The 43,338-nt window shown below is 71.6% G+C and carries 43 protein-coding genes and 2 pseudogenes; 28 read left to right on the plus strand and 17 right to left on the minus strand.

Annotated elements, in window-relative coordinates:
* Window positions 1-167: 167 nt before the first annotated feature.
* A pseudogene (locus ABZU52_RS19220) lies at window positions 168-323 on the plus strand (Tn3 family transposase); the annotation flags it as partial.
* A 74-nt stretch (window positions 324-397) separates the two neighbouring features.
* On the opposite strand, the gene ABZU52_RS19225 reads toward ABZU52_RS19220, so the two are convergent.
* Both ABZU52_RS19225 and wrbA read right to left on the minus strand, forming a co-directional pair.
* Window positions 398-1,789: an MFS transporter gene (locus ABZU52_RS19225; RefSeq protein ID WP_354972361.1), complete on the minus strand. Its 1,392-nt coding sequence runs from the start codon at window positions 1,787-1,789 to the stop codon at window positions 398-400.
* Window positions 1,790-1,817: 28 nt separating this feature from the next.
* Entirely contained in the window at window positions 1,818-2,444 is a 627-nt protein-coding gene (wrbA, locus tag ABZU52_RS19230) for an NAD(P)H:quinone oxidoreductase (protein ID WP_354972362.1), read from the minus strand.
* Window positions 2,445-2,526: 82 nt separating this feature from the next.
* Here wrbA and ABZU52_RS19235 point away from each other — a divergent pair, with 82 nt between their 5' ends.
* The 3 genes and pseudogenes from ABZU52_RS19235 to ABZU52_RS19245 all read left to right on the plus strand — a co-directional run bounded on the left by ABZU52_RS19235 (window position 2,527) and on the right by ABZU52_RS19245 (window position 3,729).
* The gene (locus tag ABZU52_RS19235) at window positions 2,527-2,967 is read left to right on the plus strand and encodes a MarR family transcriptional regulator (protein ID WP_354972363.1); all 441 of its coding nucleotides are present in this window, start codon (window positions 2,527-2,529) and stop codon (window positions 2,965-2,967) included.
* Window positions 2,968-2,980: 13 nt separating this feature from the next.
* Window positions 2,981-3,139: pseudogene (locus tag ABZU52_RS19240) on the plus strand (recombinase family protein); the annotation flags it as partial.
* Between the two features lie 128 nt (window positions 3,140-3,267).
* Window positions 3,268-3,729, plus strand: a complete 462-nt coding sequence (locus tag ABZU52_RS19245) for an HNH endonuclease (protein ID WP_354972364.1) — start codon at window positions 3,268-3,270, stop codon at window positions 3,727-3,729.
* A gap of 557 nt (window positions 3,730-4,286) precedes the next feature.
* Here the strand turns inward: ABZU52_RS19245 and ABZU52_RS19250 are convergent.
* The gene (locus tag ABZU52_RS19250) at window positions 4,287-6,188 is read right to left on the minus strand and encodes a prolyl oligopeptidase family serine peptidase (protein WP_354972365.1); all 1,902 of its coding nucleotides are present in this window, start codon (window positions 6,186-6,188) and stop codon (window positions 4,287-4,289) included.
* A gap of 212 nt (window positions 6,189-6,400) precedes the next feature.
* Here ABZU52_RS19250 and ABZU52_RS19255 point away from each other — a divergent pair, with 212 nt between their 5' ends.
* From ABZU52_RS19255 to ABZU52_RS19265, 3 genes are all read left to right on the plus strand, one after another.
* Window positions 6,401-7,189, plus strand: a complete 789-nt coding sequence (locus ABZU52_RS19255) for a hypothetical protein (protein ID WP_354972366.1) — start codon at window positions 6,401-6,403, stop codon at window positions 7,187-7,189.
* A gap of 154 nt (window positions 7,190-7,343) precedes the next feature.
* A complete protein-coding gene (gene pip, locus ABZU52_RS19260; RefSeq protein ID WP_354972367.1) occupies window positions 7,344-8,330 on the plus strand; it encodes a prolyl aminopeptidase in 987 nt (328 codons plus the stop codon).
* Between the two features lie 336 nt (window positions 8,331-8,666).
* Window positions 8,667-8,921: a hypothetical protein gene (locus ABZU52_RS19265; protein ID WP_354972368.1), complete on the plus strand. Its 255-nt coding sequence runs from the start codon at window positions 8,667-8,669 to the stop codon at window positions 8,919-8,921.
* 146 nt (window positions 8,922-9,067) lie between these two features.
* Here ABZU52_RS19265 and rox read toward each other — a convergent pair whose 3' ends face one another.
* Window positions 9,068-10,483 carry a rifampin monooxygenase gene (rox, locus tag ABZU52_RS19270; protein ID WP_354972398.1) on the minus strand — a complete coding sequence of 472 codons (1,416 nt, stop codon included), beginning with the start codon at window positions 10,481-10,483 and terminating at the stop codon, window positions 9,068-9,070.
* Between the two features lie 404 nt (window positions 10,484-10,887).
* Between rox and ABZU52_RS19275 the strand changes: the two genes are divergently transcribed.
* Window positions 10,888-11,364, plus strand: coding sequence for a hypothetical protein (locus tag ABZU52_RS19275; RefSeq protein WP_354972369.1), 477 nt, complete (start codon window positions 10,888-10,890; stop codon window positions 11,362-11,364).
* An 11-nt stretch (window positions 11,365-11,375) separates the two neighbouring features.
* On the opposite strand, the gene ABZU52_RS19280 is transcribed toward ABZU52_RS19275, so the two are convergent.
* Window positions 11,376-12,359 carry a helix-turn-helix domain-containing protein gene (locus ABZU52_RS19280; RefSeq protein ID WP_354972370.1) on the minus strand — a complete coding sequence of 328 codons (984 nt, stop codon included), beginning with the start codon at window positions 12,357-12,359 and terminating at the stop codon, window positions 11,376-11,378.
* 103 nt (window positions 12,360-12,462) lie between these two features.
* Here ABZU52_RS19280 and ABZU52_RS19285 point away from each other — a divergent pair, with 103 nt between their 5' ends.
* On the plus strand, window positions 12,463-13,038 hold the full coding sequence (locus tag ABZU52_RS19285) for a maleylpyruvate isomerase N-terminal domain-containing protein (protein WP_354972371.1): 576 nt from the start codon (window positions 12,463-12,465) through the stop codon (window positions 13,036-13,038).
* Between the two features lie 3 nt (window positions 13,039-13,041).
* On the opposite strand, the gene ABZU52_RS19290 is transcribed toward ABZU52_RS19285, so the two are convergent.
* Both ABZU52_RS19290 and ABZU52_RS19295 read right to left on the minus strand, forming a co-directional pair.
* Complete coding sequence (locus tag ABZU52_RS19290; protein ID WP_354972372.1) at window positions 13,042-13,581, minus strand: GNAT family N-acetyltransferase; 540 nt, start codon at window positions 13,579-13,581, stop codon at window positions 13,042-13,044.
* A 31-nt stretch (window positions 13,582-13,612) separates the two neighbouring features.
* Window positions 13,613-14,104 (minus strand): DUF1992 domain-containing protein, encoded by a 492-nt coding sequence (locus ABZU52_RS19295; RefSeq protein ID WP_354972373.1) that lies wholly within the window; start codon window positions 14,102-14,104, stop codon window positions 13,613-13,615.
* 232 nt (window positions 14,105-14,336) lie between these two features.
* On the opposite strand from ABZU52_RS19295, the gene ABZU52_RS19300 reads away from it, so the two are divergent.
* Complete coding sequence (locus ABZU52_RS19300) at window positions 14,337-14,987, plus strand: LysE family translocator (RefSeq protein WP_354972374.1); 651 nt, start codon at window positions 14,337-14,339, stop codon at window positions 14,985-14,987.
* Between the two features lie 10 nt (window positions 14,988-14,997).
* On the opposite strand, the gene ABZU52_RS19305 is transcribed toward ABZU52_RS19300, so the two are convergent.
* Genes ABZU52_RS19305 through ABZU52_RS19315 form a run of 3 tightly spaced genes read right to left on the minus strand, consistent with a single transcriptional unit; the run spans window position 14,998 to window position 17,634 of the window.
* Window positions 14,998-15,819: an SDR family NAD(P)-dependent oxidoreductase gene (locus tag ABZU52_RS19305; protein ID WP_354972375.1), complete on the minus strand. Its 822-nt coding sequence runs from the start codon at window positions 15,817-15,819 to the stop codon at window positions 14,998-15,000.
* Window positions 15,816-17,147 (minus strand): NAD(P)-binding domain-containing protein, encoded by a 1,332-nt coding sequence (locus ABZU52_RS19310; RefSeq protein WP_354972376.1) that lies wholly within the window; start codon window positions 17,145-17,147, stop codon window positions 15,816-15,818. The genes ABZU52_RS19305 and ABZU52_RS19310 overlap by 4 nt, the downstream gene beginning before the upstream one ends.
* A gap of 55 nt (window positions 17,148-17,202) precedes the next feature.
* Window positions 17,203-17,634, minus strand: coding sequence for a hypothetical protein (locus ABZU52_RS19315; protein ID WP_354972377.1), 432 nt, complete (start codon window positions 17,632-17,634; stop codon window positions 17,203-17,205).
* A 272-nt stretch (window positions 17,635-17,906) separates the two neighbouring features.
* Here ABZU52_RS19315 and ABZU52_RS19320 point away from each other — a divergent pair, with 272 nt between their 5' ends.
* Together ABZU52_RS19320 and ABZU52_RS19325 are read left to right on the plus strand one after the other, a co-directional pair.
* Window positions 17,907-19,265 carry an MFS transporter gene (locus tag ABZU52_RS19320; RefSeq protein ID WP_354972378.1) on the plus strand — a complete coding sequence of 453 codons (1,359 nt, stop codon included), beginning with the start codon at window positions 17,907-17,909 and terminating at the stop codon, window positions 19,263-19,265.
* Between the two features lie 425 nt (window positions 19,266-19,690).
* Window positions 19,691-20,761 (plus strand): hypothetical protein, encoded by a 1,071-nt coding sequence (locus ABZU52_RS19325; protein ID WP_354972399.1) that lies wholly within the window; start codon window positions 19,691-19,693, stop codon window positions 20,759-20,761.
* A gap of 365 nt (window positions 20,762-21,126) precedes the next feature.
* On the opposite strand, the gene ABZU52_RS19330 is transcribed toward ABZU52_RS19325, so the two are convergent.
* Together ABZU52_RS19330 and ABZU52_RS19335 are read right to left on the minus strand one after the other, a co-directional pair.
* Entirely contained in the window at window positions 21,127-22,425 is a 1,299-nt protein-coding gene (locus ABZU52_RS19330; protein ID WP_354972379.1) for an MFS transporter, read from the minus strand.
* 74 nt (window positions 22,426-22,499) lie between these two features.
* The gene (locus tag ABZU52_RS19335) at window positions 22,500-23,783 is read right to left on the minus strand and encodes an MFS transporter (protein ID WP_354972380.1); all 1,284 of its coding nucleotides are present in this window, start codon (window positions 23,781-23,783) and stop codon (window positions 22,500-22,502) included.
* 152 nt (window positions 23,784-23,935) lie between these two features.
* Between ABZU52_RS19335 and ABZU52_RS19340 the strand changes: the two genes are divergently transcribed.
* Window positions 23,936-24,703: a phosphoglyceromutase gene (locus ABZU52_RS19340; protein WP_354972381.1), complete on the plus strand. Its 768-nt coding sequence runs from the start codon at window positions 23,936-23,938 to the stop codon at window positions 24,701-24,703.
* A 54-nt stretch (window positions 24,704-24,757) separates the two neighbouring features.
* On the opposite strand, the gene phoU is transcribed toward ABZU52_RS19340, so the two are convergent.
* Window positions 24,758-25,411 carry a phosphate signaling complex protein PhoU gene (gene phoU / locus ABZU52_RS19345; protein WP_354972382.1) on the minus strand — a complete coding sequence of 218 codons (654 nt, stop codon included), beginning with the start codon at window positions 25,409-25,411 and terminating at the stop codon, window positions 24,758-24,760.
* A gap of 204 nt (window positions 25,412-25,615) precedes the next feature.
* Here phoU and ABZU52_RS19350 point away from each other — a divergent pair, with 204 nt between their 5' ends.
* A complete protein-coding gene (locus ABZU52_RS19350; RefSeq protein ID WP_354972383.1) occupies window positions 25,616-26,899 on the plus strand; it encodes an ATP-binding protein in 1,284 nt (427 codons plus the stop codon).
* 24 nt (window positions 26,900-26,923) lie between these two features.
* The gene (locus tag ABZU52_RS19355) at window positions 26,924-27,607 is read left to right on the plus strand and encodes a response regulator transcription factor (protein WP_030329696.1); all 684 of its coding nucleotides are present in this window, start codon (window positions 26,924-26,926) and stop codon (window positions 27,605-27,607) included.
* Window positions 27,608-27,962: 355 nt separating this feature from the next.
* On the opposite strand, the gene ABZU52_RS19360 is transcribed toward ABZU52_RS19355, so the two are convergent.
* A complete protein-coding gene (locus ABZU52_RS19360) occupies window positions 27,963-28,760 on the minus strand; it encodes a hypothetical protein (RefSeq protein ID WP_354972384.1) in 798 nt (265 codons plus the stop codon).
* 80 nt (window positions 28,761-28,840) lie between these two features.
* Here ABZU52_RS19360 and ABZU52_RS19365 point away from each other — a divergent pair, with 80 nt between their 5' ends.
* Complete coding sequence (locus tag ABZU52_RS19365; protein ID WP_354972385.1) at window positions 28,841-29,785, plus strand: Ppx/GppA phosphatase family protein; 945 nt, start codon at window positions 28,841-28,843, stop codon at window positions 29,783-29,785.
* 75 nt (window positions 29,786-29,860) lie between these two features.
* Window positions 29,861-30,667 (plus strand): sugar phosphate isomerase/epimerase, encoded by an 807-nt coding sequence (locus ABZU52_RS19370; RefSeq protein ID WP_354972386.1) that lies wholly within the window; start codon window positions 29,861-29,863, stop codon window positions 30,665-30,667.
* Window positions 30,668-30,698: 31 nt separating this feature from the next.
* On the opposite strand, the gene ABZU52_RS19375 is transcribed toward ABZU52_RS19370, so the two are convergent.
* The 3 genes from ABZU52_RS19375 to ABZU52_RS19385 are packed head-to-tail and all read right to left on the minus strand — an operon-like array spanning window position 30,699 to window position 32,742.
* On the minus strand, window positions 30,699-31,283 hold the full coding sequence (locus ABZU52_RS19375) for a CGNR zinc finger domain-containing protein (protein WP_354972387.1): 585 nt from the start codon (window positions 31,281-31,283) through the stop codon (window positions 30,699-30,701).
* 18 nt (window positions 31,284-31,301) lie between these two features.
* Window positions 31,302-32,468, minus strand: coding sequence for a glutathionylspermidine synthase family protein (locus ABZU52_RS19380; protein WP_354972388.1), 1,167 nt, complete (start codon window positions 32,466-32,468; stop codon window positions 31,302-31,304).
* Between the two features lies 1 nt (window position 32,469).
* A complete protein-coding gene (locus tag ABZU52_RS19385; RefSeq protein ID WP_354972389.1) occupies window positions 32,470-32,742 on the minus strand; it encodes a hypothetical protein in 273 nt (90 codons plus the stop codon).
* 106 nt (window positions 32,743-32,848) lie between these two features.
* Between ABZU52_RS19385 and ABZU52_RS19390 the strand changes: the two genes are divergently transcribed.
* From ABZU52_RS19390 to ABZU52_RS19440, 11 genes are all read left to right on the plus strand, one after another.
* On the plus strand, window positions 32,849-33,769 hold the full coding sequence (locus ABZU52_RS19390; protein WP_354972390.1) for a proline dehydrogenase family protein: 921 nt from the start codon (window positions 32,849-32,851) through the stop codon (window positions 33,767-33,769).
* A 104-nt stretch (window positions 33,770-33,873) separates the two neighbouring features.
* Complete coding sequence (locus tag ABZU52_RS19395) at window positions 33,874-34,674, plus strand: alpha/beta hydrolase (RefSeq protein WP_354972391.1); 801 nt, start codon at window positions 33,874-33,876, stop codon at window positions 34,672-34,674.
* Window positions 34,667-35,242 (plus strand): WHG domain-containing protein, encoded by a 576-nt coding sequence (locus tag ABZU52_RS19400; protein ID WP_354972392.1) that lies wholly within the window; start codon window positions 34,667-34,669, stop codon window positions 35,240-35,242. The genes ABZU52_RS19395 and ABZU52_RS19400 overlap by 8 nt, the downstream gene beginning before the upstream one ends.
* A 67-nt stretch (window positions 35,243-35,309) precedes the next feature.
* Window positions 35,310-36,599, plus strand: a complete 1,290-nt coding sequence (locus tag ABZU52_RS19405) for a hypothetical protein (protein WP_354972393.1) — start codon at window positions 35,310-35,312, stop codon at window positions 36,597-36,599.
* Between the two features lie 79 nt (window positions 36,600-36,678).
* The gene (locus ABZU52_RS19410; RefSeq protein ID WP_354972400.1) at window positions 36,679-38,034 is read left to right on the plus strand and encodes an efflux RND transporter periplasmic adaptor subunit; all 1,356 of its coding nucleotides are present in this window, start codon (window positions 36,679-36,681) and stop codon (window positions 38,032-38,034) included.
* A complete protein-coding gene (locus ABZU52_RS19415; protein ID WP_354972394.1) occupies window positions 38,031-38,975 on the plus strand; it encodes an ATP-binding cassette domain-containing protein in 945 nt (314 codons plus the stop codon). The genes ABZU52_RS19410 and ABZU52_RS19415 overlap by 4 nt, the downstream gene beginning before the upstream one ends.
* A complete protein-coding gene (locus ABZU52_RS19420) occupies window positions 38,972-40,156 on the plus strand; it encodes an ABC transporter permease (RefSeq protein ID WP_354972395.1) in 1,185 nt (394 codons plus the stop codon). The genes ABZU52_RS19415 and ABZU52_RS19420 overlap by 4 nt, the downstream gene beginning before the upstream one ends.
* Before the next feature lie 212 nt (window positions 40,157-40,368).
* Window positions 40,369-40,578 carry a helix-turn-helix domain-containing protein gene (locus ABZU52_RS19425; RefSeq protein WP_354972396.1) on the plus strand — a complete coding sequence of 70 codons (210 nt, stop codon included), beginning with the start codon at window positions 40,369-40,371 and terminating at the stop codon, window positions 40,576-40,578.
* A gap of 270 nt (window positions 40,579-40,848) precedes the next feature.
* Window positions 40,849-40,950 (plus strand): AURKAIP1/COX24 domain-containing protein, encoded by a 102-nt coding sequence (locus ABZU52_RS19430; RefSeq protein ID WP_007465623.1) that lies wholly within the window; start codon window positions 40,849-40,851, stop codon window positions 40,948-40,950.
* Window positions 40,951-41,066: 116 nt separating this feature from the next.
* Entirely contained in the window at window positions 41,067-42,143 is a 1,077-nt protein-coding gene (locus ABZU52_RS19435; protein WP_354972397.1) for an NAD-dependent epimerase/dehydratase family protein, read from the plus strand.
* Window positions 42,144-42,379: 236 nt separating this feature from the next.
* Window positions 42,380-43,237, plus strand: coding sequence for a lysophospholipid acyltransferase family protein (locus ABZU52_RS19440; protein WP_354972401.1), 858 nt, complete (start codon window positions 42,380-42,382; stop codon window positions 43,235-43,237).
* The last annotated feature ends 101 nt before the right edge of the window (window positions 43,238-43,338 follow it).

Here is a 43,338-nt window from a genome sequence, read left to right on the forward strand (position 1 = left end):
TCGCGCCAACCCGCCCCAACTCCAAGGGGTTTGGTAACTTCACCTCGCCCACCCCACCCTGCGGGCGGCGGCCGCCCCCCCGCCCGGGGGGTGGGGCGGCCCCCCCGACGGGGCTTCGCCCAGCTAGCGTTGTGCGAGCTTTCGCATCTCCGTCAGTCTCGACACCAGTGCACGGGTTGGAGCTCGGCGCACTCGGGCTGGTCTTGAACTGCATCACCCTGTACCTGGACTACGCGTTGGAGGCACTACGCGGCCAGGGATATCCGGTGCTGGACACTGATACCGCCCGTCTCTCGGCTTACCAGCACAAACACATCAACGTGCACGGCCACTACTCGTTCACCTTGCCCTCCTGTCGTTTCGGGTCAGCTCTGCTGCCTACTGGGCAACAGCACGCTTACCAAGGCGATCGCCAGGGCGACTCCGACAGCAAGGCCGAACACCAGTTCGTACCCGGAGGCCAGCGCCTCGGTGAGAAGCTGTCACTGCTGTGCGAGGCGGCGCGGGCGGCGGCCGCGATCGCGAACACGGCCAGCGCCACCGAACCGCCGACCTGGCTGGCCGTGTTGGCCAGACCGCCGACGATGCCGGCGTCGCGCGGCTCGACGTCGGCGGTCGCCGACGCCATCAGCGTCGGGAAGACCAGGCCGATGCCGATCGCCACGAGCAGTGTCGGGCCCAGGACGCTCGCCACATAGTCGCTGCCAACGCCCGCCTGCGAGAGCCAGGAGAACCCGGCTACGAAGCACGCGCACCCGGCCAGCATCAACACGCGCACGCCGGTCTTCGGCAGCCAACCGGCGGCGAACCGCGCGACCACCACGAACATGACCGCGGCCGGTGTCTGCCCCAGCCCGGCGTCGAGCGCGCTGTAGCCCAGCACGTTCTGCATGAAGAGCGAGGTGAAGAACCACATCGCGATCGCGATGCCACCGAACAGGAACAGCATCGCGTTGCTGACCGACACACTGCGATTGCTGAACAGCCGCAGCGGCATCATCGGCGCCGTGGCGAACCGCTTCTCCACCACCAGGAAGATCGCCAGCAGGAGCACGCCGGCCACGACCGGGACGAGCACCCGCACGGATCCCCATGCGTGGTCAACGGTCTGCATGACTCCGTAGATCAGTACCGCCAGCCCGGCCGTACCGGTGATCGCACCGGCCAGATCCAGCGCCTCGCGGCGACCGGGCCGCGCGGTCAGCGACGACATCGCCATCGCGATCAGCAACGCGCCGATCGGCACGTTGATCAGGAACACCCACCGCCAGGACAGCCCGGTCGTCAGCACACCGCCGGCAACCGCACCGACCATGCCGCCGACGCCACCGGAAGCCGACCACGCTCCGAACGCCCGGGCGCGCTGCGCACCCTCAGAGAAGCAGGTGTTGATCACGGCGAGGGTGGCCGGGGCCAGCATCGCGCCACCCAGCCCCTGCGCGGCACGGGCCACGACCAGCATCTCCGCGCTGGTCGCCAGGCCCGCGACCAGGCTGGCCGCCGAGAACAGAGCGAGTCCGGACACCAGCATCCGGCGATGACCGAACAGGTCCGCCGCGCGGCCGCCCAGGAGCATGAAACCGGCGAACGCCAGCACGTAGCCGTTCACCACCCAGGCCAGTCCCGTGTCGGTGAACCCCAGATCCCGCTGCACCGCCGGCAGCGCGACGTTGACGATCGACACGTCGAGAATGACCATGAACTGGCAGGCGCACGCCAGCGCGAGAACCAGCCAGGCCGGGCGGGTGTACGGCTTGACCACCTGGCTGTCGGCACGGGTACTCGTCATCACTTCCTCCGCTCCATCGGACTGCGCCTCAGGCACTCTGAGCGGCGCCCGCGACGAGCGGGGCGCCCTTCAGCCGGACAGCGAAGCTGGCCAGCCGCTGGCCCTGGTAGCGCGCGGCGTCGAGGGCCGCGGCGTCGGCACCGGCGCCCCCGGTCGCGACGGTGCCGTAGGGGTTACCACCGGCGGCGTAGACCGTGCCGTCGGTGAAGCCGGGCGGCACGATCAGCGCGCCCCAGTGGTAGAAGACGTTGCCCAGGGCGAGGATCGTGGCCTCGCTACCGCCGTGCCGGTTGTAAGCCGAGGTGAACGCCGTCACCGGCTTGTCGGCCAGGACTCCTTCGCGCCACAGGCCGCCGGTCTGATCGATGAACTGCTTGAGCTGCGCGGCCGGCGTCCCGAACCGGGTCGGCGTACCGAACGCATACGCGTCAGCCCAGGCCAGGTCGTCGAGCTGGGCCACCGGCACCGAGCTGGTGGCGTCGAGATGCTGACGCCACTGCGGGTTCTGATCGATGGCCTCCGCGGGGGCCAGCTCGGCCGCCCGGCGCAGCCGCACCTCGGCCCCGGCCGAGGTGGCGCCCTCGGCGACGGCCTCAGCGAGAGCGTGCACCGTGCCCGTCGAGCTGTAGTAAAAAACCGCGACCTTCACCGTCATGTCGACTCCTCGGGACTGTGTAGCATTTAGTTATGCGCGTAAACGTTATGCGCATAACGAACGCTGTTGTCAAGGAGGGCCCATGGATCCCGAGTACGCCGACGCCCTCAATCAGGCGATCCGCCTGCTCAGCCTGCGCCACCGGGCCCGGGCGGCGCAGTTGCTGGCCCCGCTCGGCCTGCACGCCGGCCAAGAGGCTGTGCTGCTCGAACTCGACCGGAACGGCCCCCTGATCCAGGCCCAGCTCAGCGAGGCGCTGGGCTGCGAGCCACCCAGCGTCACGCTGATGACTCGCAAGCTGGAGGCCTCCGGCCACATCCGGCGTACCCCCAATCCGGCCGACAAGCGCGCCACCGTCGTCGCGCTGACCGACAACGGCAAGGCGCTGGCCAGCCAGATCCGGAAGCTGTGGGTGACCCTCGCGGAGGAAACGGTCCGCGACCTGCCCACCGCAATGTTGAAGCAGCTGCCCGACATCCTGCACACCATGTCCACCAACGTCGACGGCAAATCTTCTGCCTAGTCGATACGGCATGGTGGACACCACCACCGCGCACGGTAAGCTCGTGTTCGGCATGTTCGCTCTCATGGCCGAGCACGAAGCAGCGCTCATCCGCGAGCGCACCCACGCAGGGCGCGCCGCCGCCCGAGCCCGCGGGCGCACCGGCGGCCGCAAGCCCAAGATGACCCCAGCCCTGACCGACAAGGCGCAGCGCATGTACGACAGCCGCCCGCAGCCCAGCCGTCACGCACCTGACCCTGCAGTCAACGCTTAGCGCCGGATCCGCTGCCGTTGATCCTCAAGTGCCGGTACGGTGACGGCGTGCTCTCGACCGTGAAGGGTCTGTCCCGGTACCACACCGAGGAGTCGCTGCGCGCCTACCTGCTGGAGCGCTCACACCGCACTGAGGACGGCTGCCTGGTCATCGAAGGTTACGGGCGGCGACGCGGGGTGCACCAGAAGGTCGCCGGTCGCGCGTGGGCGCACATCGCCGCGTACGTCGTCCTCGTCGGCGGGTACGACCCGGCCCTCGACGTCGACCAGACCTGCGGCGCCGCCGACTGTATCGAGCCGACACATCTGCGCCAGGTCAGCCGGACCGAGGCCTGCCGCAACCGAACCCAGGCGGCACAGTGCCGCAACGGCCACGACCGTGAAATCGACCCGGCCACCGGCCGGTACCGTCGGGTCTGCCGGACGTGCAACCGGGAGGCCCAGCGCCGCTGGCGTGAACGTGAGGCCGCCGACGTAGCCCAGGGCCGCGCCGCGTACGGCCGCTCGTAGTTCAAGGGTGGCTCCGCAGGCACAGCCGTGGTGAACCGCCCGCCGCCCGCCGCGCGGGCCGGGACGGGGGGCGCCATGTCCGAGCATGTCCCTGCCTATCAGATCGGCACCCGCTTACTCGTGTCCGGCACGCCCCGCTGGGGTGGCGCGCCGCTCGCCGACCCGATCGCGTGGGGCTGCGGTTTCACGGGGAGAAGGGGCGACGCCCGCTCATCGCGCCGATATGAAGTTGACCGCCAGCGGCAAGCCCATCCGGCTGGGCACCGCAAGCATCCGCGCCGGCTTGCCTGACCTTCACAACACCCTCATTCCTTACGCACAAGAACTGTCATTATGATGCATGGACGGTTCGCCCCTTTTGTGGTGGCTATTTATGGGATTGCCATTAACAGTAATCCGATAATTAGCGCCGACGGGGGTGGCGGACGGGATGGCGAGGTCTCAGCCGAGGTGGCGAGGCCCGTCTCGTTGAAGTCGTCGGTCTGGGCGAGCCTGCGCTCGCTCAGGTCGTCATCGCCTGGCCGAGCAGCAACGACGCCTGGTCCACCCGCCGCCGGTCAGGGCCGAAGCCAGCGATCAAACCAGGCGCGGGTCCGGCGCAGGACGTCGAGTTGGTGGTTGCGTTCCCGGATCGAGTGGCCCTCTCTCGGGTACATCACGAACTCGTGCTCGACGTCGAAGTGGCGCAGCGCCCGATGGAGGTACACGGCCTGTCCGAGGGGAACGTTGGTGTCCTCGGCACCGTGCAAGATGAGCACCGGAGTGCGGATGCGGCTGGCGAAGGAGATCGGGCTGAGGGCGTCATGCGGGTGTGGTCCGATGCCGGACCAGCCGGTGCTGCCACCGAGCGCCGCCTCGAACTGGCCGTTCTCGCCGGTCCCGGCGAGCATGCCCCAGTCGACGATGCCGGCGCCGACCAGCGCGGCGCGGAAACGGTCGGTCTGGCCGATGGCCCAGGCGGACATGAAGCCGCCGTGACTCCAACCAGCGATGCCCAGCCGGTCGGGGTCGGCGATGCCCTCGTCGATGAGCAGGTCGATGCCGGTCAGGACGTCGGTCCACTCCTGCTGTCCGACCCGGCCGGCGACGCTGGCGGCGAACTGGTGGCCGTGGCCCTGGCCGCCGCGCTGGTTGGGCAGCAACACCGCGTAGCCGGCGGCGGCCAGCCACTGCGCGCTCGGGAACCAGAACAACTGGCAACGATCGGCGTAGCGATCGTACGGGCCTCCGTGCACGATCGTGACCAGCGGGAACGGGCCTTCCGACGCGGTTCTTCCGACCGGCAGTACGAGCAAGCCGTCCAGGTCGAGGCCGTCGGCGGCACGGTAGGCCAGCGGTTGTTGCGTACCGAATGTGATGCCGTCCAGTTCCGGGCGGGTGTTGGTGATTCTTCGCAGCGGTCCGGTCGGCGCTCCGATGTGCACGTTCGGGGTTTGATAGCGGGCGCCGGTCAGCACCGCGATGGTGTCGCCAGCAGGGGTGATGGTGGGGTTGTCGAGGCGTCCGGGGTGATGGGACAGGGTGGTGAGGTCGGTGCGGTCGAGCCGGGCCAGTGTCGTGTTCAGGCCGTCGGCGAACACCACCAACGGGGCGGCATTGGTCTGGCAAAGTTCGGTGGGGCACATCGCGAGACCAGCGGTGCGGTTGCGCAGGACGCGACTGTCCACGGCCAGGTCGAACACGGCGGTGCCGGCCTGCAGAACCGGTGGGGTGAGCGCCACGTAACCGAGGTGCCAACCGTCCTCGTCCGGCCACCAGGCCAGCGATCGTGCGTCGACCTCGGCCGGTCCGAGGTCCTCCGCCGTGCCGGTGGTGGGGTCGTACAGGTGCAGGTGGCCGGTGCGTGGGCCGTAGTCGTTGTCGGCGCTGGCCCAGGTCAGCACGGCCAGTGGGCCGCCGTCGGGACGTTGCCGCATCTCCACGACGTGCCGATCACCGAACACCTTCGGGGTGGCCACCCGGCCGGTACGCAGGTCGAGCAGGCGCAACCGGGCGCGCGGCTCACCCTCGCCGACAACAATGGCGTCGTCGCGGTCCCGGGCGCGGCGGGCGTCCTGCTCGGTGGGTTCGTCCTCGGCGAGCAGCGCGACCAGGTTGGGGTCGAGAAGCGGCAGGTGGTCGATGACCCCGGCGGACCAGTTGGTCAACGTGGTCGTCGTGCCGTCGGCGAGGGTGAGCCCGTGCAGTTGCGGGGTGCCGCGGTCGGCGCGGTCGGACAGGAAGAACAGCGTCTCCGAGTCGGCCGACCAGCGTGGCTGAGACTCGGTTGCGGTGTCGGCGGTCGCCCGGCGCGGCGCGACGGAGGCGTGGGTGTCGACGAGCCAGAGTTCGGTGTCGAGGTGGTCACCGGTGCGGCTGCTGGGAGCGAGGACGTAGCAGAGCAAGCGCCCGTTAGGTGCGAGCGCCGGGGCCTGCGGAGCGCGACCATCGACCACGAGCTCCGCGGTTAAACCCGTCATGCGGTGAGTCTGCCAGCATCCACAGAACACCATGTGATCGAGCCGGTGCGGGATCGACGCGCTAGGGAGTTTCCGTTGCGAGTGGCGAGGCATGATGTCCTCATGGACGCGCGCGGCCCGCTGGTCATGGCGCAAGCGAGGAACGTTTGCCGCCGCCGGAGCCGCGCGTCTCCCGCAGCCGGGGCAAGTAGGTGTCGGAGCAGCGTGATCTGATGTTCTCCGAAGAGGAACGCGACCTGATCCAGCGGCGGCTGCTGCACCTGGCGGAACAGGATCCCGATGTCGTCGCCGCCGCGATCACCGGCTCGCACGCCACGAACGATGACGATCGCTGGTCGGACATCGATCTTGCCTTCGGGGTCAGCGGTCCGCTCGACGCCGTCCTGCATCGCTGGACCCGACAGATGTATCAGGACTTCACGGCGGTCCACCACTGGGATCTGAGGTCCGGCTCTGCGATCTACCGGGTGTTTCTGCTGCCTCGCTGCCTGGAAGTCGACCTCTCGTTCAGCCCGGAGGCCGAGTTCGGGGCGCGCGGCCCGAGTTGGCGACTCATGTTCGGGCGATCCACTCCACCCCAGGCTCCCGCGCCGAGCGGCCATGACGAGATGGCCGGCCTAGCCTGGCACCATGCGCTGCACGCGAGGATCAGCATCGAACGGGGCAGATACTGGCAAGCGGAGCACTGGATCAGCGCCATGCGCACCCAGACGATCGCGCTCGCCTGCCATCGACTGGGCCACCCCGGCAGCTACGCCAAAGGCGCGCACCTACTGCCCGGCGAGATCACCGGACCGCTCGAAACGACACTGGTCCGCTCCATTGACGAGCCCGAGTTACGCCGTGCGCTCTCGGCCGCCGTAACGGCCCTGACCGCGGAACTCGCTCGCACGGACCCGACCCTGGCCGATCGGCTACGCCCGATTCTCACCGACCTTGCCGCGACCGTTCGGCCGCCACAGAGCAGCGAGCCGCAGGCCGAGTTGCCTCAGAAAGACTGAGACTGCGGCTAAGGCTGCGCGACCCGGATGCCGACGTCGGCTGATCCTGTCGTGTGTTTGGCTGCGACGCTTGGGGCCGAGAACATGGTCGCTGAACGGGCCAGGAATGTGCCACTGTGACACCACTTTTGCCCACGTCTCGGAGGTCTGGACCTTGACCGAGCTGTACCCGTCGATCGAGCCGTACGAGACCGGCATGCTCGACGTCGGCGACGGCAACTTCGTGTACTGGGAGGTGTGCGGTAACCCGGCCGGTAAGCCAGCGCTGGTCGTCCACGGCGGGCCCGGCTCGGGGTGTGGGACCGGCTGGCGTCGGTACTTTGATCCGGACCGGTACCGGGTCGTCCTGTTCGACCAGCGTGGTTGCGGTCGAAGCACACCACACGCGAGCGATCCGGCGACCGATATGCGGCACAACACCATCTGGCACCTGATCGCCGACATGGAGCGGCTGCGCGAACACCTCGGCATCGACCGCTGGCTGCTGCACGGCGGTTCCTGGGGTTCCACGCTCATTCTGGCCTACGCGCAGCAGCACCCCCGGCGGGTGTCCGAGATCGTCATCGCCGCCGTCACAATGACCAGGCGCGCCGACATCGACTGGCTCTACCGAGGCGTCGGCCGCTTCTTCCCACAGCAGTGGGAACGATTCCTCGAAGGAGCCCCAGGCACATCCAGCGACGGGGACGTCGTCGCCGCGTACGCCCGCCTTATGGAACACCCTGACCCCGCTGTGCGGGACAGGGCCACGATCGATTGGTGCACCTGGGAGGACGCGGTCCTGTCCGGAGAGACCGGCGGCGCATCAAATCCGTACGGCGACCGCCCTCGCGCGGCGCGGCTGGCCTTCGTACGCATCTGCGCGCACTACTTCTCCCACGGCGCGTGGCTGGAGGAAGGCGCACTGCTACGCGATGCCGGCCAGCTGGCCGGCATCCCCGGTGTCCTCATCCATGGCCGACTCGACCTGGGCGGGCCGCTGCAAACAGCGTGGGACCTGCACCGTGCCTGGCCCGACTCGACGTTGACCGTGATCGAGAGCGCGGGGCATCTCGGCACCGCCGAGACGCGCGAGCACGTTCTTCATGCCCTCGACCGATTCGCAGCCAACGATCCGCTCGGCCGATCTCCCTCAACCTAGGATCGCGGCGCCGATGGTCAAGGTCTTGGGTGGGCGCCAGACCCGGGCAACAGGTCGAAGCTGCCTGCTCCGGCTGCTCGATGTTCACCGACAACGTCGGACACCCGGCCCACCTCAACGCCCGCGACGTCACCTGGCGGCGACGTCCCATGGCCCGCTGGAGGACCTGCTGATGCTGCTGCGGCGAATGGGTTGGGCCCTGCCCTGGTGCTCGGCGCTGAACAACAGCGTCCACATGCCGCGCCGGTGATGGTGGTGCTGGCCGATGGGGCGCCGTGCATTGCGAGCCGCCCGAACTCCCGCAAGAGCCGAAACCTGGCCCGCAATCCCCGCACCGTGAGCAGCGAAGACCTCGACCTGGTGGTGAGCGGTGAAGCTCACCAGGTGTCGGACGGCAGCGCGCTGCGCCAGGTGCCCGCCGCCTTCGCAACAAGGTACGGCTGGACGTTCGCCATCAGGGACGACCGGGTCTGTGACGAGAGCCTGCCGGGATCGCCCCGGTACGCCTTCTACGAGGTTTCCCCCGTGCGGGCTTTCGGCTACGGCACGGACGGGTTGACCGCGACCCGCCAGCGGTTCAACAACACCTGACCGCGGCGGTGCGCTGGATCGACGCTCGCGTCCAGCACGTCATCAGTGACCGGCTCGGGGCGACGCTCTGGGGCGCCCCGAGCGGTCACTGATGGTTGATCGCGGCCGTACTCCTCGACCTCGAGGTCGAGGCCGCCGGCCTGAGATCAGTGGGCGGGCCCGCCGAACCAGCGGGAGAGGTGCTCGTCCAGGTCCTGCTGATCGTCACCGACCCAGGCGACGTGCCCGTCGGGGCGCAGCAGGACAGCGGGGACGTCCAGCTCCGCGGTGGGATCCGCCAGGTGATCGACCCGGTCTGACCAGCCGCCGACGGTGAGGCGTTCGGTGCGGTCCAGCAGCAGGCCGCGGCCGTGGTGCAGCAGACCGTAGAGGTTGCCATGCTTCACGTCGATGTCGGGCAGGCGGCGCCCGAGCAGGTCGGGGCCCGCGCCGAAGTCGTAGCGGATGCCGATGGCGGTGATCTTCTTGAGCAGGTGGAGGTTCACCTCGTCAAAGTCCATCAGCTCGCTGAGCAGCCTGCGTACGGCCTGCGGGCCCGGTTCGGTGGACAGCAGCTCCGTCTGGGCTCGGATGTTGTCCAGCACCGCCGCGGCGACCGGATGACGTTCGGCCTGGTAGGTGTCCAGCAGCGTCTCCGGCGCCCAGCCGCGCAGCTGTGCGGCCAGTTTCCAGCCGAGGTTGACAGCGTCCTGGATGCCCAGGTTGAGCCCCTGCCCGCCGATGGGTGGATGGATGTGGGCCGCGTCGCCGGCCAGGAGCACCCGCCCGACCCGATACCGGTCGGCCAGCCGGGTGGCATCCCCGAACCGGGACAGCCAGCGCGGTGAGTGCACGCCGAAGTCGGTTCCGGCGATGGCCCGCAACTGTTCTCTGAAGTCCTCGATGGTGGGCGGTTCCGACCGGTCGCTGACCCCCGCGGCGGGCACCAGGACGCTGTAGACCCCCACGCCTGCGGGACGGAGCCAGAATCGTTGGTGGGTCTCGCGGATCTCGGTGACCGTGGCCGCGATCTCCTCCTGCGGCACGCCCACTTCCATCTCGCCCATCAGCGTCTCGGTCCGTGCGGGCTCACCGGGGAAGCCGACGCCGAGAAGTTTGCGTACCGCGCTGCGCGCGCCGTCACAGCCGACCAGGTAACGCGAACGCAGCTGTTCCCCGTCGGTCAGCTCGACGGTCACTCCCTCGTCGTCCTGCTGGAGACCGGTGACCGCGCGGCCACGCCGGACCTGCGCGCCCAACTCGATCGCGTGTTCTTCGAGTAGACGTTCGATGACCGGCTGCGGGATACCCAGCAGGTAGGCGTACCGGGAATCCAGGCCCTTGGGCGCGGGCCTGGGGATGGCGCCGAAGTAAGCGCCGGCCGGACGCTGTCTCCCGTGCGGGAGGATGCGATCCAGCAGCCCGCGCATCGCCATCAGCTCGAGACTGCGAATGTGCAGGCCGACTATGCGAACGAACGACGTCGGCTCGGTCTCCTTCTCGAGAACGAGTACCCGTACATCGTGCAGCCGCAGCTCGGCGGCGAGCATCGCGCCGGTCGGCCCGCACCCGGCGATGATCACATCGAACGTGCGGGGCGAGCGATCGGCGTGGGCGGTCGACGATGGGAGGCCGGGGCGGTCGCCGACGGTGAGGTCGCGCCGGACCGGATCGGTCGACGGCGGCTCGGTGGTGAAGTGCGCAGAGGGCACAGGTGTGGCCTTTCGGGAGTGCCGTGTTGGCAGGGCGCTCCCGGCGACACCTACGTCAATCGCCCGACCGTGACGGCAAGGGGGAGCACCCACATCGCTACAACGTTCATGGGTCTCACCTCCTCGGGTGGTGTCGCGGTCAACTGCAAGCTATCCGCCCAGCGCGGTCCCGTCGACTCGATTTTCGCCGCCTAACCCACCCACGCCGCGACCGAGGAGCACCTGGCCGGACGGAATTTGACCCTCGATCGGGTTGAGGCCCGACCATCGGCGACATGACCGACCAACCGACCGCTGACCCGACCATGACCCGCATCATGCAGGCCGTACAGCTTGGCCGAAGCGGCGCGCCGGCCCAGGCCCGTGAGCTGCTCACCGCGCTGTGGGACGAGCTGGGCCGCACCGGTGACGCGCTGCACCGCTGCACCCTGGCGCACTACCTCGCCGACCTGCAGGACAGCACCGAGGCGGAGCTGAGCTGGGACGAACGTGCCCTGGCCGCCGTGTCCGAGTTGACCGACGAACGCGCCCAGCGATACCTGTCGTCGCTCCAGGTCCAGGCTTTCCTGCCGTCGCTGTACCTCAACCTGGCCGACTGCCACCGGCGGCTGGGCAACGTCGGTGCGGCCCGGGAGCACCTCGCCCGAGCCCGCGAGTACCTGGTGCGGCTACCGGACGACCCGTACGGCGAGAGCATCCGTGCCGCCGTCCGTGACTTCGTCGAGGACGATCCGACCGACCGCCGACGGTAACGGTCGGTCGATCACCGATCCTGGCGAGCGACACCCGTCCGGTATTCCTGCGGGGACCGTCCGTAGTGGGCACGGAAGAGGCGACTGAAGTGGGCCTTGCTCGAGAAACCCCAGCGGGCGGCGACGGCCTGGATCGGCTGGCGCAGCAGCGGGTTGCCGAGATCACGCCGGCACTGCTCCAGGCGCTTGACGCGGATGAGCTCGGCGACCGTCGTCGCCTCCGCCTCGAACAGACGGTGCAGCGACCGCAGCGAGATGTGGTGCGCGGCGGCGACGCTGCGAGGGCTGAGCTCGTCACTGTCGAGGTGACGGTCGATGAAGTCGACGACGCGGGCCCGCAGCGCGGTGTGCCGGGCTTCCGGTGTCACTGTGTGCTCGATGTCGAGGTACTGAGCGAGCACGGCGGTGAGCAGGTCCACCGCGACCCCACCCAGGATCTCGGCCTGGGCCGGCTCGAACTGCTCCGGGTGCGCCGCGATGCTGCGCAGGTGGTGGGCCAACAGTCCGCCGACGCCGAGGTGCGACGGCAAAGGCGTGGCCAGCAGGCGGCGGAGCCGGTCCGGCGCCAGGGGCAGCGCCGCGTGCGGTATCTGCACGGTGATCGTGGTGGCGAGACCGGCGCCGTCGGCGCGGTGCCGGGCGACGTGCCGCCGCGCGGGGTCCAGGAGCGTGAAGTGCTTGCCGGGTTCCAGCGTGGACTCGGTGCGGTCCTGGATCAGGGTGCTGTGACCGGTCAGTGGTAGCGTGAGCTGGTACACGTCCCCTTCGTCGCTGCGAACCAGTTTGGTGGGGCGGATCGCGTCCAGGGACGGATACCGCAGCGAGGTCATCCGAATGCGACCGAGATCGATGGCCTGGACGTAGGCGACGAAGTTGTCCAGCTGGCCGCTGCTGATGTGCGCTGGTGCCGTCTCCTGAGCGACCAGGGCGTACCAGAACTCGAACCGCTCCGCCGGCGGCAACACCGTCGTGTCCACCACCGTGTTGGGCAACATTCCGCTCGCCTCCCCCCACATGCGAGGATGGATTCTTGCACGCGTCGACGCTCTTCACCCATGAAGGGATTTCCACGCCCGGTGCTGCCGCGTGGGTTGGCGAATGTCGGCGGTGACCGGCGCCCACGTGCGGGAGGCGGCCGAGGAGATGACCCGGGTGCTGGTGCCACACCGGGAACGCGACTGGTCGGTGCCGGCCGGCTCGCTGAGCTGGAGCTGCTGGACCACCGCGGCGCACGTCGCGCACGACCTTCTCGCGTACGCGGGCCAAGTCACCGGCCGCCCGGATGACGGTTATCTGCCGTACGACCTGCGGGTCTCCCCCGACGCGAGCCCGGCGCAGGTGCTCACCGTGGTGCGGGCCTGCGCCGGTCTGCTCGCCGTCGCCGTCGACGCCACCCCGCCGGACGCGCGGGCCTGGCACTGGGGCCCGTGTGATCCGGCCGGCTTCGCCGCCATGGGCGTGGCCGAGACCCTGCTGCACGCCCACGACGTCACCCTCGGTCTCGGTGTGCCGTGGCAGCCGCCGCAGCGACTGAGCGCGCTGGTGCTGCGCCGACTCTTCCCGGACGCCCCGCCCGGGGCGGCACCCGAGGTGCTGCTCTGGATGACCGGCCGCGGTGAGCTGCCCGGCCGGGCCCGGCGCACCTCCTGGAGCTGGCGGGCCGCAGTCGACTGACGCCTACGCGTGCAACGCGTGCCGGTGGCCGTCGAGCGGGAAGGGCGGCCGGGCCGGCAGGACCTCCTGGAACACGAAGCCGCACTTCTGCGCCACCCGGCAGGACGCCACGTTGTCCACCTGGTGCAGCAGGTCGAGACGTGCCACCTGGGGGAACCGGTCGAACGCCCAGCGACTCAGCGCGGTGACCGCGCGCGGGGCGACGCCGCGACCGCGCGCCCAGGACGCCGTCCAGTAGCCAACCTCCGGCACCGGGCGCTGCGGCGTGACTCCCTTGAGCACCACGTTGCCCACCAGCCGGACATCGTCGGCCTGCTCTTCGACAACGGCGAAGGTGTAGCGCCGGCCGTCGGCCCAGTCCCGCAGCACGCCGTCCAGCCACCGCCGGGCCTCGGCGGCGTCGGTCACGGGGAATCTCGTCCAGCGGCGCAGGACCGGATCTCGGTACGCCTGCACCAGGTCATCCAGGTCGTCGGCGCACCACTGACGCAGGGCGACGCCCGGCGTCGAGGGCGTACCGGGTGTCCGCGATTCGATCAGCACCGGCACAGTCTGCCGTGGCCGTGGCCCGGGGTCAGCCCCGTCGGCGGCGCCACCGCCGCCACCAGCTGCGGCCGGGCCGGCGCGGCGGCATCGGAACAGCCGCCGCTGCGGCGACGGTCGTCGTGACCTCGGGCCGGGCCCGTTCCGCACGCCAGCGGCGGACCACGTCCTCGGTGTTCACCGGCCGCACCGCGACCCGGGGCCCGTCGTCGGGGAAGCGCAGCCACGCCACGATCTGCGCGTTCAACTGCCCCACGAAATCCCGGACGGACTGCTCGGTGGGCAGGTCACGAACCTCGTCGGGGACCTGCTCGATGCGTCGGCGCAGTTGCAGCGACGTGGGCAGCAGCAGGTCACCGGGAAGGGCCTCGCGCTCCAGGAAGCTCTTGATCCACCACGACTCGTCGTACGGCGCCCCACGGCCGGGGATCGGCTTGCCCATGCCGGGCAGGTCGTCGAACTCGCCGCGCTGCACGGCACTCTGGATCTTCGCCTCCACTGACGCTTCCCACGCCTCGGTCACCCTGCGACACCTCCCCTGGCCACCGTAACGCGCCGCCTCCGCCCGGCGGCGCGCGCTCGCCAGGGGTCAGCGCGCCCGCGCCGGTGAGCATTCCCGCCGACGGTGCCGCCGGGTCGCACCGAACGCGAGTGGATCACACCGGATCGCAGGCCACGGCCTGCCAGGTGGCCCTGGGTGGGGATGTTCATCCCGATTACGGTCGGTGTGCGGACGATCGAACGGGGGAAGCGTCGTGGTGGGTGCAGGTGCACTGCTGGGCATCGCGTTGGTGGCGTTGGGGCTGCTGCTCACACCCGGCCCGAACATGGTCTACCTGGTGTCCCGCTCGGTGGCGCAGGGCCGTCGGGCCGGGCTGGTCTCGCTGCTCGGGGTGGCCGCCGGCTTCGGCGTCTACCTGGCGGCGGCGGTCGCCGGCCTGGCCACCGTCTTCGTCCTGGTGCCGACCCTGTACGCGGTGGTGAAGCTCGCCGGTGCCGGCTATCTGCTCTGGCTGGCCTGGCGGACGCTGCGTCCGGGTGGGCACTCGCCGTTCACGCCCGCGCCGCTGCCACCGGACCCGCCCCGGCGACTGTTCACCATGGGCCTGGTCACCAACCTGCTCAACCCGAAGATCGCCATCCTGTACGTGTCGCTGCTGCCCCAGTTCATCGACCCGACGCGGGGGCACCTGGCCACGCAGAGCCTGCTGCTCGGGCTGACCCAGATCGCCATCGCGTTGAGCCTGAACGCGCTGATCGTGCTCACCGCCGGCACCCTGGCCGGTTTCTTCGCCCGCCGGCCGCTGTGGCTGCGGGTACAGCGGTGGGTGACCGGCACCGCCCTGGCCGCGCTGGCCGTGCGCATCGCCGCCGACCGCTCGCGCGCGGCCGTCGCCACGCCCTGACCGGGAGCGGTCACCGCCCCCGGTGGCGGGCGACCATCCCGGCTGCCAGCGGCGCGGCGTCCAGGTCACCGGCGGCGAGCCGGGCGGCGAGGGTACGACGTACCAGTCGGTCGGCCAGCGCGGGCGCGTGTCGGCCGACCGCCAGCTCCAGCCGGCCGCGTGCCGTGGTCGCCACGTCCCGGGGCGCGCGCCGGGCGGTGGCGGTCCGCAGGATCGCCGCGACCACCCCTTCCACGGGCTCGGGGCGGGACACCCCTCGCAGGGACAGCCCGGCCTCGGCGGTGCTGTCGTGGATCGGGGAGGCGACCATGCTCGGGTAGACGACGCTCACCCCGACGTGGGTGCCCACCTCGTGCCGCAGCGCGTCGGCGTACGCGACCACTGCCCGTTTGCTCACCCCGTACGCGGCGGCGAGGGGCAGCGGCAGCACCGCCATCCGGCTGGCCACGAAGATCACCCGTCCGCGTGCGGTGAGCAGCGGCGGCAGCGCGGCGGCGGTGGTGCGCCAGGCGGCGAGCAGGTTGACCTCCAGTTGCCGACGGACCACCTCGTCGGGCGGCAACTCGGCCGGCGCGGGACCACCCACCCCGGCATTGTTGATCAGCAGGTCCAGCCCGCCGAGCCGGTCGACGGCGGCCCGCACCGCCGCCGGCACGGCGTCGGGGTCGGTCAGGTCACAGCCGAGCACCGGCACGTCGTCGTCGGGGCGGGCGTGCAGGTCGAGCCCCACCACTCGGGCGCCGGCCGCGCTCAGCGCGACGCCGAGGTGACGGCCGAACGTCCCGCTCGCCCCGGTGACCAGCACCCGCCGACCGGCCAGAGGGCTCGTCACCGCCCGGCTCCGCTCGGGGTGGGGCGGGCGCGGCGGGTCCCGGCGGTCAACTCCCGGCCCAGCTCGGCCAGGTAGACGTCGAAGTCCACCCGCATCGCCGGGCGGCGCTGCCCCCAGCGGGCGGTCGCGGCCCGTAGTTCGGCCCGGCAGACGGCGCGCTGTCGGTCCGGGTCCGGCAGCGCGTACCGGCCGGCAAGGTGCGCCGCGATCAGCTTGGCCTGCGCCTCGACCAGGGGGAACGCGGACCCGGTGGACTGCATCAACCCGACGAAGCTGAGCCCGGGGGCGTCGGGGTGGAACACGTGCCGGTACAGCGGAAGGGTGTCGGCGCCCCCGGCGAGCAGCGCCGGGTCGAGGAACGGGACGTCCACCCGGTAGCCGGTGCACCAGATGATCAGATCAACGCTGTCGCTGCGGCCGTCGGTGAACTCCACCCGGTCACCGTCGAGAGCGGCGATGCCGGGTCGGGCCTCCACGTCACCGTGGGTCAACCGCGACAGCAACCCGTCGGAGAGCGTCGGATGGTCCTGGAGGAACCCGTGCGTCGGCGCGGGCAGCCCGTAGCGGGCCGGGTTGCCGACGGTGGTGCTCAGCATCGTCTGGCTGATGCGTTGCCGCAGCCGCCACGGCAGTCGGCGGGCCAGCGCCCCGTTCAGGGTGTCCGAGGGGCGGCCCAGCAGGTACTTCGGCACCACCCAGACGCCCCGGCGTAGTGACAGCAGGGTGCGGGTGGCGGCGTACGAGGCGTCCACCGCGATGTCCATCGCGGAGTTGCCGCCGCCGACGACCAGGACCCGCCTGCCGGCCAACTGCTCCGGGCCCCGGTAGTCGTGGCTGTGCATCTGCTCGGCGGTGCAGGTGCCGGGGTACCCGGGGTCGGGCAGCCGGGGCACCCGGTTGTGCCCGTTGGCGACGATCACGGCGTCGACGGTGACCTCGACCGGGCCGGTCGGGCCACTGGCGGCCACCGTCCAGGTGCCGGTGGGGTTGCGGGTGACCCGCTCGACGGTGTGGCGCAGCCGGATGGTGTCGGTCAGCCCGAAGCGCGCGGCGTAGTCGGCGAGGTAACCGGCGACGCGCCGGTGGTCGGGGTAGTCGGGCCAGTCGGTGGGCATCGGGTGGTCGGCGAACTGGGTGCGGCCACGGCTGGTGTTGAGGTGCAACGTGCGGTACGCGGGCGAGTCGGGTGCGCCGTACACCCAGAGGCCGCCGACCTGCTCGGCGGCCTCGAAGGCGACCGTCGGCACGTCGGCGTCGCGTAGTGCCTTGACCGCGGCGAGCCCGGCAGCGCCGGCGCCGATCACCGCCACCCGCTGTGGTCCGCCCATTGCCGCCCCCATTAATCCAACGTCTGATGGATAATCGTCGGGTGGCGGCGGCCCGTCAAGGGGTCGACGATCCGTACAGCCCGTCCAGCAGGCGATGCACGAAGGCCCGGAACTCGCGCCGTTCCCGGGCACCGGGCGCGCCGGCGGCCAACGCCACCACGTGCCCGTGAGTCGCCCACACCAGACTCCGTACGGTGATGTGCGGGGTCGGTTCGGCCAGGGCGCCGGCCGCCGCGGCGGCGGTGAGCAGCTCCGCGACCAGCCGGTACAACGGGTCGGCGTAGCGCTGGTCCAGCTCGGCGTGCCGCTGCGGTTCCAACCACCGGCGCAGCCACAGCGCGGTGGTCTCGGGGCGGTCCTCCAGGAAGTCGACGAAGACGTCGACCAGCTCGTGCAGGGCCCGCCGGGCCGCGTCCGGACCCGCGTCGAGGGCGGCCCGGGCCTGCTCGGCGGCCTCGATCAGCACCTCCCGCTCGGCGGCGAACACCCGGGCGAAGCACGCGTCGTAGAGCGCCGCCTTCGTACCCGTGTGGTGGGCGACCGTGGCGACGTCGACCCCGGCGGCGGCGGCGACCTCCCGCAGCCCGACGGCGTCGAAGCCCCGCTCGGGAAGAGCGCGGTCGCCGCGGTAAGGACCACCTCGCGGGTCGGCCGGGTCTCGTCGCGGCGGGGCCGACCCGGGCGGCGGCGGGGCATGGTCATGGCCGTCATTCTGCCCCTAGAATCCAGCAACCGTTGGATTGCGGAGAGGATGCGGCGATGACCGGGCTGGACCGGCGGCCCGCGGCCGCCACCGACGCGACGCTACCGCGCGGCCCGCTGGCGGGCTTCGCCACCGGCTCGCTCGGCATGGGCGTCTGGGTGACAGTGCCCGGCCTGCTGCTGCTCTACTTCCTCACCGACGTGCTGGCCGTCGGGCCGTGGCTGGCCGGCCTGGCGCTGCTGCTGCCGAAGATCGCCGACGTGCTGTTGCACCCCTTTGTGGGGCACCGCGCCGACGTCGAACAGACCCGACGCGGCGACCGTCGTCGGCTGCTGCTGCTCGGCTGCGCCCTGCCGGTCGCGTTCGCCGCGCTCTTCGCGGTGCCCGGCGGCCTGACCGGCGCGCCGGCGGCCGCGTGGGTGGCGGTGTTCTTCATCGCCGGCAACCTGCTCTTCGCCGCCTACCAGGTCCCCTACCTGTCCACCCCGGCCGACCTGCGGATCGGCTATCACGAACGCACCCGCCTGATGGCGTTCCGGATGGTCGTGCTCACAGTGGGCATCCTGGTCTCCGGGCTACTGGCCCCGCTGCTCACCGGCGGCGACGCCGCGACCCGCGGCGGCTACCAGCGGATGGGTGTGGTCCTCGCGGTGGGGATGCTGGTGGCCATGCTGGTCGGTGTCGCCGGCATCGCCCGGCTGCGCGGGTCCGCCCCGGCCAGCACCACCCCCGGGCACGGCGGGTGGCGGGCGCTGCGCACAGCGTTGCGCGACAGGCAGTTCCGGTGGCTGGTCGCCGCGTACCTGGCCATGTCCACCACCACCCACCTGGTGCTCGCCGGGGTGCCCTACTACGCCGAGTACGAGCTGCGCGCACCCGGCCTGACCACGGTGCTGGTGGCCGCGTTCGTGGCGCCGGCGCTGCTGGTCACCCCGGCCTGGCTGGTGGTGGCCCGCCGGGTCGGCAAGCAGCGGGCGCTGCTCGGCGCGCAGGGCGCGTTCGCGATCGGCGCCGTGGTGCTGGCGGTGGGCCGCCCGGCCGGCCTGCCGGTGCTCGTCGGGGCGGTGGCGGTGCTCGGGGTGGCGTTCGCCGGCATGCAGCTGCTGCCGTTCTCGATGCTGCCCGACGTGATCCGCGCCGCCACCACCACCGGCAGCACCGGGGCCGGCACCTACACCGGGGTGTGGACGGCCACCGAGGCCACCGGCGCGGCGCTGGGCCCGTACGCGTACGCGCTGTGCCTGACCGTGGGCGGTTTCGTGGCCTCGACGGCGGGTGAGTCGCCGGTACAGCCGGACGCCGCGCTCGCCGCGGTCCGCTACGGCTTCGGGTTGCTGCCGGCGGTGGCGATGGTCGCGGCCCTGCTGCTGCAACGCCGCTACACCCTGGACGCGACGGCCCGGACGACGAGCTGACCGGCCGGCACTAGACTTCGCCCTCGATGGACGCCCAGCCCAGTACCACCGAAACCCGCCCGTGCGCCCACTGTGGACGACCGGTGCCGCAACGCGTCGGCGCGGGTCGACCGTTTCGCTACTGCCGCGACAACGACGGCGCCTGTCAGCGCGCGTCGCGCAACAGTCGGATGCGCCACCGCAACGCCCCCGGCCTGCCCGGGCAGGTGGCCCGCACCTGGGAGGCGGTGGACCGGCTCGACCAGATCGTCGAGACGTTGACCGAGTCGCTGCACGCCGAGTTGTCCCCGGTGGGTGTGCAGCGGCAGCTCGCCCAGGCCCGTGCGGAGGCCGCCACCGAGATCGCGGCGGCGCAGACCGAACGCGACGAGGCCCGCAACCAGACGCCGGGTACACCCGGAGTCTCCGAGTCGGAGATCTCCCGGATGCGGGTGGATGACATTCGCGGGCAGCTGCGCGAACGCGGGGTCTCCGGGATCTCCGCACTGCGCAAGCCCGACCTGGTGAAACAGCTGGTGCGCTCGATGCGGGCCGGTGCGGGTCGGAGCAGCACCGGCCCGTCGGGCCGGGCCACCGGCACCCGGGCGTCAGCGGGTCGTGCCGCCGCCACCAGGAAGTCGGCGGCCAGGCCGGCATCGAGCCGGGCGAAGGCCGCGCCGGCGAACAAGAGCGCGCCCGCCAAGCGGGCCGCCGCAACGAAGGCGACCGCCGCGCGGAAGTCGACAGCGGCCGCGAAGAAGGCACCGGCGAAGAAGGCGACCGCGAGGAAGACGACGACGGCGGCGACATCGACGGCCGCACGCAAGACCGCGACCGCGAGCAGGACGACCGCCGCCCGCAAGACCGCGGCGGCCCGTAAGACCACGGCGGCCCGTAAGACAGCGACGGCGCGAACGGCGCCCGCGCGGAAGGCGCCGGCGAAGAAGGCACCGGCCCGGCCGGCGGCCAAGCGTGCGGCGCCGGCCAAGAGCACGGCGGCCAAGCGTGCGGCGCCGGCCAAGAGCACGGCGGCCAAGCGTGCGGCGCCGGCCAAGAGCACGGCGGCGAAACGCACGGCACCGGCCAGGAGCACGGCGGCCAAGCGCACGTTCACGCCGTCGACCGGTGGCGGGACGGCGGCCGGCGGGATTCGGACCGGACGGGGTACGGGTCGGTCGGTCCGCAGTTCGCAGGTGATCTCGTCGACCATGGACCGGCCGGAGCGCCCGGGGCGGAGTCTGATCACCGCTAACCATGAGGTGATCCAGCGCTGGGCCCGGGAACGCGGGGCGAAGCCGGCGACCATCGCCGGCACCGAGCGCGACGGCCGGGCGGGTGTGTTGACCTTCAACATCCCCGGATACCGGGAGAGCAGCCGGATCCGCGAGATCACCTGGGATGAGTGGTTCCACACCTTTGACCTGCGTCGGCTGAATCTGATCTATCAGGAACAGTTGCGGAACGGCCGGCAGAGCAACTTCTTCCGGACCGAGTCACCCGATCGGGAAGACGGTTGAGGTGTTTGCGGGAATGGCCGACGGGTATCCGGCTGTTGCCAACGGACGAGGCCGGAGCAGCGGATACTCGCCAGTTGTGACGGGCGAGACAGCCGTTCTGGGTTGAATCCAGAATCCGGGCGAACTAGCTTTATTGCACCGCGCCACGTTTGGAAACGTTCGGGGGAGCGGCGGATCGATCAGATCCGCGCACCAGACGAGGCGCGAGGGGACGGGTGGAACAACCGTTGGGGGACGGTGCCCACCTGTTTGGACCGGCGGCGTGAGCGGGCGATGCTTACGGGGGTGAGTGTTGCCCGCCGCCGCCGGCCCCACCGGCGGGCGCCCACCACGACCTCAGGGACGTGGTGGGCGCTTTGCGTGTGTTATCCGATCGGTACGTGGTCTGCCGGGTTTTTCGATTTCAGGATGGCACTGCGACGCCGCAGCGCGGCGATGTGCCGCTCCCGGGGTGGTCCGGCGAGCAGGTGCCCGAGCGCGGCCAGCAGACCCAGCCCGGCCACGATCAGCCAGTGTCGGTTGCCGAGGTGCTGGAGGCTCACCCCGCCGAGGGTGGGTGCGACGAACGCTGCGGCTGGGAACGTCAGGTAGAACACCGACTGGTAGCGCGCTCGTAGCTGTGGTGGCGCCAGGTCCGCGTTGATCTGCGCGTTGGGCGGGGCGGCGAGCATCGAGCCGACCGTCCAGACCACCGCGGCGGCCAGGTAGATGGCCAGTTCGTCGGCGATGGCGAGCGCCCCGAAGCCGAGCGCGAGCAGCGCCGTGGAGGCGGCCAGCACGACGTCCTTGCGGTGCCGGTCGATCAGCCGGGGCACGAACAGTTGCCCGACCACGATCAGCGCGCCGCCGAGCGCCACCACCAGCCCGTACGCCGATGGGCCCAGGCCGTCCGCGCGCATGGCCAGCGGCATGATGGTCGACGTCTGCATGGTGAGTACGGCCAGCACGAAGGTGAGCCCGACGAAGACCAGGAAGGTCCGGTCGGTGAGCGCGGTGTGCAGTCCCGGCCGGCGGGCCCGAGCGGACTTCGGTGCCGCGCGGGTGGCGGGCGGGAGGGCGACAGTGGGTCGGGCCAGCCGCAGGGTTTCCGGCACCTTCCAGCCGATCACGAGCGCGGCGGTCAGGGTGGCCGCCGCGTCGACCAGGAACAGCGCCGTGAAGCTGGCCTCGGCCAGCACCCCGGCGAGCAGCGAGGCGACCGCCATGCCCAGGTTGAACGCCCAGAACTGAAGGTTGAACGCGCGGGAGCGGCGTTCGGCGGGCACCACGTCGACGATCGCCGCGACGAACGCCGGGCTGGGCATCGAGTGGACCACGCCGATCAGCGCGGAGAGCACCGCGATCAGCAGCAGGGGCCGGGTGAAGGCGAGCGCCACCATCAGGCCGACGGTGGCCAGGTGCGCGGCGAGCAGGGTCGCCCGGCGGCCCCACCGGTCGGCGAGCACCCCGCCGAGCAGCACTCCGGCCGCTCCGCCGGCCCCGTACGCGCCGACCACGGTGCCGGCCAGACTCTCGCTCGCACCGCGTACATCGGTGAGGTAGAGCGAGAGGAAGAGCATGGCGAACGCGCCGGCGCGGTTGATCAGCAGACCGGCCCAGAGGTACCAGAAGGTGGCGGGGAGTCCGCCTGCGGTGTCGTGCCACCAGCGCCGCAGGGCGTGCACCCGACCTCCCGGCAGTTCAGGTTGTTAACTGTTTCCACTGCACAGTAGGAACTCCGGCCCTGCCACGCCAGCTGTCAAGCCTCGGCGGGCTGCGCCGCCCGGGTGCCGGTGACCGGTGCCAGCGCCTCACCGGAGCGGCGCAGCGCCGCCGCACGCCGCTCCCGGGCCGGCCCGGACACCAGGTGGGCCACCGCGGTCAGGAGGCCGAGCGCGGCGCAGCCGTACCAGAGGGTGTCGTTGCCGGCATGCTCGCGCACCAGACCACCGAGGATCGGCGCGCTGGCCCCGGCGATCTGCCAGGAGAGGGAGAACACCCCCTGGTAGCGACCACGCAGCTCGGCGGGGGACAGCTCGGCGATCAGCGTGGAGTTGGACGGCGAGTTCAGCATCTCGCCGACCGTCCAGATGAGCACGGTCAGCCCGTAGAACCAGGCGGTGCCGGCGAACGCGGTCAGCCCGAACCCCACGCCCATCACCACGGAGGCCAGCGCGAGCACGTGCGAGCGGCTCCGACCCCGGATCAGTCGGGGTACGAAGAGCTGGCCGACCACGATGAGGATGCCGTTGAGCGCGATCACCGAGCCGTAGGTGGCCGGGCTCAGGCCGTCGTCGCCCATCGCGATCGGCAGCATCGAGATGTGCTGGAGGAACACCAGCGCGGCGAACAGGTTGAGTGCCACGAAGCCGAGGTAGACCCGGTCGGTGAGGATCGTGCGCAGGGCGCCGCGCGGGCGGGCCGTGTCCGCGGTCGGGGCGGTGGCCGGGCCGGCCTGTCGGGTCTCCGGCACCCTGCTGAAGATGATCAGCGCGGTGATCAGCATGGTGGCCGCGTCGACCACGAACAGCAGCAGGTAGTCGGCCTGCGCGGCGAGGCCGGCGAGGACGGCGGCGCAGGCGAAGCCCAGATTGATCGCCCAGTAGTTGAGCGAGAAGGCGCGCAGCCGGTCCTTCGCCGGCACCACGTCGATCATCATCGCCCCGAACGCGGGCCGGGCCGCCTCGGCGAACATGCCGAGCAGCAGCGCGCCCAGCGCCACCGCCCAGAGGTCCCGGGCCAGCCCGAGCGCGAGCATCATGGCCGCCGCGCCCACGTGGGCGGTGAGCAGCGTCGGTCGGCGGCCCCACCGGTCCGCGAGAGTGCCGCCGACGGTCGTGCCGAACGCCCCGCCGACGCCCCAGAGGCCGATCACCAGGCCGGCCTGCGAGGCCGAGAAGCCACGTTCCTGGGTCAGGTAGATGGCGAGGAAGACGAGGACGAACGAGCCGAGTCGGTTGATCAGGGTGCCGGACCACAGGTACCAGAAGGTGGTTGGCAGGCCGCCGGTGGTGTCCCGGAACCAACTCCGCATCGTCCGCATATGGCGCCCCGCTTGCAAGTAATGACCAATGTGACTGGCGTGCCTTACAACCCTAGTGGCGCTCGGATCCGCTGGTCATCCGCTTTTTCACGTGGTGGTCGTCACGACGGCTGCCCGCGTGTCCGCTTGGCGGTTGAGGCAGGATGATCGGCATGACTGCGAGCGAAGGGCCCACCGTCGGGACGCTGGTCCTGCTGCGACATGGTGAGAGCGACTGGAATGCCAAGAACCTCTTCACCGGCTGGGTGGACGTCGACCTGACCGCGAAGGGCGAGGGCGAGGCGCGGCGCGGCGGCGAGCTGCTGCGCGAGCACAGCCTGCTGCCGGACGTCGTCCACACCAGCGTGATGCGCCGGGCGATCCGCACCGCCGAGCTGGCGCTCAACGCTGTCGACCGGCACTGGATCGCCGTGCGCCGGTCGTGGCGGCTCAACGAGCGGCACTACGGCGCCCTGCAGGGCAAGGACAAGAAGCAGACCCTCGACGAGTACGGCGAGGAGCAGTTCATGCTCTGGCGCCGGTCGTACGACACGCCACCGCCGCCGATCGACGACAACGACGAGTGGTCGCAGGTGGGTGACCCGCGCTACGCGCTGCTGCCGACCGAGCTGATGCCGCGCACCGAGTGCCTCAAGGACGTCGTCGACCGGATGCTGCCCTACTGGTACGACTCGATCGTGCCGGACATCCTGGCCGGCCGGACGGTGCTGGTGGCCGCGCACGGCAACTCGCTGCGCGCGCTCGTCAAGCACCTCGACCAGATCTCCGACGAGGCGATCGCCAAGCTGAACATCCCGACCGGCATCCCGCTGCGCTACGACCTCGACCCGCAGCTGCGTCCGCTCACGCTGGGCGGCACCTACCTCGACCCGACGGCAGCGAAGGCAGCGGCCGCCGCGGTCGCCAACCAGGGCCGCTGAGCGTCGCAGAAAGGGGGCCCCGCGTCGGCGGGGCCCCCTTTGTCGTACGCCTGGTCAGTTGCCGGTCGGGCTGTTCTCCCCGGTGATCAGGTAGATCACGTGCTCGCCGGCGTTGACCGCGTGGTCGGCGAAGCGTTCGTAGAAGCGGCCCAGCAGGGTGGCGTCGATAGCCGTCTCCACCCCGTACGGCCAGTCGTCGCCGAGCAGCACCGCAAACAGGTTCTTGTGCAGCTCGTCCATGGCGTCGTCGTCGCGGTCCAGCTCGCCGGCGAGGTCGGCGTCGGGCTTCGCCAGCACCGAACCGATCTTCACGGCCATCCGGTCGGCGATCTCGGACATCTCGGTGAAGACCGTCCGCAGCTCGGCCGGGACGGCGGGGGAGGGGTGCCGGCGCAGCGCGGTCTTCGCCACGTGCTCGGCGAGGTCGCCCATCCGCTCCAGATCAGCGGCCACGTGCAGCGCGGTGATCATCGCCCGGAGGTCGGAGGCGACCGGCGCCTGTCGGGCGAGCAGGTCACAGACCCGCTCCTCAACGTGCCGGTAGAGGTCGTCAATCTCGGCGTCCCGCTCGATGACCGTCTCGGCGGCCTGCCGGTCGGCGGTGAGCAGGGCCCGGGTGGCCTGGCGCATGGCGGCGCGGACGCCCTCCGCCATGTCCACCAGCAGTTGGCTGACGATCTGGAGGTCGGCCCGGAACTCGTCGCGCATCATCACGTCCTGTGGTCGGTCGCCGCCGACGGGTGCCGGCGCAGGGGGTTGAGCAGGTGCGACGCCAACGGTAGGGGGCGCGGACGGATCCCGGATGAACCACGGTGAACGACGCCAGACGCGGGGGTGAACACTTCGGTAAGTGAGGGTAGTTCGTCCCGGTCTGTGTGGTAGCCAGGTTAACAATGACCCTACGATCGCCGGGTGGAGTGGGCGGTGGCGGTCGTGGTGGCCGTGGCGTTGGTGGCCGGGGTGGCCGCCGGTCTGCTGCTGCCCCGGTTCCTGCCGAGGCGGGACGGTCGCTCCACGTCGACGGGGAGCGTCAGCTTCCGCTGGAGCAGGGGGAGGCCCGCGATAGCCGACGAGCAGCAGGCCGGGCTCGGCCGCCGGACGATCGACTCGCTCCGGGCCGGTGTCGTGGTACTGGACAACGACGACGTCCCCGTGTTGATCAACCCGGCCGCCCGCGCGATGGGGTTGCTGCGTACCGGCAGCACCCCCGGCTCAATCGCCGCGCACCCACTGATCCGTACCCTCGCCGGCCAGGTGCGACGCACCGGCGTGCGGCGCGAGATCGAGCTGGACCTGCCCCGGGGTCGCGACAGCGCGGGGGAGAACCCGCTCGGCGTGCACCTGCGGGCGATGGGTCTCGGCAACGGCTTCATCGCGGTCGAGGCGGTCGACGTGACCGAGTCGCACCGGCTGACCCGGGTACGACGTGACTTCGTGGCCAACGTGAGCCACGAGCTCAAGACCCCGATCGGGGCCCTGCAACTGCTCGCCGAGGCGTTGCTGGACGCGACCGAGCCGGCCGACGCCGCGACGCCCGACCTGTCCGAGGACCTGGTGGCCGCCCGCCGGTTCGCCGAACGGATCCAGCACGAGTCGACCCGGCTGGGTCGGCTGGTGCAGGAGTTGCTGGAGCTGACCCGGTTGCAGGGGGCTGAGCCGCAGCCACCACCGGAGCCGGTCGCGCTGGACTGGGTGATCGCCGAGGTGGTCGACCGGACCCGCACCACGGCCTCCGCCCGGGGTGTCGTGGTGACCGTCGACGGTGAGCGTGGTCTCACCGCGTACGGCAGCGACTCTCAACTCGCCACGGCGGTGGCGAACCTGGTCGAGAACGCCATCAACTACTCGGGTGAGGACACCACGGTGCGGGTGACCCTCCGGGGCGACGACGAGCACGTCGAGGTCGCCGTCGCCGACCAGGGCATCGGTATCGCCCCCACCGACGTGGACCGGATCTTCGAGCGGTTCTACCGGGCCGACCAGGCCCGCTCGCGTGCCACCGGCGGCACCGGGCTCGGCCTGGCGATCGTGAAACACATTGCGAGCAACCATGGCGGACGGGTTGAGGTGTCGAGCACTCTTGGTGGTGGATCGACGTTCACCCTCCGGCTGCCCGCCAGTCCACCGGACGACCTCCTGGCGACACTGCCGCCGGTTGGGATCGAGTCCGGTCCGACTGGGCTACGGCAGGTCTGACAGCAGATGGAAAGGAAATCCCCGTTGAGCCGCGTTCTCGTGGTCGAGGACGAGGAGTCGTTCTCCGACGCCTTGTCGTACATGCTCCGTAAGGAGGGCTTTGAGGTGTCGGTCGCCGCGACCGGCACCGACGCCCTCACCGAGTTCGACCGGACCGGCGCGGACATCGTGCTGCTCGACCTGATGTTGCCCGAGATGTCGGGGACCGAGGTCTGCCGGCAGCTGCGGCAGCGGTCCGCCGTGCCGATCATCATGGTCACCGCTCGGGACAGCGAGATCGACAAGGTGGTCGGGCTGGAGATCGGTGCCGACGACTACGTCACCAAGCCGTACTCGCCACGGGAGCTGGTCGCCCGGATCCGGGCGGTGCTGCGCCGGCAGAGCCCGGAGGTGGCCGAGGCGGGTGCGCCGACGCTGGCCGCCGGCCCGGTACGGATGGACATCGAGCGGCACGTGGTGACCGTCGACGGCGGGGCCGTGCAGCTGCCGCTGAAGGAGTTCGAGTTGCTGGAGCTGCTGCTGCGCAACGCGGGCCGGGTGCTCACCCGCGGCCAGCTCATCGACCGGGTCTGGGGTGCCGACTACGTCGGTGACACCAAGACGCTGGACGTGCACGTCAAGCGGCTGCGCTCCAAGATCGAGCCGGAGCCGTCCGCGCCGCGCTTCATCGTGACCGTCCGCGGGCTGGGCTACAAGTTCGAGCCGTGATCGGCGTATCCGAAGGGGTCTGCGCCTCGGCGCGGGCCCCTTCGGCCGGTCCGCGCTTGCTCGCCGAGTGCGCCGGGGGATGCGAGTCCGTTGCTGTAGTCCTTTGGAGCTGATGTCACAAACGAGTCAGCCGCAGCCGCCGACGTCGTAGAGCCGATGTCGCCGCCGATGTCGTAGAGGCGGTGCCGCAGAGCCGATGTCGTAAACGAGTCAGCTCCATAGGCGTCGCACCCGACCCCCGGCTCCTGTCCGCGGCCGTTCGCGCGGTCGCTCCGCAGGCGAGCGGGCGGGCAGGCAGCGTGGCGTGGCGTGGCGTCCGATGATCTCGTCCGGGAGGCCGCCGAAGTCCGAGACCCTAGATCTCGTCGGCGGGGTGCGGGGCGACCAGGCCCTGCTTCGTCCTGGTCGCGCAGAGCTCGGCCAGCCGCTGGTACGCGGCAGCGCCGATCAACGCGGTCAGCTCCGGCCCGTACGACAGGTACATCGGCTCGGTACCGATGTGCGCGTCGGTCGAGGAGGTGCACCACCAGTCCAGGTCGTGCCCGCCGGCTCCCCAGCCCCGTCGGTCGAACTCGGACAGGGTGGAGACCAGCACCTTGCTGTTGTCCGGTCGCTTCACCCAGTCCTGATCGCGGCGGATCGGCAGCTGCCAGCAGACGTCCGGCTTGTATTCCAACGGGTGCACGCCGTCGCGCAGCGCCTGGGCGTGCAGCGCGCAACCGCCCCCGCCGGCGAAGTCGGCGTCGTTGAGGAACACGCACGGACCCTCGGCGCCATGGGTGGCGGTGCGGCGGGCCGGGTTCTTGCCGTCGATGGTGTCCTCGTCGGTCCAGTTCTTGAACCCGCGTCGGAAATGCTGCCAGGTCGCCGGGGTGAGCCGCTTGACGGCACTGCGGACCCGCTTCTCGTCGTCCGAGTCGGTGAAGAACGCCCCGTGCGAACAGCAACCGTCGGCGGACCGGCCGGCGATGATGCCGTGGCAGCCCTTGCCGAAGATGCAGGTCCAGCGGGAGAGCAACCAGGTCAGGTCGGCCCGGATCAGGTGCGTCTCGTCGGCCGGATCGGTGAACTCGATCCACTCCCGAGGGAAGTCCAGGGGGACCTCGCGGCTGCGCGGGTCACCCGGGTCGTCCACCAGTACACGCAGCTCCATCGTCACCCGGCCCAGCGTACGCGCGGTGACGTCCGCAGGCCGGTGAGCCGCGCAAACGTGTTGCGCCTAGGGTCTTCATCATGCGATTGGGTGTCCTCGACGTCGGATCCAACACGGTGCACCTCCTCGTGGTGGACGCGCACCACGGCGCGCACCCGTGGCCGGCGCACTCCGAGAAGGTGGTGCTCCGGCTGGCCGAGCAGATCGGCCCGGACGGCGCGTTGACCGAGGCCGGTGCGGACAGCCTGGTCAAGGCGGTGGGCATGGCCAAGGCGGCGGCCGCCGGGCTGGAGGCCGACGACCTGATCGCGTTCGCCACGTCCGCGGTGCGCGACGCCACCAACGCGGCCGAGGTGCTGGCCCGGGTCCGGGACGAGACCGGCGTACGGCTGGCGGTGCTCTCCGGGGCGGACGAGGCGCGCATGACGTTCCTGGCCGTGCGGCGGTGGTTCGGCTGGTCGGCGGGCCGGCTGCTGGTGCTGGACATCGGTGGCGGCTCGTTGGAGATCGCCGCCGGCATCGACGAGGACCCGGACGTGGCGGTCTCCCTGCCGCTCGGCGCCGGTCGGCTGAGCCGCGAGCGGCTGCGGGTCGATCCGGCCAGTGCGGTCCCGCCGTCGGCGGAGGCCGTCGACAAGCTCCGGGAGTACGTGGACGGCCGGCTGGACAAGGTCGTCGACCAGATGACCGAGGTGGGCTGGGATCGGGCGGTGGCCACCTCGAAGACGTTCCGCACCCTGGCCCGACTGGCCGGGGCGGCCCCGTCCGGTGCCGGGCTGTGGGTGCGACGCAGCCTGACCCGGGCCGGCTTGCGGCAGGTCATCGGCTTCATCCGGCACATCCCACCGGCGCAGTTGACGGAGCTGGAGGGGGTCAGCGCGGGCCGGGCCCACCAGTTGCTGGCCGGTGCCGTGGTCGCCGAGGCGGTGATGCGCCGCCTGGATCTGGATTCGCTGGACATCTGCCCGTGGGCGCTGCGGGAGGGTGTCATCCTCCGCCGACTCGATCAACTTGAGCCGATCTGACCCGGCGGCCGTTTTGGGTTGGTTTGCCGGTGCTCGTCACGATGCCCCGGGCGCTGCCGGGCTACGCTGGCTGACGTGACTTCCCGCGTTCCCGTTCTTCTGTCCAGCTCGTCGGTCTTTCCCGAGCCGACCGCGGCGGCGTTCCAACTGGCCGCGGCGCTCGGCTACGACGGCGTCGAGGTGATGGTCTGGACCGACGTGGTCAGCCAGGACGCGGGCGCGCTGCGCGGCCTCTCCGCGCACTACGACATGCCGGTGCTCTCGGTGCACGCGCCCTGCCTGCTGGTCACCCAGCGGGTGTGGAGCCCGGACCCGTGGGAGCGCCTGCGCAAGGCCGCCGAGCTGGCCGAGACGCTGGGAGCGCCGACCGTCGTGGTGCACCCACCGTTCAGCTGGCAGCGCGACTACGCGCGTAACTTCGCCGAGGGTCTGGCCAGCGTCGCGGACCGGTTCACCGCGTTGCGCTTCGCGGTGGAGAACATGTACCCGGTGCGGATGGCGGGTCGACAGTTCGTTCCGTACGTGCCCGGCTGGGACCCTACCGACGCCGGCTACCCGTCGTACACCCTGGATCTGTCGCACTGCGCGGCCTCGCACAGCGACCCGCTGGAGATGGCCGACCGGATGGGCGCCGGGCTTGCGCACGTGCACCTCGGCGACGGCACCGGCGAGGGCCGCGACGAGCACCTGGTGCCCGGGCGCGGCACCCAGCCCTGCGGGGAGCTGCTCTCCTCGCTGGCCGGCCGGGGTTTCACCGGGGCGGTGGCGGTGGAGGTCGCCACCCGGGGCGCGAAGAGCCGCGCGGTGCGCGAGGCGGACCTGCGCACCGCGCTGGAGTTCGCCCGCCAGCACCTGACCGCGCCGTCACCTGTCGACGCCTGACCCGCCCACCCAGGACGGGGCGGTGGCGGTGTCAGCTGACCGGTGAGAGAGAGTCGACGCCGGAGGTCGGCTGCGGGGCGACCGTCACCCGCTCGCCGGCCGCCCGCTTGCGGGCCCGGTGCGCCGCGACGTGCGAGCGGGTGGCGCACCGCTCCGAGCAGAACCGCCGGCAGCAGTTGGACGACGTGTCCAGGTAGACGTTGCCGCACCGCTCGTCGGCGCAGACCCCGAACCGGGCGCTGCCGTACTCGCAGAGCCAGACCGACAGCCCCCAGACGGCGCCGGCCAGGTATTCGGCACTGACCGAGGCACCCCGACTGGTCACGTGCATGTGCCAGTCGCTGGAGTCGTGCCCGGAGATGCGCGGCTGCACCGGGAACGCCTCAAGCAGCGCGTTCAGCTCGGTGACCGCCTGGGCGTCCCGCCCCGAGGTGCCGTACTCGAAGACGTCGCGCAACCGCTTCTGGGCCCGGCGGAAGATCGCGACATCCCGGTCCGCGACCTCGTCGCGCATCCAGGCGTTCTCGTCGGGGAAGAGGGCCCGCAGGTCGTCGAGGTCGTCCAGGCGGGCGTTGACCAGGTCAACGCCGGTCCGGGCGTACGCGTCGAAGTTCACGCCCCAACGGTAGACGACTCAGCGGGTGCGTGGCGCGTCGATGTAGTGCGGCAGGAACCTCGCGTAGCCGTCGGTGATCAGACTCGCGCTCTCCCGCACCCCCACGCCCGCCGATTCGCCGTCGACGATCCAGCTGCCCAGCACCATCCGGTTGCCGGCGAACTGCGGCAGTGCCCGGAACTCCTGATAGCACCAGCCCTCGTCGCCGTAGATCCCCGGGTTGGTGATTTCCTCTTCGGCGGTGACGATGCGCACCGAACCGCCCTCGCGGCCGAGCAGTGGCTTGGCGACGTACTCCGACATGCCACGCGGCGAGTCGAGGTACGCCGGGAGCAGGTACTCGTGGCCGGGGTACAGCTCCCAGAGGACCGCCAGCAGCGCCTTGTTGGACAGCAGCAGCTTCCAGGCGGGCTCGATCCAGGTGGTCGGGGTGCCCGGGGCCAGCGCCGGTGGCCCGTACGGCTCGGCCAGCATCCACTCCCACGGGTAGAGCTTGAAGCAGGTGGTCACCGGGCGGTCGTCGGCGTCGACGAAGCGCCGGCCGTCCCAGCCGATCTCCTGGATGGGCTGGAGTTCGACGTCCAGGCCGGCCTGCCGCGCGGTCTCGGCGAGGTAGCCGGCGGTCATGTGGTCCTCGCCGGACTCCTCCTCGTTCGACCAGAGCACGTGCACCAGGGGCTCGTGCAGCCCGGCACCGATCTTGGCCCAGGCGCCGACCAGCCGCTCGTGCAGACTGTTCCACTGGTCCAGCTCCGGCCGGGTCTGCTCCAGCCAGTACCACTGGATGATGCTCGCCTCGACCAGCGCGGTGGGGGTGTCCGCGTTGTACTCCAACATCTTCGGCGGCCAGCTGCCGTCGTACGCCAGGTCGAAGCGCCCGTAGAGGGTCGGTGGCGCCTCCCGCAGCGACCGGGCCACCGCCTCGGCCGCCCACTGCGGGATGCCGAAATCGGCGTACCGGCGCTGTGCCACCACGTGCTCGGCGGCGGCCACCGACATCCGGTGCAGCTCCTCGGTCGCCTCCTCCAGCCGCAGCACCTCGTCCAGGTCGAAGGCGTACGCGGCGGTCTCGTCCCAGTACGACATGATCCCGCCGTCGGGCAGTTCGGTGTCGACGTAGACCAGCCCCTGCGACCGGATGGTGGCGTCCCAGTCGGGGCGCGGGCTGACCGTCTCGCGGCGCACGTCAGCCGCCGCAGGCGGCGAGGTGGCTGCCGAACCCGCCGCGCTCGGGCAGCGCCGCGGCGGTCGGCTCCGGGGCGGTGCGACCGGCGGTCGGGTCGCTGACCCGCATCGCCAGCGCGACGGTTCCGCCGCCGCCGGCCGGGCCGAGGGCGCAGTCGTCGTCATCGTCGTCGTCCGATGTCATGTTGCAGCCGGAGAGGGCGAGCGCGAGAGCGGTGAGCGCGCCGAGCTGCACGGAGGCCGATCGGAGTCGGCGACGGGGGCGTTGGTCCACGGCATCGTTGTAGCCGATCGACGCCACCGCCGCCGCCCCACCCCCGTGTCGAGGCGGCCCGGCCGCCCCTCGGCGAGGCCCCTGGCAGGGGCGTTACGCTCGGTTCATGCTCCGTTCCGTCATCCTCGCCGCCTCCCGGTCATCCCAGGTCGAGCGGCTCGTCGCGACCGCCCCGTACACCCGGGACGTCGTCCGCCGGTTCGTCGCCGGCGCCGCCACCGACGACGCGTTGCGCGCGACCCGCGGGCTCGTCGACGACGGCCTCGCTGTCACCCTCGACCACCTCGGCGAGGACACCGTCCGTCCCGAGCAGGCCACCGCCACCCGGGACGAATACCTGAAACTGCTGAAGATGCTCGCCGCCGCCGGGCTCACCCCGGCCGCCGAGGTGAGTGTGAAGCTCTCCGCTCTCGGCCAGATGTTCGACGAGCAGTTGGCGTACGACAACGCGCGGGCGATCTGCGCGGCGGCCGACGCGGCGGGCACCACTGTCACCCTGGACATGGAGGACCACACCACCACCGACTCGACGTTGGAGGTGCTGAGCCGGCTGCGCAAGGACTTCCCGTCGACCGGTGCGGTGCTCCAGGCGTACCTGCGCCGGACCGAGTCGGACTGCCGGGAGCTCTCCTCGGCCGGGTCGCGGGTGCGGCTGTGCAAGGGCGCCTACAAGGAGCCGGAGTCGGTGGCGTACCAGTCGGCCCGCGAGGTGGACAAGTCGTACGTGCGCTGCATGAACATCCTGATGTCCGGCGACGGGTACCCGATGCTGGCCACCCACGACCCTCGGATGATCGCCATCGGTGAGGACCGGGCCCGGTGGTTCGACCGGGGGCCGGAGCGTTTCGAGTTCCAGATGCTCTACGGCATCCGCCCGGAGGAGCAGGCCCGGCTGGCCGGCGAGGGCTACACCGTGCGCACCTACGTCCCGTACGGCGACGAGTGGTACGGCTACCTGATGCGCCGGCTCGCCGAGCGCCCCGCCAACCTGGTCTTCTTCGGCCGCGCCCTGATCTCCAAGAAGTAGTTTCTCCGGTTCGGTCGACGGGCCGGCGGTCACCCTCGGGTCACCGCCGGCCCGTTTCGTTATCCGACTTGCCAACCTTGGCTAAGTAGCTTAGCTTTAAGGCTATGACAACTAGCCAGGTGCGGCGGGACGGCGGACACATCGCGTACGAGGTGCAGGGCGAGGGGCCGTTGGTCGTCCTCGCGCACGGCATGGGCGAGAACAGGGCGAGCTTCCGGCACCTCGTGCCCCTGCTGGTGGCCGCCGGCCACCGGGTCGCCTCGGTCGACGTCCGGGGGCACGGCGAGTCCAGCGCCGGCTGGCCCACGTACGCCCCGGCGGAGGTCGGCGCGGACCTGCTGGCCGTGGTCCGGGACCTCGACGCCGGTCCGGCCGTGCTGGTCGGCAGCTCGTCCGCCGCGGCGGCGGTGGTCTTCGCCGCCACCGACGCGCCCGAGCTGGTCACCGGCATCGTGCAGATCGGCGCGTTCGTCGGTCAGCCGAAGCTCAACCCGATGCTGCGGATGGCGATGTGGTCGGTGCTGCACAGCCCCCGACTCTTCGGGATGTTCCACAACACCCTGTTCCCGGTGCATCGACCCGCCGACGACGCGGCCTACCGCCGCTCGATGGTGGCCAACCTGCGGGAGCCCGGCCGGATGGCCGCGACGCGCGGGGTGATCGCACCGACCGAGCCGCACTGGACCGCCCGTGCCCCGCAGGTGCGGCAACCCGTGCTGGTGCTGATGGGGTCGAAGGATCCGGACTTCCCCGACCCGGGAGCCGAGGCGCGGGCTGCCCGTCGGCTCTTCGGCACCGCCGAGGCCCGGATGATCGAGGGGTCCGGCCACTACCCGCACGCCGACCAGCCGCAGCGCACCGCCGAGGAACTGCTCGGCTTCCTGGCGGTGTGCGCCGGTGCCTAGGGTCGGCCTCAACCAGCAGGCCGTCGTACGGGAGGCGGCCCGGCTGGCCGACGAGGTCGGCTTCCAGCAGCTCACCCTCGCTGCGCTCGCCGGCCGGCTCGGGGTCGCGCTGCCCAGCCTCTACAAGCACGTGCGGGGGGCGGACGGGCTGACCCAGAAGCTCGCCGCCCTGGCCACCGCCGAGCTGGCCAACGACATGACGAGCGCCGCCGTCGGCCGCTCCGGTGGCGACGCGCTCCGGGCGATGGCGGACGCCTACCGGGACTACGCCCACCGGCACCCCGGGCGCTACCCGGCGACCCAGCGGGTGCCCGACCCGGCCGACCCGGAGCACGTCGAGGCGGGCGAACGCGCCGTCGGCGCCATCTTCGCGGTGCTGCGCGGGTACGGGCTCACCGGCGACGACGCGGTGGACGCGACCCGGGCGCTGCGCCGCGCCCTGCACGGTTTCGTGACCCTGGAAGCCGCGGGCGGCTTCGGCCTCCCCCGCGACGTCGACCGCTCGTACCGTCAGTTGGTCGCGAGCATGGACATCTCGTTCCGCTCCTGGCCGGCCTCCGACGGGTGAGCGCGGCCAGGCCGATCGGCGCGGGGCGGCCTCGCCGCTTCCAGGTATTGGTCGTACCCTTCGGCGGGTGACTGACGAGGTGCAGCAGCCAGCACCACGGCGGCTCTGGCCGCTGTGGACGGTGCTCGTGGTGGTCGTCCTGCTGCTGGGCTGCGGCCTGCCGGCGGCGCTCGTCGTCGGGGTGATCCGGGAGACCGGCGTACGCCCCACGGTCAGCCGGGTCGGTGCCTCGACGGCCGACGACCCGGCCACCGCCGTCGCCCGCGGGTTGTCCGACCGGATCACCGCCCAGCTGCACCGACAGTCCGCGGCGCTCCTCGGCGGCGACCGCGCCGGCTTCCTCGCCGTCGCCGATCCCGCCGCCCACAACGACCTGCTCCGACGCTTCGCCGCACTACGCGCGCTCAAGGTGACCGGCTGGCGGGCCGAGCCGACCGGCCTGCCCGTGCCGATCATCGGCAGGCCCGGCGAGTGGCGGCTGCTGGTGCGCTTCCAGTACTGCTTCGTCACGCCGAACTGCCGGCCCAGCCCGGTGCTGATCGGCACCCGGTGGCGGGAGAACGGTGACCAGCCCCGGATGGTCGCCATGGAGGAATCCAAGTCGGTGGAGACCGGCACCCGACCGTGGGAGATCAGCGACCTGGCGGTCGCCATCGGCGCACGGACCATCGTCGCCACCACCCCGGCACTGCGCGGCAAGCTTCCCGGCCTGCTCACGCAGGCCGAGGCGGCGGCGAAGGTCGCCGACGGGTACGCGGTGACCGGATCACCGCCGGACCGGTACCGGATCTTCTACGCCGGACGCACCGAGTGGCAGCGTTGGTACGGCGGGGAGCGTCCGGAATGGACCGGCGGTTACGCGGTGACAGTGGGCGGCGGCCACCACGAGGTGGTGCTCAACGCCGAAGGGCTCTCCAACAGCGGCACCGACGACCTGCTCCGGCACGAGCTGACGCACGCCGCGTCGTTGCCGGAGCGCGGCTACCCCGGCAAGATCACCTGGTGGTTGGTCGAAGGGCTGGCCGAGTTCGCCGGCACCGGCGGGCAGGCGGTCGACAGGTACGAGGGGATCGCCGACGTACGCAAGATGGTCCGGGGCGGTTGGGACGGCAAGTTGGAGGGCATCAACCCCGCTGACGACGCCTCCGCCGAACGGGTCGCCGCCAGCTACGGCATCGGCTACCTGGCCGTTCGGCACCTCGTCGACAGGTACGGGCCGCTGCGGCTGCTCACCTTCTTCAAGACCGTGGTGCACGACGGCAGGACCATCGACGTGGCCTCGGAGAAGGCGTTCGGTGAGCAGTGGTCGACGCTGCACGACGAGTGCGTGGCGTACGTCCGGGCCACCGTCGGCTGACGCAGCTCAAAGGCGGTGCGGCGGTGCGCCGTACCATCGATGGGTGCGCCGTCCTCAGTCTTCACGGCCCGCCAGCACCATGCGGCCCCGCCTGCTCATCGCCCTGACCGCCGTCGTCGTCCTCACCGCCACCACCGCCGCCTCCTGCGGCGACAAGGGCCCCGACCTCGCGCTGGCGTCGGCCGCCCGCAACCCGGTCACCGAGGTGATCGACGCCCCGGCCACGGTGACCGCCCGCGCCGCCGCCACCCTCACCGCCCCTGCCGACGGCACCCTGTCCAGCCTGCGCGTCCAGCCTGGACAGCGGGTCAAGCGCGGTCAGGTGCTGGCGGTGGTCGACTCACCGAGCGCGCAACAGCGTCTTCGCCAGGCGAAGGAGGCGCTGACCGCCGCGAAGCGGGCCGGCCGGGGCGTCGGAACGGGCAGCCTGACCAGCAGCCGACGCGGCACCGACAAGGCCGCCGACGAGGCGTTCGACGCGGCCCGGAAGGCCGCCGAGAAGATCGCCGACCCGCAGTTGCGGAACGCGCTGCTGACCCAGGTGACCTCCGCGCAACGCCAGTACGCCGCCGCCGCGCGCAACGCGGACCAGGCCGTGCGGGCGGTGCAGCGGGGGATCAACGGGTTGAGCTCCGCCGTCGGCGCGCTCTCCGCGGCGCAACGGCTCCAGGCCCAGCAGGCGTACGACCTGGCGAAGGCGACAGTCGACGCGCTGACCCTGCGCGCCCCGATCGCGGGGGTGGTGCAGCCGGGAGGCACCCGGGCCGGCGGCGGCGCGAATGCCGGGCTGGCCGGGCTGTTGGAGCAGGCCGGTGGCGCGCAGGCGGCCGGCCTCGACCCGTCCGTGCTGGCCCCCAGCCAGGGTGGGCCGCCGGCCGGAGTGGACGACGCGGTAGCGGTCGGTGGTCAGGTCACCGCCGGCACGCCGGTGCTGACCGTGGTGGACACCGGGCAGTTGGGTCTGCTCGCCGAGGTGGACGAGACCGACGTGCTGCTGGTCAAGGCCGGCGTGCCAGCCACCGTCGAGTTGGACGCCGTCACCGGCGCCAGCTACGACGCCACCGTCCGGTCGGTCGACGTGCTGCCCACCAGCTCCGCGCAGGGCGGGGTCAGCTATCGGGTACGCCTCACGCTGGGCGCCGGGAAGCTGGCCGAGGACGAGCCGGCCCCGACGCCCCGCCCCGGCATGAACGCGATAGTGCACCTGCGGGTACGCGAGGCCGCAGACGCGGTGACAGTGCCCGCCTCGGCGGTGTTCTCGGCCGACGGCCGGGACGCGGTCTGGGTGGTCCGGAACGGTAAGGCGGACCGGGCGTCGGTGACCGTGGGTGTCCAGGGGTCCGACCTGGTGCAGATCCTCAACGGCGTACAGCCCGGCGACCGGATCGTGGTGCGCGGCGCCGACCAGGTCCGCGACGGCCAGGAAGTCCGGTGACCGCACCCGCCGTCGACCGGCCGGCCGGGGAGCGCGTCCCGGCCATCGAGGCGGTGGACGTGTCCCGGACGTACCAGCTCGACGGGGTGTCGGTGGCGGCGCTGCGCGGGGTGTCGCTCACCGTGCAGCCGGGGGACTACGTGGCCCTGGTCGGCCCGTCCGGCTCGGGCAAGTCCACCCTCATGCACCTCCTCGGTGGGCTGGACCGGCCCACCGGCGGCCGCCTGGTGATCGGCGGGCGGGACGTCAACGCCCTCGCCGCGCCGGAGATGGCGACCCTGCGCAACGAGACGATCGGCTTCGTCTTCCAGGCGTTCCACCTGCTGCCGCGTACCTCGGCGGTGGAGAACGTGGCGCTGCCGCTGGTCTACCGGGGGGTGTCGGCCCGGCAGCGGCGGGAGCGGGCGGCGGCGATGCTCGGCCGGGTCGGCCTCGGTCACCGGCTGGACCACCGCCCCAACCAGATGTCCGGCGGTGAGCAGCAGCGGGTGGCGATCGCCCGCGCGCTGGTCACCGAGCCGACGGTGCTGCTGGCCGACGAACCCACCGGCAACCTGGACAGCGTCACCGGCGCCGCCGTGCTGGAGTTGCTGGAGCAGTTGAACGCGGAGTCCGGGGTCGCCCTGGTGATGGTCACCCACGACCAGGAGGTGGCGGCCCGAGCCCATCGGCGGATCACCATGCGCGACGGAGTGGTGGTGGCGGACAGCGCCGCGAGCCCACCCCCGCCGGGCGCCGACAGCGACGAGCCCCGCCCCGCCCATGATCGACCGCCGTCCGTTGATCACGGTCGACCTGCGACACTGGTCCCCGCTCCCAGCGCGGAGCCCCGGTCCGCGTCCGGAAGCGGCCCGGGGCACCCGCCCGGTGGCTCCGGTGGCGCCGCCGGAGCCACCGGGCGCCTTCCGCGCGAGGCCGAGCAGCCCGGAGGTACGGCGTGAGAGTCGCCGAGGCCTGGCGGGTGGCGCTGGACGCCCTTCGGGCCAACCGGCTGCGCAGCGCGCTGACCATGCTCGGGGTGATCATCGGGGTGGCCTCGGTGGTCCTGCTGGTGGCCATCGGCACCGGCACCAAGCAGAAGGTCGAGCAACAGGTCGAGGGCCTCGGCTCCAACCTGCTGCTGGTCGTCCCCGGCCGGATCGAGGTGGGCAACGCGCCGGTCGTCTCGCCGCTGACCCTCAAGGACGTGGACGCCGTCAGCCGGGTGGTCGGCGACCCCGACCGGGTGGCCGTCACCGTCGCCTCCGGGGCGACCGCGCGGGCCGGGGCCCGTACCGACTTCACCACCGTGCAGGGCGTCCTGGAGACCACCCCGGCGGTGTTCACCCGGTCGCTGGCGCGCGGCCGCTACCTCACCGGCACCGACGTGGACACCAGCCGGCGGGTGGCGGTGCTCGGCGACTCGGTCGCCCGTGCGCTCTTCCCCGACCGGGACCCGCTCGGCCAGCAGGTCGCCCTGGCCGGGGTGCGGTTCCGGGTGATCGGGGTCTTCGCGCCGCTCGGGCAGAGCCTCGGCGTCGACCGGGACGACGAGGTGCACGTGCCGGTGACCGCCGCCCAACGACTGTGGGGCACCCAGCGGGTCGACGGCATCGCGGTGAAGGCGCCGGACCGGGAGCGGATCGACGAGCTGGGCGAACGGATCGTCGCCGAGCTGAACCGCCGCCACCCGGACACCGAGTTCAGCGCGGTCACCCAGCAGCAGATCCTCGGCGTGCTCGGCGACATCCTCGGTGTCCTCACCGGCGTACTGGCCGCCATCGCCGGCATCTCACTGCTCGTCGGCGGCGTCGGCGTCTCCAACATCATGCTGGTCAGCGTCCGGGAGCGGACCCGGGAGATCGGGCTGCGCAAGGCCGTCGGCGCGCGTCCCCGCGACATCGGCGTGCAGTTCCTGCTGGAAGCGGTGCTGCTCACCACGATCGGCGGGCTCACCGGGATGGCGCTGGGCGTGGGAACCGCCCTGCTGGTCGACGCGCTGTCGCCCATCCCGGCCGCGATCACCTGGTGGTCGTTGGCGCTCGCCTTCGGCGTGTCGGCGGTGGTGGGCATCGTCTTCGGCGTGGTTCCCGCGCAGCGCGCCGGCCGGCTCGACCCGGTTGTCGCGCTGCGCACCGAATGAGCAGCGCCGGACCAACCGGACGGCGGACGCGCACGGTCGGATACCGGGAGCACGGATCGGGTGAACCGGCCACCAAAACATGATCAGTTGCAGGAAGGGATCGCGCCGGTCACAACCGCCCCGCTACCGTACTGGTAACACGCGCGTCGCCGGCCCGGCCCGGAGCATCCGTCGGGTTGGCACGCGCCGGGCATGGGATGGGTCGGTGAGCCATGGCCGGGTCACAGTCCGACGCACGGCTGTCGGAGGTCAAGTTCCTGACCGTCGCGGAGGTGGCGACGGTCATGCGGGTGTCGAAGATGACTGTCTACCGCCTGGTGCACAGCGGTGAGCTCACCGCCGTCCGGGTCGGCCGGTCATTCCGGGTGCCCGAGCATGCGGTGCACGAATATCTCCGGGGTGCCTTTCAGGAGACCGCCTGAGCCACCACCCCGTCCTCCGAACACCAACTGACCGGCATCGGTGAGCGTGACGAGTACGCGTGCGCGCCCGGCAGTCATGCAGCGAAGGCGGCCGCGACGGGGGCGCGTTGGTCCGGCTGACGGCCTCCGGCTACCCTGGAGCCCGACCGAGACCCCACCGGTGCGCCCCGCCGCCCAGACTGGTCCGGTCCGTTGTCCGCAAGCGGTCGCCGTCGCCACCTGCGTGGTGTCATCCGGTCCGCCCCGCACGTTGTATCGAAAGGCTGTCGTATGGGCTCGGTGGTCAAGAAGCGCCGTAAGCGCATGGCTAAGAAGAAGCACCGCAAGCTGCTGCGCAAGACCCGCGTCCAGCGTCGCCGTCTCGGCAAGTGATCGCTGCCGGGCTCAGCGGCCCGGCGTCACTTGCCAAACTGTCGACCTCCGGAGGCTCAGGTGATCAGGCCGTGGTCGTCCCGGCTCGGTCCGTCCTGCCGGCGTAGGTGCGTCAGATGACCCCCGGTGGCACCTCAGGTGCTCCGGGGGTCGTCCTCGTCACCGGAGTGGGCCGTTACCTGGGTGCCCACGTGGCGGCCCGACTGGCCGCCGACCCGCGCATCGAACGGGTCATCGGGGTCGACGCACCAGACTCCGGCACCGAGTTCACCGACCTGCTGGACCGGGTCGAACGGATCCGCGTCGACAGCGGTTCGCTCGGTGGCCTCCTCGCCGACCTCGACGTCGACGCGGTGGTGCACCTCGCGCTGGTCACCTCACCCGACCCGCAGCACGGTGGCCGGTCCGCGATGAAGGACCAGAACGTCATCGGCAGCATGCAGATGCTCGCCGCCTGCCAGCGGGCCCCCCGGCTGCGCAAGCTCGTGGTCCGCTCGTCGACCGCCGCGTACGGGGTGTCGTTCCGGGATCCGGCGGTCTTCACCGAGGAGACCGAGCCCCGGGAGGTGCCGCGCGGCGGTTTCGGCCGCGACATCCTCGACCTCGAGGGGTACGTCCGCGGCTTCCGCCGCCGCCGGTCCGACGTCACCGCCACGGTGCTGCGCTTCGCCCCGTTCATCGGCTCGACCGCCGACACCACGTTGACCCGCTACTTCTCGCAGCCGTTCGTGCCGACCGTCTTCGGTCGTGACCCCCGCCTGCAGTTCCTGCACTTCGACGACGCGTTGGAGGTGCTGCACCGGTCGATCGTCGAGGACCATCCCGGCACGTACAACGTCGCCGGCCCCGGGGTGCTGTCGCTGTCCCAGGCGATCCGACGCGCCGGCCGGGTGGCCGTGCCGGTGCTGGAGCCGGGTCTCTCCGGTGCCGCCGCGCTGGCGCGCAGCATGGGCTTCGGCAGCTACGGCCTGGACCAGGTCGACCTCTTCGTGCACGGCCGGGTGGTCGACACCAGCCGGCTCGAGCAGGAGTACGGCTTCACCCCCCGGTCGACCGCCGACGCGTTCGAGGACTTCATCCGCGCCCACCACGGTGGGATGGTGGTCAGCCGGGATCAGTTGGCCGCCGCCGAGCAGCTCGTCCTCAACGGCATCCGGCAGGTCCGGGCTACGGTGCGGGAGGTGACGCTGTGAGTGCACCGGAGGAGGGGCGCGACCCGCAGTCGGTCGGGCGTTTCGACGTACCCCAGCCGTCGCCCGCGCCGGACGCGGAGCCGGCGCGGCGCAACGGACACCGACCGGCCGCGCAGGCCGCGCCGACTCCGGCTCCGACCGTGACCCCGACCCCGACCCCGACCCCGACCGCGACGCCGACCCCGACGTCGGCCGACGAGGTCGACGCCGGGACGCCCGGTGGCACCGAGCCGGCGGTGTCGGACCGGCCCGGGGACCACTGGGACCGCAAGGTCGCGAACGGGTTGGCGTTTCTGCGCCGGCGGCTCTCCGGTGACTACGAGGTCGACGAGTTCGGCTTCGACTCGGAGCTGACCGACGCGGTCTTCCACCCGTTGCTGCGGCTGCTCTACCGGGACTGGTTCCGGACCGAGGTCAGCGGGGTGGAGCACGTCCCCGTGGACGGGCCCGCCCTGGTGGTCGGCAACCACTCCGGGGCGGTGGCCCTGGACGCCCTGATCCTCTCCGCGGCGCTGCACGACAAGCATCCCGCCCACCGCTACCTACGGCTGCTCGGCGCGGACCTGGTCTTCCGGATGCCGGTGGTCTCCGAGCTGGCCCGCAAGACCGGCGGGACGGTGGCCTGCAACCCGGACGCCGAGCGACTGCTCGGCGGCGGCGAGCTGGTGGGGGTGTTCCCGGAGGGCTTCAAGGGCGTCGGCAAGCTCTACGCCGACCGGTACAAACTGCAACGCTTCGGGCGGGGCGGGTTCGTCTCGGCCGCGCTGCGCACCGGCACCCCGATCGTGCCCGTCGCCATCGTCGGCGGCGAGGAGATCTACCCGATGCTCGCCGACATCAAGCCGCTGGCGCGGCTGCTCAAGCTGCCCTACTTCCCGGTCACGCCGACGTTCCCGCTGCTCGGCCCGCTGGGCATGGTGCCGCTGCCCAGCAAGTGGCTGATCGAGTTCTGCCCGCCGATCCCCACCGCCCACCTGACCGACTCGGCGGATGACCCGCTGGTGGTCTTCAACCTCGCCGACCAGGTCCGGGAGACCATCCAGCAGACCCTGCACACGCTGCTGGAGCGACGACCCGACCCGTTCGGCCCCTAGTAGTGCTTGTTAGGTCGGCGTGTCGTTGAGTCGTCGGAGTGGTTCCGGGTAGTTCGATGTTGCGGTGACCCCTGACGAGCTTTCGGTTGTGCGGCAACGGC

This window comes from Micromonospora sp. NPDC005220 (assembly GCF_040607895.1).
In the GTDB taxonomy this organism is placed as follows: domain Bacteria; phylum Actinomycetota; class Actinomycetes; order Mycobacteriales; family Micromonosporaceae; genus Micromonospora.

Coding starts and splice junctions, on each gene's coding strand:
- ABZU52_RS19225 (WP_354972361.1), bottom strand. CDS start 1,789: ATGACGAGTACCCGTGCCGACAGCCAGGTGGTCAAGCCGTACACCCGC.
- wrbA (WP_354972362.1), bottom strand. CDS start 2,444: ATGACGGTGAAGGTCGCGGTTTTTTACTACAGCTCGACGGGCACGGTG.
- ABZU52_RS19235 (WP_354972363.1), top strand. CDS start 2,527: ATGGATCCCGAGTACGCCGACGCCCTCAATCAGGCGATCCGCCTGCTC.
- ABZU52_RS19250 (WP_354972365.1), bottom strand. CDS start 6,188: ATGACGGGTTTAACCGCGGAGCTCGTGGTCGATGGTCGCGCTCCGCAG.
- ABZU52_RS19255 (WP_354972366.1), top strand. CDS start 6,401: ATGTTCTCCGAAGAGGAACGCGACCTGATCCAGCGGCGGCTGCTGCAC.
- ABZU52_RS19275 (WP_354972369.1), top strand. CDS start 10,888: ATGACCGACCAACCGACCGCTGACCCGACCATGACCCGCATCATGCAG.
- ABZU52_RS19280 (WP_354972370.1), bottom strand. CDS start 12,359: ATGTTGCCCAACACGGTGGTGGACACGACGGTGTTGCCGCCGGCGGAG.
- ABZU52_RS19285 (WP_354972371.1), top strand. CDS start 12,463: ATGTCGGCGGTGACCGGCGCCCACGTGCGGGAGGCGGCCGAGGAGATG.
- ABZU52_RS19310 (WP_354972376.1), bottom strand. CDS start 17,147: ATGGGCGGACCACAGCGGGTGGCGGTGATCGGCGCCGGCGCTGCCGGG.
- ABZU52_RS19320 (WP_354972378.1), top strand. CDS start 17,907: ATGACCGGGCTGGACCGGCGGCCCGCGGCCGCCACCGACGCGACGCTA.
- ABZU52_RS19325 (WP_354972399.1), top strand. CDS start 19,691: ATGCGGGTGGATGACATTCGCGGGCAGCTGCGCGAACGCGGGGTCTCC.
- ABZU52_RS19335 (WP_354972380.1), bottom strand. CDS start 23,783: ATGCGGACGATGCGGAGTTGGTTCCGGGACACCACCGGCGGCCTGCCA.
- ABZU52_RS19340 (WP_354972381.1), top strand. CDS start 23,936: ATGACTGCGAGCGAAGGGCCCACCGTCGGGACGCTGGTCCTGCTGCGA.
- phoU (WP_354972382.1), bottom strand. CDS start 25,411: ATGCGCGACGAGTTCCGGGCCGACCTCCAGATCGTCAGCCAACTGCTG.
- ABZU52_RS19360 (WP_354972384.1), bottom strand. CDS start 28,760: ATGGAGCTGCGTGTACTGGTGGACGACCCGGGTGACCCGCGCAGCCGC.
- ABZU52_RS19365 (WP_354972385.1), top strand. CDS start 28,841: ATGCGATTGGGTGTCCTCGACGTCGGATCCAACACGGTGCACCTCCTC.
- ABZU52_RS19390 (WP_354972390.1), top strand. CDS start 32,849: ATGCTCCGTTCCGTCATCCTCGCCGCCTCCCGGTCATCCCAGGTCGAG.
- ABZU52_RS19395 (WP_354972391.1), top strand. CDS start 33,874: ATGACAACTAGCCAGGTGCGGCGGGACGGCGGACACATCGCGTACGAG.
- ABZU52_RS19410 (WP_354972400.1), top strand. CDS start 36,679: ATGCGGCCCCGCCTGCTCATCGCCCTGACCGCCGTCGTCGTCCTCACC.
- ABZU52_RS19425 (WP_354972396.1), top strand. CDS start 40,369: ATGGCCGGGTCACAGTCCGACGCACGGCTGTCGGAGGTCAAGTTCCTG.
- ABZU52_RS19430 (WP_007465623.1), top strand. CDS start 40,849: ATGGGCTCGGTGGTCAAGAAGCGCCGTAAGCGCATGGCTAAGAAGAAG.
- ABZU52_RS19435 (WP_354972397.1), top strand. CDS start 41,067: ATGACCCCCGGTGGCACCTCAGGTGCTCCGGGGGTCGTCCTCGTCACC.